This window comes from Pseudomonas lini (assembly GCF_030812475.1).
GTDB lineage: Bacteria > Pseudomonadota > Gammaproteobacteria > Pseudomonadales > Pseudomonadaceae > Aquipseudomonas > Aquipseudomonas lini_A.
Genome location: NZ_JAUSSR010000007.1, coordinates 228,086 through 285,756, shown reverse-complemented (window position 1 = coordinate 285,756; position 57,671 = coordinate 228,086). Strand labels below are relative to the sequence as shown.

Below are 57,671 nucleotides of genomic sequence, written 5' to 3'. Positions count from 1 at the left end.
ATTGCTGCGGCCATTGGAACGACGAAACTCCCCCCGTGGAGCGCCTGCGTGAAGGCGGTTTCGACCCTGACAGCCCGGTGTTGCGCCGGGTGCTGAGTCTGACCGGGCAGTTGATCGGCTTCCCCCGGCACCTGTCCCAGCACCCCGGCGGTTTCGTGATTTCCGAGCAGCCCCTGGACAGCCTGGTGCCGGTGGAAAACGCCGCCATGGCCGATCGCACCATCATCCAGTGGGACAAGGACGACCTGGACGCGGTCGGGCTGCTCAAGGTCGATATTCTGGCCCTGGGCATGCTCAGCGCGATTCGCCGCTGTTTTGATCTTTTGCGTCGGCACCGCAACCTGGACCTGAGCCTGGCGACGATCCCGGCCGAGGATTCGCAGACCTACGACATGATCGGCCATGCCGACACCGTCGGCGTGTTCCAGATCGAGTCCCGGGCACAGATGTCGATGCTGCCGAGGCTCAAGCCCCGGACCTTCTATGACCTGGTGATCGAGGTCGCAATCGTGCGGCCGGGGCCGATCCAGGGCGGCATGGTTCACCCGTATCTGCGGCGACGAAACAAGGAAGAGCCCGAGACCTATCCCTCCCCGGAACTGAAGGCGGTGCTCAAGCGCACCCTGGGCGTGCCATTGTTCCAGGAACAGGTGATGCAGATCGCCATCGTCGCCGCCGACTACAGCCCCGGCGAAGCCGATCAGTTGCGCCGTTCCATGGCTGCCTGGAAACGCCATGGCGGACTGGAGCCGCACAAGGATCGCCTGGCCGCCGGGATGAAGAAAAATGGCTACACGCCCGAGTTCGCCGCGCTGATCTTCGAGCAGATCAAGGGATTTGGCAGCTACGGTTTCCCCGAGTCCCACGCCGCCAGTTTTGCCTTGCTGACCTACGCCAGTTGCTGGTTGAAATGCCACGAACCGGCGGCCTTCGCCTGTGCGCTGATCAACAGCTGGCCCATGGGTTTCTACAGCCCGGACCAGATTCTGCAGGACGCGCGCCGGCACCATTTGCAGATTCGCCCGGTGGACGTGCGGGCCAGCGACTGGGACTGCAGTCTGGAGTCGATCAGCGGTGCGCAGCCGGCGATTCGCATGGGCTTGCGGATGATCAAGGGGTTTCGCGAGGACGATGCCCGGCGTATCGAAGCGGCACGTGCGAAGGGGATATTCATCGACGTTGCCGACCTCGGCGAACGGGCGCGACTCGATGCCCGTGCCCAGGAACAGCTGGCCGATGCCGGGGCGCTGCGCGGGCTGGCCGGCGACCGGCATCGGGCGCGCTGGGAGGTGGCGGGGGTGCAGAAACAGCTCGGCTTGTTTGCCGGGCTGCCGAGCCAGGAGGAAGACGCGGTGTCGTTGCCCAAACCGACCGTGGGCGAGGACCTGCTGGCCGATTACAACAGTGTCGGCACCACCCTCGGCCCGCATCCGCTGGCCTTGCTGCGCGGTGAATTGAAAGCCCGGCGTTGCCGCAGTTCGAAAGAGCTCATGGCGGTCGAACATGGCCGACCGGTCAGCGTGGCCGGACTGGTGACCGGCCGACAACGCCCGGGCACCGCCAGTGGCGTGACCTTCGTCACCCTGGAAGACGAGTTCGGCAACGTCAACGTAGTGGTCTGGCGCGACCTGGCCGACCGGCAGCGACAGGTGCTGGTCGGCTCGCAGTTGCTCAAGGTCGACGGGCGCTGGGAAAAGGAAGGCGAGGTGCGCCACCTGATTGCCGGACGCTTGAGCGACCTGAGCCCGTTGCTCGACGGCATCAGCGTGCGCAGCCGGGATTTCCGTTGAACCGCAGGGTTTCAGGTAACCGAATGACAAGTGTCGGGCATTCAGTTGCGTCGAGTCTGGTTCACGGTCCATTGCCTGTCGCAAAATCGGTGAGAAGCTGCCCGGTTGCAACAGAGCGTTCAATCATGGGCAAGTGGTTGCAACCTTCAAGGGTGACAGCACGCTTGACATGATCACTGGACAGGCCGTTCTGCAACGTCTCCAAGACAGAGATATCGACTACTTTATCCTCTCGGCAGCCGATGCCCAGTACGGGCATGGTGAGCTGTGTGAGCCGATGATCCAGTGCGAGCCTTTGGGAAGGTGGACGGATTTGAGCCCGGGTGGACTCGATAAACGTGCGCTGGGCCCGATTGATTGCAATCGCGCGTTCTACCTGCTGATCGGACATCTCGGGAGGATCGAGATAGACAAGTCGAGAGGCGCGTTCAACGCCGGCACGATCATCGTAAATAAATGGATTGTTACCTGCATTCAATGCTCGAACATAATCGTTTTCTACAAAGCTCAATCCCAGTGGACTGATCAGCACCAAACGAGCAATACGGTCTGGCTTCTCGGCAGCATGCACCCCGACAATGGCGCCTCCCATGGAATGGCCGACCAGGATGACGTCATGTAAGTCGAGCGCAAGCATAAACGCATTGAGCCGTGTCGCTTGTGCATCAATGTCGTAGCTTTCTCCTGCGATGCGCGTTGATTCGCCCCAACCAGGAAGGTCGGGAATGATCACGTGAAAGCGTGCGCTGAGGTCCTTGGCAATTTTGCGCCAGACATTCTTGTTTGAAGAAAACCCATGTACCAGTAATAAGGTAGGACCGTTCCTTTTTCCTTCGTAATAGGACCAGGTACTGTCGCCTGCCTGGATCGACTTGGTCAGCAGGGGGGAGTTTGTGTCCGGGTAAATTTCGGATTGGGTGGCTGCGTTCGCGTTGTTCAAGAAGGGAAGCGTGGCGGTGACGGTGACGGTGGCAACTGTCGCGGTGAGCAAATGGGCTAGTAGTCTGCTTCGGGTTTTAGGGAGCAGCGTTAATCTTTTTTGGGCGTCCATGTCATTGAAATCCTGGTTGCGGTTGTCGGTTTTTTAGTCGTGTCAGTGGCTTTGCCGCTGTGCTGTCAAGCAAGAAAGGTAATGTGATGGGGGATATGATGTGGCAGCAATACTGGCAATTGAAAAATGTACGACCCCAAGTTTCAGGTTAACAATTCGTTTGTTGCTCAATACGGGGGCGTTCGGGTTGCCGGCGCAAGCGAAGTGCAGGCGCGAGCAAAAGCTCGCTTTTGCAGAGTGAATCAGTGTTACCTCAGTGAACCATTGGCGCCCCCGGTGCTCGAAGCAAAAAGGTGTCATTTCAGGGAAAAGAGCCAGCCGATGCAGTTTCTAGACGATAGCCACGGATGTGCCGGCTGGAGCGGTGAAATGGCCGGGCGCATTCGTGCGTTCGACTGGAGCCTGACCGAGCTGGGGAAGATGGACACCTGGCCCGCAAGCCTGTGCAGCGCGGTACAGTTGATGCTCGCTTCGCCGCTGCCGATGGTGATGCTCTGGGGCCGTCCCGGCTACATGATCTATAACGATGCGTACTCGACATTCGCCGGTGGCCGCCATCCTTACCTGTTGGGTTCCCCGGTGGAGCTGGGCTGGCCGGAAGTGGCGGAGTTCAATCGACACGTGGTCGACACCTGCCTGGCGGGGGGGACGTTGTCCTATCGCAATAAAGAGCTGGTGCTGCTGCGGGACGGGATTCCCGAAGACGTCTGGCTGGATCTGTATTACAGCCCGGTGGCCGATGATGCAGGCAAACCGGCCGGGGTCATGGCGATGGTGGTCGAGACCACTGATCACGTGATTTCCGAACGCCGCCGCCGGGCCGCCGAAGACGCCTATCGCGCCGACAATGAACGGGTGCGCCTGGCGCTCAATGCCGGCGCCTTGCTCGGCTCGTTCGTCTGGGACATCAAGGGCGATGTGCTGTCTGGCGACGAACGCTTCGCCCGCACCTTTTCCTACCCGGCCGAGCAAAACCTGGCCGACCTGCCGACGGACATCGCCCAGGCACGGATCCATCCGGACGACCGCAGTTGGCTTGAGGAACAGGTCAGCCGATCGGTGGCAACCGGCGAACCCTTCAACGCCGAATACCGGGTCCTGCGCGCCGATGGCAATTATATGTGGGTGCAGGCGAGCGGCTGCTGCGAGTTCAATGAGCAGGGTGAACCGTTCCGCTTCCCGGGGGTGTTGATCGACATTCACGAACGCAAGACGGCCGAGGAGTCTTTACTCAGGTTCACCCGCAACCTGGAGCAGCGCGTCGCCGATGAAGTGGAAGCGCGCCTGACGGCTGAAGAGCAATTGCGTCAATCACAGAAACTGGAAGCCATCGGCGGCCTCACCGGCGGCGTCGCCCATGACTTCAACAACCTGTTGCAGGTGATCGCCGGCAACCTGCACTTGCTGGCGCGGCATGAACCGGAAAATGCCAATGTGCAGCGTCGGGTCAATGCCTCGATTGCCGCGGTCGAACGCGGCGCCAAGTTGTCCTCGCAACTGCTGGCGTTTGCCCGACGCCAGCCGTTGTCGCCGGCGGTCTGCGATCCACGACAAATTTTCGACGGCCTGGCTGAACTGTTGCAGCGTGCCCTGGGGGAAACCATCCAGATCAGTGTGACGGCACCTGCAGACGCCTGGCATCTGCATGTGGATCGCAATCAACTGGAAAACGCCATCCTCAACCTGGCGATCAATGCCCGTGACGCCATGCAGGGCGAGGGCACAATCGAACTCAGTGCCGCCAATGTTGCTCTCGACGCCCGGTTCTGTGCGGGCAAGGGCATTGTGCCCGGCGATTTCGTCTGCGTTGCGGTGGCGGACAGCGGCGTCGGCATGTCAGCCGAGGTGCTCGGGCACGCATTCGAACCGTTTTTCACCACCAAGGCCGATGGCCAGGGCACGGGACTGGGCCTGAGCATGGTCTTCGGGTTCGTCAAGCAAAGCGGTGGGCACATCGAGATGTCCAGTGTCCCGGGGCGGGGCACCCGGGTGCAGCTGTATTTTCCGCGCAGCCTGCGCCCGTTGCCCAGTGAATCGACCCTGCATGATCCCCTGCAGCCAGGCGGCAACGAAACCGTGCTGGTGGTCGAGGATAACGAGGCGGTGCGCAGCGCGGCGGTCGAGTTATTGCGCGAAGAAGGCTATCAAGTCCTGACCGCCGGAAACGGCGACACGGCCATGCAGATGTTGCTGGAAGGCGTGGCGGTGGACCTGATTTTCACCGATGTGGTCATGCCCGGCCTGATCAAGAGTTCGGACCTGGCGGCCTGGGCCAAGGTGCAGACGCCGCCGGTGCCGATCCTGTTCACCTCCGGCCACACCCGTGACATTATTTCGCGTAATCACCAGCTCAGCCCCGACACGCATCTGCTGAGCAAACCCTATGGTCCCGAGGCGCTCACCCAAATGGTCCGCGCGGTGCTCAATGGCTGACCACAGAACCCGACCGGTGAAAACAAAACGTAACGGCTGGACACAACACCCCTGTAGGAGCTGGCTTGCCAGCGAAGGCGTCATCACAGTCGATAAAGATATCGCCTGATACGCCGCCTTCGCCAGCAAGCCGGCTCCTACAGGAAGTCCGCGTACCTCCACATCATTTCTTCAGGGCTGCCCCATGACTGACAAGCGCACCTCCAACCCTCCCTCCAGCATGGTCAGGGTGCGCGGTGCCCGGGAACACAACCTCAAGAACGTCGATGTCGATATTCCCCGCGATGCCTTGGTGGTGTTCACCGGGGTCTCCGGTTCGGGCAAGTCCTCGCTGGCGTTCTCGACCCTCTACGCCGAAGCGCAACGCCGCTATTTCGAATCCGTGGCGCCTTATGCGCGACGCCTGATCGATCAGGTCGGGGTGCCGGACGTCGATTCGATCGAAGGTTTGCCGCCCGCCGTGGCCTTGCAGCAGCAGCGGGGCACGCCGAGCACACGGTCGTCGGTGGGCAGTGTGACCACGTTGTCGAGCCTGATCCGCATGCTCTATTCCCGGGCCGGCAGCTATCCGCCAGGGCAACCCATGCTGTATGCCGAAGATTTCTCACCCAACACGCCTCAGGGTGCGTGCGCCGAATGTCATGGTCTGGGCCGGGTCTATGAAGTCACCGAGGCCTTGATGGTTCCGGACCCGAGCCTGACCATTCGCCAGCGCGCCGTCGCCTCCTGGCCCATGGCCTGGCAGGGGCAAAACCTGCGGGATATCCTGGTGACCCTGGGCTACGACGTCGATAAGCCCTGGCGCGAGTTGCCGAAAAAACAGCGCGACTGGATTCTCTTCACCGAAGAGACGCCGACGGTGCCGGTGTACGCCGGGCTCACGCCGGAAGAAACCAGGGTCGCGCTCAAACGCAAAATGGAACCCAGCTACCAGGGTACGTTTACCGGTGCCCGACGCTACATCCTGCACACGTTTACCCACTCCCAAAGCGCGCTGATGAAGAAGCGTGTTTCGCGCTATATGCTCGGCAGTCCATGCCCGGTGTGTGACGGCAAACGGCTCAAGCAAGAAGCGTTATCGGTGACCTTTGCCGGTTACGACATCGGCGAACTGTCGCAGATGCCGTTGCTGCAAGTGGCCGAAGTCTTGAAGCCGGTGGCGGCTCACAGCTACCTCGAACTGGCCGATGAGGCCGGCGAGGTGTTGACGCATCTGCAGACCCGCGAGGCCCGCGAGCAGCGAGTGGCCCATGGCGCCAGCGGTCACGCCAACGCGCCGGACGTGCGCCACACGCCTAACCTGTCGGTGGAAAAACGCCTGGCCGCGCAACGGATCGCCCAGGACTTGCTGGAGCGGGTCAGCACCTTGACCGACCTGGGCCTTGGTTACCTGGCCCTGGAGCGCAGCACGCCGACCTTGTCCTCCGGTGAATTGCAGCGGCTGCGCCTGGCGACGCAATTGGGTTCGCAGTTGTTCGGCGTGATCTACGTGCTGGATGAGCCGTCGGCGGGCCTGCACCCGGCAGATGGCGAGGCCCTGTTCGAAGCCCTGCAACGGCTCAAGGCCGCCGGCAATACCTTGTTCGTGGTCGAGCATGACCTGGAAACCATGCGCCGCGCCGACTGGCTGATCGACGTCGGTCCGCAAGCTGGCGAGCAGGGTGGTCGGATCCTCTACAGCGGACCGCCGCCAGGGTTGGCCGACGTCTCTCAATCCCAGACTCGCGCCTACCTGTTCGCCGAACAGGTCACCCGGCACCGGGTCAGCCGCGAGGCAACCGACTGGCTGCGGCTGGAAGGCATCACCCGCAATAACCTGAACAACCTCGGCGCCGAATTTCCCCTGGGCTGTTTCACCGCGGTAACCGGCGTGTCGGGTTCCGGCAAGTCGAGCCTGGTCAGCCAGGCGTTGCTGGAACTGGTGGGCGCGCATCTCGGGCGCGCCGCCAGTGACAGCGAGGCTGAAGAATTGAGCCTGGAGGACGATGCGCCACAGGTCAGCGGCGGCCAGGTCACCCGTGGCCTGGCGTCGATCAAGCGTCTGGTGCAGGTCGATCAGAAACCCATCGGCCGCACACCCCGTTCGAATTTGGCGACCTACACCGGGCTGTTCGACAACGTGCGCAAGCTCTACGCCGCCACTCCCGAAGCCCGGGCCGAAGGTTATGACGCCGGCCAATTCTCTTTCAACGTCGCCAAGGGACGGTGCGCGACCTGCGAAGGCGAAGGTTTTGTCAGCGTCGAGTTGTTGTTCATGCCCAGCGTCTACGCGCCATGCCCGACCTGCCACGGTGCGCGCTACAACCCAGAGACCCTGGCGATCCTCTGGCAGGGTTTGAACATCGCCCAGGTGTTGCAGCTGACGGTGGACGAAGCGGTCGAGGTGTTCGCCGGGCAACCGGGGATCCGCCGTTCACTGGAGGTGCTGCGCGATATCGGCCTGGGCTATCTGCGCCTTGGCCAGCCGGCGACCGAATTGTCCGGTGGCGAGGCCCAGCGGATCAAGCTGGCCACCGAACTGCAACGCAACCAGCGCGGGGCGACCTTGTATGTGCTCGATGAGCCGACTACCGGCTTGCATCCACGGGATGTCGATCGCTTGCTCGAACAGTTGAATACGCTGGTGGCGGCAGGGCATACGGTGATCGTCGTCGAACATGAAATGCGCGTGGTGGCGCAGAGCGACTGGGTGATCGATATCGGGCCGGGGGCGGGGGATCAGGGCGGGAAGATCGTGGTGGCGGGTACTCCGCAGAAAGTGGCTAAAAGCAGGAAGAGCAAAACGGCGCCGTTTTTGGCCAGGGTGCTTGGGGTTTGAATGTGTGTTGATTGTGCCGACGCCTTCGCGAGCAAGCCCGCTCCCACACGGGATCTGCGCCGCTCACAAATTCCCTGTGGGAGCGGGCTTGCTCCGGGCGGCGTTCCGACGAAGGCGAACTATCAGGCACCGTCTAATGTACGCCGAACCTTATCCAGCAATTCATTGATCTGGAACGGCTTGACCAGCATCTCCATGCCATCCCCCAGAAACACCTGGCGGTTGATCGCGGTTTCGGCGTAACCGGTCATGAACAGGATCGGCAACTTTTGTCGCCAGCCCCGCGCCACATCGGCCAGTTCGCGACCGCTCATGCGCGGCAGGCCGACGTCGGTCAGCAGCAGATCGATGGATTCGTCGTTCTGCAAACGCTCCAGAGCGCCTTCGATGTCGCCCACTTGCGTGCAGCGGTAACCGGCATCCACCAATACCTCGGCGACGAACATCCGCACCGATGGCATGTCCTCGACAATCAGCACATGTTCGCCGCAACCCTGCGGATCCACGCTGGACGGCTGTTGTTCGCTGGCCAGGAGATCGGCACTGGCGGGTAACATGATAGTGACTTCGGTACCGCGCCGGGCCACGCTGCGGATATGCGCATCGCCGCCCGATTGCCGGGCGAAACCGTAGATGGTCGACAACCCGAGGCCAGTGCCCTGACCCAGCGGCTTGGTGGTGAAGAACGGATCGAACACCTTGCCGATCACACTGTGGTCGATACCGGTGCCATCATCGCGTACCGCCAGGGCTACATACGCTCCGTCGGCCAGATTGGGATCGCCATGGGAATAGGCGGCATAGGTGCTGATCCACACATTGCCGCCCTGGGGCAACGCATCGCGGGCGTTGATCACCAGGTTGAGCACGGCGCTTTCGAGCTGGATCGGGTCGACCAGGGCGATCGCGGGTTTGGAGGTCAGTTCCAGTTTCAGGGCGATGCGCTCGCCGATGGTGCGCACCAACAGTTCCTCGAGCGAACGCACATGCTCGTTGATGTCCACGGGCCGGGTGTCGAGGGGTTGCTGACGCGCGAAGGCGAGCAGCCGATGAGTCAGGGAAGCGGCACTCATCGCCGAACTCAAGGCCGCTTCGGCGTAAAACTGAACCTTGTCGGTGCGCGAGGCGGCGACCCGCTTCTGGATCAGCTCCAGGCTGGTGATGATGCCGGTGAGCAAATTGTTGAAGTCATGGGCGATGCCGCCAGTCAGCTTGCCCAGCGCGTCCATCTTCTGCACTTGCAGCAACTGGGCTTCGGTGCGTGCACGTTCGGCGACCTCCTTGGCCAATTGGGTGGTGGCGTCGTCCAGCCGGGCCAGGTGCGAGCGCTCGCGGTGCCGGTGCTCGGTGACATCCTCGACGAATACCAGGCTCAATTGCGGCGTGCGGTAGGGCGAAATCTGCCACTCGGTGTCGCGCACTTCGCCCTGGACCCGCATGCTCAGGGTGCCTTTCCAGCGCTCGCCATAGGCCAGCCGCAGACGCAGTTCATCGATGATCGCGTCCTGGTCTTCGGCAAAGCATTCGCGCAGGGCGTCCGGATTGCGGTTGTCCTGGATCAACTGCGCGAAGGCGTGGTTGCATTCGTGGATTTTCAGGTCGGCGTCCAGCACGGCGATGGGTGCAGACACGTTGACAAAGATTTCCCTGAACCGCGCCTCGCTGTCACGCAGGGCGTTTTCGGTTTCCCGCACGCGCAACAAGGTGCGCAGGGTGGCCAGCAACACATCCGGGTCAACCGGGTGAATCAGGTAGGCATCGGCACCGGCATCCAGGCCGGTGATGATGTCGCCGGTCTGGATCGAGGCCGCCGACACGTGAATCACCGGCAGCAGGGCGGTCACCGCCTCGGCGCGCAGTTTGCGCACGATGTCGAAACCGCTCATGTCCGGCAGGTTGACGTCGAGGATCAAGGCGTCGATGTTGACGCTGTCGACCAGCTCCAGGCCTTCGCCGCCGGTACCGGCTTCCAGCACCTCATAGCCGTGGCTTTCCAGGCGCCGGCGCAGGGCGTAGCGGGTCGCGACGTTGTCGTCGACGATCAACAGGCGAATGTCACGTTTCATCGGCGGGCTCCATGGCGATGGCCAGCGGGATGATCACGAAAAAGGTCGAGCCCTTGCCCGGCGTACTCTGGACCCCGACTTCGCCACCCAGCAACGCCGCGAAGCGTTTGCACAGTGACAGTCCGAGCCCGGTCCCGCGAAGGCGTTTTTGCAAGGGTGAGTCGACCTGAGAGAAGTCCTCGAACAATGCGCCATGTAGCGCCGGGGCGATACCTATTCCGGTGTCACTGACGGCAAAGCGCACGCGGTCGATGCCTTCCAGACGGGCCGAGACGCGGACTTCGCCGCGGGTGGTGAACTTCAATGAGTTGGCAATGAAGTTGCGCAGGATTTGCGCGAGCTTCTTGTCATCGGTGTAGAGCCTTGGCAGGCCCACCGGCTCTTCGAATATCAGGTCCACGGCACTGGCGTCTACGATGGGCCGGAACATGCCGCGCAGGGCGGCGAACAGGTCGAACATGTCGAACCAGGCCGGGGAAATGGTGATGCGCCCGGCTTCGATCTTGGCCAGGTCCAGCAAGTCGTCGACCATGTCGCTCAGCTCGCGGGCCGCGACGCTGACGAAGGCCACTTGCTTGTGCTGCTCGAGGCTCAGGGGGCCGTCGAGTTCATCGCTCAGCAGACCGGTGATGCTCAGGATCGAGCCCAGCGGCGTGCGGAACTCATGGCTCATGTACGACAGGAATCGGCTTTTGAGGTCCGAGGCCTGGCGCAACTGATCGGCCTGGGTGTCCAGTTCGGCGTACAACGCCAGCACGCCCTGGTTGGTTTCATCCAGTTCCTCGCGCAAGGCGTTGGCTTCTGCCTGTAATTGCGCGATCAGCGCGGCTTGTTCGTCAATCTGACTCATGGGTATCTCAGCCATGGGTTGCCTCCAGAGCAATGACCAGCACAGTCACATCGTCCCGTCCACGACAGAAGTCGCGGTGCAGGATGGCGGCAATCACGGCCGGATGGCGGTGTACCAGGCCGGGGTAATCTTGCAGATTCCATCGGGACTGCAGGCCGTCGCTGTACAGGATCAATAGCTGACCGTTTACCTGAGCATAGTCAAAGGGTTGAGCCTTTCGATACTGGCCACCGACGATGCCGGGGTGGGAGGCCAGGCCGCGGGATTTGTCCGGTGCGATGAGGCTGCCACCGATGTTGCCGATCCCGACGAATCGCAGGGCATTGCTGTTGCCGTCGAACTGGGCAATGGCCAGGGCTCCGCCGCGGGTGCCGATCATGGCGTGATGGATGTCTTCGAGCAGTAACAGCGGCGAGGTGAACGGCGACAGGGCAAAAACCCGCTCGCCGGCGCGGGCGGCGCGCTCGGCTTCTTCGCCGTGGCCGAGGCCGTCGATCATCAGGGCACTGATGCGCGGGCCGTCAAATGCCAGGTGCCAGACATCGCCACAGGCTGGATCGTGGTGCAACGCATGCTGGCTGATGCCGATGCGTCGGTCCGGCGCCCTGTCGCTGCGTGGATACAAACGCGTCAGAAGCACGGCGCCCCGGGCGTCGGCATAGACATCGAACACTTCGGTCTGGCGCGACACCCCCCCCAGGCCGATGCCCTGGGTGCCGCCGGTGGAAAACCCGTCGGTCAGGCACGCGTGCACATCGAAGCCCTGGGCACGGTCGACGGCGATTATTTCGATCCCGGCACCTGAAGCTCGCGGCAGGACCCTCAGGTGCAGTTCGCCATGGGTCGCATGCTTGAGAATGTTACTGGCGAGCTCGGTGGTCACCAGCGCCACACGTCCGGCATCGGTAATGTCGAAACCGTGTTTTTCCGCCAGTTGCTGCGCGGTGCGTCGTGCGTGGCCGATCTGGCTGCTGTCTTCGATCGGCAACACTTGGGTCATTGACCCGCCCATGTTCACGTCCATCGCGTGATCGTTATGCGAGTGCCTTTGCCGGGCGTGGTGTCCAGTTCGAATTCTTCCACCAGGCGCTTGGCGCCGGTCAGGCCCAGCCCCAGGCCGCTGCCGGAGGTCCAGCCGTCGGTCATTGCCAGCTTGATGTCGGGGATGCCCGGACCTTCGTCGCGGAACACCAGGCGCAAGCCGGTGCGTGAATTCTCGTCGAGGATTTGCCAGTCCATGTCGCCGCCGCCGCCATAGACCATGGTGTTGCGCGCCAGCTCGCTGACGGCGGTCACCAGCTTGGTCAGGTCGATCAGGCGCATGCCGCACTCCTGGGCCAGCTTGCGCGCCAATTGCCGGGCCAGCACCACGTCCTGCTCGATGTTTATCGGGTGAGTGCCGCTGCTGCGCACGGTCATTGCTCGCGTACCCGTGCCTGCAGCAGTTTCATCCCGCGCTCGACATTCAGCGCCGTGCTGACGCCGGGCAGGGTCAGGCCGAGCTCGACCAGGGTGATGGCCACCGCCGGCTGCATGCCGACCAGCACGGTCTGGGCGTCCATGATTTTCGACAGCCCGGAGATGGTGCCGATCATTCGGCCGATGAACGAGTCGACCATGTCCAGCGCCGAAATATCGATCAGCACGCCGCGGGCCGAGGTCCGGCTGATGCGCTCGGACAGGTCGTCCTGAAGGGTCAGGGCCAACTGGTCATGCATGTCGACCTGGATGGTCACCAGCAGGAAGTCGCCCATTTGCAAGATCGGAATGCGCTCCATGGGCTCAGTCCGCCTTGCTGACAGTGATTCCCAGGCGGGTCAGGGCCAGTTTCAGGGCGTCGGCCAGGTTGGCCTTGGTGACGACCCCTTGCAGGTCCAGCCCCAGGTGCACAATGGTCTGGGCGATCTGCGGCCGTACGCCGCTGATGATGCAATCGGCACCCATCAGGCGAATCGCGGTGACGGTCTTGAGCAGGTGCTGGGCCACCAGGGTGTCGACGGTCGGCACGCCGGTGATGTCGATGATGGCGATTTCCGAGCCGGTGTCGACGATCCGCTGCAACAGCGATTCCATCACCACCTGGGTACGTTGCGAGTCGAGGGTGCCGATCATCGGCAGCGCCAGTACGCCATCCCAGAGCTTGACCACCGGGGTCGACAATTCCAGCAGCTCTTCCTGCTGGCGCTTGATCACCGCCTCGCGGGATTTCTGAAAGGTTCGGATGGTGTGCATGCCCAGGGCGTCGAGCAGTTCGGACACTTCCCAGAGTTGCTCGGCCAGCAGTGCGGGACTGTCCTGGTAATGGTTTTGCAGCAGCGCAAACATCGGGCCCTTGAGGGCGAAGATGAAACTGGCGGTCTGGTGCGAATCCTGGCCGAGCAGGGCACGGCTATGGGAGAGCTTTTCGAGGAACTGGCGAATATCATCCCAGCCGGAGGATGCGACGTTTTGATCATTGCCCCGTTCGAGGCCGGCGATGACCAGGTGCAGTAAGTCCGACGTTTCCTGTTTCAGGTCCTGCTCTTTGAGGTTGCGGGTGGCGCCGCTGGCTTCGAGATTTTTCGACCATTCGCCCAGCAGTTGGGTCCGGTTCGTTTTCATCGCATCGAGTGTGCTGGTTTGCAGTGCCGCCATGGGACTTTGACTCCTTGGAAAGTGTGGCCGATTCTCCAAATATTGATCGGCACAAATCAGTGACATTTGCCGTAGGCAATAGTTTTCGATTCTGACAGGTTTTTGCGATTGGCTGCATCTGAACCCGGGGCTGGTCGAGCGAAGACGGCCTCGAGCCTTGCAGCGCTCATGCGGACGCCTTCGCCAGGCCGGCTCCTGCAGGTACGGTGCTCCATTCGATGGAACGTTGCTGGCTGGAACGCCTCGAAACTATAGGGCCGACTGTTTAAACCGCAATTGCAGTGACGAACGAGGTACTTATGAAAGACGACGCGATGACACAGGAACAGGATCAAACGGGGGCACCGGTCAACCGCAATGATCCGGCGATTGACCCGCAGACGCCGGTCGAGCCGGGAGGACAACACCAGGGGCAGACCGCTAAACCGGAAAGTGCCGACCAGGCGGTCGACCAGAAGAATCGCCATACCGATAACGACAATGAATTCAGCCCCGGTTTCAAACCGAACCCGGACCGGCCGAAGCCCAGCGATGACACTGATGCCGATATTGACACTGATGGCGGTTAGATCGAACCGAGCACACAAAAAGGCCCCGTCCACGGATTGTTAATGTAGGAGCGAGCTTGCTCGCGATGGTCGTCAACGATAAACGCGTGATTACTGATTAAACGCGTCGCTCTTGAATCCATCGCGAGCAAGCTCGCTCCTGCATACAGTTGACGTTATTTGCTCGGATGAGCCGCCTGCAGTTTTTTCGCCATGCCCAGATGCTTCTCCAGTGCCGGCAGCATTTTTTGCGCAAACGCTTTCAGCTCGGTTCCACCTTTGACTTTGTCGTCCGTCACTGTGTTGGCTTCTTTCTTGAACAGCTCAATGGTGTCTTCGTGCGCCTTGACCTGATTGTTGGCATAGGCCGCGTCGAAGGATTCGTCGCGTACTTCAAGAATTTTTTCCTTGGCTTGCTTCACCAGGGTCGTGGTGTCCGGGACCTCGATGTCATTTTTTTTCGCCAGTGCCGCCAATTCATCGTTCGCCTTGGAGTGATCAGTGATCATCATGTTGGCAAATTCCTTGATGTCGGCCGATTTGCTTTTTTCCAATGCCAGCCGGCTGGTTTCGATCTCGGCGATGCCGCCTGCGGCCGCGCTGTCGACGAAGTCATTGGAGGTGGCAGCGAAGGCCATGCCCATGCTGGTGCTCAAGGCAACGGCCAAGGTGAGGTGGCGCAGGGTAAATCCGTCCATTGGTTATTCTCCACACAGGTTTTCATGAGCGATCGACTGATCGTTAAGCAATGGAGGGCGACGGGCGGACAAAGGTTTTATCGCTTTTTCGACAGGACGACGAACGGACACCGCTGGTCTGATAGAAGGTCGACAGAACCCGCCAACCAAGGCCATTCTGATGGTTGGTGAACGCAATCAATCGCGTTTGCCACCGATCAACAAACGGAGGTGTTCCATGCCGGTGACCCATGACCTTTATCAGGACCTGAAACTTACAAAGGAAGAGATCCAGCAAAAACGCACCAAGGATCCGTTACTGGATTCACTGATCAACAAGTATTCCCAGGCGGATGCCGAGGTAGTGAAGGCCGAGTCCGCCCAATCGGACGCACCCAGCGATGACGCATTGAAGAAGCTCAAGGAGAAGCGCGTGCTGGTCAAGAACCAGATCGTCGACCGACTTCAGACGCCGTCCTGACACACCGAATCCGCCACCGACGACCGGTGACTGAAAAATTGGAACGGGGATAAATACCGGCACCTCGAATGATCAGAGTCCGAATCGACGGCTCCATGCGAGGTGCCACAATGACTGATCCCACGGTTTCCGGTAACGAAAAGTACCCCAGCGAAGAGCAGGGTGGCTACGATCCCATCCCGACCCGTCCCGAACCCTTGAGCCCGGGGCGTACGACCGTCAACCCCGAAGATGAACCGGGCATCGATGAACTGCCGGACAATGAAGGCGCGATCCCCATGGACCAGGACGATGGCACTGACCTCGACCCGGACCGGGTGCGCGAAGAAACCGACAATGCGGTGCGTGATGACGAGATGGATCCCCGATAGTCGGGACCTTTCCTGAATCCTGTGGGAGCGGGCACATCTATGTTGATTGTGCCGCAGTCATCGCGGGCAAGCCCGCTCCCACAGGGTCACTGCAATGCCGTGCTTAGCGGCAAACGCGCCATATGCTTCGCTTTCAGCGACCCGAAATACAACCACTCCCCATACTCGCGCACCGTGGTGATCGGCGAGTAGTTGCCGCTGCTCCCATCCTGCAGATTGGCAATCACCTTGCCCTCCATGTCCAGGCCCAGCACAAACGCACGTTTCTCCACCGGCTTGGGCAACAGGGTCATCGCCCGCACGATCATCTTGCGGGCGAAAGGATGCGCGGCCATGGCATCGAGCAGGGCATTGCGCGGCGCGTACAGCGCTACCCAGAAGCGATCCCGGCCATTGAACGCCAGGTTGTCCGGCAAGCCCGGCAGGTTGTCGATGAACAGGTCACGGGTGCCGGCCTTGGGCCCGCTAAGCCAGTAACGACTGATGCGATAGGCGCCGGTTTCGTTGACCAGCACATAGCGTTCGTCAGGTCCCAAGGTCACGCCGTTGGCAAACTCCAGCTTCTCCAACAGCACAATGGTCTTGCCAGTCTGGAAGTCATAACGCAGCAAGCGGCCGTCGCCGCCGTGCTCGATGATCGCCTCGCCGTCCCGGCCATAGCCGAACCGACTGGAAGCATCACTGAAATAGGCGAAGTGCCCGGACTGGTCGATGGTCACGTCGTCGGTGAAGCCAAAAGGCACGCCGTTGGCCTCGGTGGTCAAAGCCATCAGGCGTCCCTGGGCGTCCAGGGACAGCAAGCCCTTGACGCCGTCGGCGATCACCAGCAAGCCGTTGGGGTGGCGGGCCAGACCCAATGGCCGGCCGCCGGTATCGGCCAGGACTTTGGTGATTTTGCCGTCAAGGCTGGTGCTTATCAAACGACCGTCATGCAGGCCGGTGATGAGCACGTCATCCTCCAGCAGCAAGGCTTCCGGCCCGTCAATGTTGGCGGCACCGATCCGCTCCACGCCTTTGAGGCGCTGATTGTCGGCATACAGTCCGCTGATCAACGAAGGCGCGGGCGGCGGTGTCCAGGCCACGGGTTCGACCTGGGTCGGCATCAACAGTAGAAAGGCACCGATGGCAAGGAACCCCAACAACACGACACGGCGGAACTTGGACGCTCTATTCACGCGGCGACTCCTGTCGAAGCAAGGTGTTTCAGCGCCATTTCCCGCAAGGCCTGCAACGACGCGGCCGACTCGCGATCGATGCGGCGCTTGAGCAGCAGGCGATTGGCAATGCGCATCCCCAGGCCGCTGAATTGATAGTCCAGGGTACGGACGAACCGCGTGCCATCACCCTCGGCCTCGCACTCGTACGTCAACACCAGCGACAGACCGTTATCGCCCCGCGCCCGGGCGCTCCAGCGGCGGCCTGGCAAATACTCCTCCACCACCCAGAGCAAATGCCCCTCGCGTCCGCCCGCTCGAATGTCTTCCTCGAACCGCGACCCGGCGTGCAAGGGGCCGTCCTGGCCATCGACCTTGAGAGAGGAAGGGTGCCATTGCGGCCAACTCGTCACGGTGCTGGCATAGGCGAGTACCGCAATCGGATTGGCGGCAATCTCGATCTGATGCTGCATGCGGGTCATGGGGCTTCTCGTCGAGTGCAGGGGGACCGGCTCCGGTTCCCAATAGAGGGTGCCGAACAGGTAGTCCATCAGTGGGAAAACGATGTTGAAATTGCGCTCCTGCATCAGCTCGCGGCGGTGATGCAATTCATGCAGACGGCGCATCTGGCGGATCCACGGCAGGCGGGTGACCGGGTTGCCCGGCGGCAGGTGTTCGCAGGCATGGAACACTTCATAGGCCAGGTAACCGAGGACCAGGCAGCCAGCGGACAATCCGCCGACATTGGCGTCGACTTGTGATAGCAGCCACCAGAGGGGCAGGGCGACGACGACCGTGTGCACCACGACCAGCCAGGCCGGAAACAGGATCACGCGCCAGTCGCGGGCGCTGTCACAGGTCATGTAACCGGGGGCAAAGAAATTGTGATGGTCGCCGGCATGTCGCGCATAGAACATCCGCGCGAAGTTTTTTTTGTGGTGACCGAGGTGGCGATGCACCATGTATACGCCAAAGTTGAAGAACAACAAGGTCAGCGGCACCGCCAGCCACTGCAGCGGCTGTACCTGATGTACGGTGCTCCAGAACGCAGCGATGGCCGATAAGCCGAACAGCAGCACAAAGGCGCCATGCAGCCACGGGTTATAAAACGGATGGATCCCGGCGCGGTAACGGCTGCGGAATGTTTCGGTGGTTTGCCTCACTGCGTTCACCTGTGGTCATTTTTATAACCAGCAGATTAGCCGATCCCACCGTTTCGGCCGCACGAACCTTGAGGCCACAAGCGCCGTGCTCCGGTGCAAACGAGACTCAGGCCAACGGGTTCCAGCGTTGCGACCAGTCATCGTCGGACTGGATGACCTCGCGCAACAGATCGAAGGCCCGCTGCAGGGTCGCCGAGTCGCGGTCGCGTGAGTAGACCAGATAGGTCGGGTAACTGAATTCCGGGGCTTTCGGCACTTTTTCCAGGACGCCGCTTTCCAGGTAACTCTGGACGACCCGGGTACGGAAATAGCCGCTGCCGCCGTTTTCCAGGATGTACTGCAAACCCAGTGGGCCGAGGTTGAAGCTCAGGGCCGCCCGGGCCTTTTCCGGCAGCGCGGCATCGTGCTGGCGACGGAAGTCCGGGCCCCAGTCGATGTACACATAGGGATCGGGTTTTGCAACCAGCCGTACCAGGACCAGTTTTTCTTCCAGAATCTGCTCGACTTGCAGGCGTGGCCAATACTCGGGCTGGTAGACCAGCGCCGCATCCAGCACCCCCAGTTCCAGCTGGCGCAGCAGGTTTTCGCCGTCACGGATTTCCATGCGCAGGGCATGCCCGGGAATCTTCGCCCGCAGTTGCCCGGCCCAACTGAGCATCAGCGGGTTGCACAGACTGACCTCGCCACCGATGTGCAGCACGTCGTGGTAACCCTCGGGCAATGGCAGGTCCCGGCGCGCGGCCTCCCAGGTCTCTACCAGCTGATTGGCATAGACCACGAAGGCCTCGCCGTTCGCGGTCAGACGAGCGCCGGCGCGATTGCGCACGAACAGCGTGCTGCCCAACTGGCTTTCGAGTTTCTGCACGCGCGCGGTGATCGCGGTCTGGGTGACATGCAGTTTTTCGGCCGCAGCGGCGAGGCTGCCGTGGCGGACGATTTCCAGAAAGGTGCGAGCGAGGTCGATGTCCATGGGCAGGCCGGTGCGGGAGGTGCGCCATTGTAAGTGCAGGCGCACCTCCTGCAAGGCTTAACGATCAACCCGGCCCTGTAGGAGCCGGCTTGCTGGCGAAGACGGCGGCACATTCAGCAGAGGTGTTGACTGGTAGACCGCTTTCGCTGGCAAGCCAGCTCCTACAGGGGATCTTCAGTGATCATGAAATCGGCGAACGACGCCAATCCCTTGCAGGAGCCGGCCTGGCGAACGGCGCCAAGCCGTGCGTCAGATTCTCCTGCATTCAAAACGCAAAACACGAGCAACCAAACGCCCCCCAGAACCCGGCGAAATCGCTGACGGGCGCCGACGACAACCGCGCCCGCTCATGGCTGTGCGCATGGACCGCACAGGCCCCCACGCATTGATGCACCTGCGCCGTCAGCGGCGCCAGCGGTTTCCAGTGGCCAGGCACGTTGACCACGGGCGACCATTCCGGGATCACGGGGATCGCAGGCGGCCCGAGTTTTTCGAACTCGACGCTGCCGTAGACAATCTTGCCGTCGACAATGGTCAGCACCGACTCGATCCCCTTCACGGCTTCGTCTTCGATGTGGAAGTAGTCCGCCGACAAGGCGATCAGGTCCGCGAGTTGCCCGACCTTGATCTGCCCTTTCTTGCCCTGCTCGGAGGAGAACCAGGCGCTGCCATGGGTGAAGAGTTCCAGCGCGGTGTCGCGGCTCAAGCCTTGCGGGTAGAGCTCCAGCCCGCCGACGGTGCGACCGCTGACCAGCCAATAGAGCGATGTCCAGGGGTTGTAGCTGGACACCCGCGTAGCGTCCGTGCCGGCGCCAACCGGGATGCCCTCGGCGAGCATGCGCGCGATGGGTGGCGTGTGCTCGGCGGCTTTGGCACCGTAGCGCTCGACGAAGTATTCACCCTGAAACGCCATGCGGTCCTGAATCGCAATGCCGCCACCCAGGGCCTTCACCCGTTCGATATTTTGCGGGGTAATGGTCTCGGCATGATCGAAAAACCACGGCAGCCCGTCGAACGGGATGTCGCGATTGACCTTCTCGAACACGTCGAGCATGCGGCTGATGGATTCGTTGTAGGTGGCGTGCAGGCGGAACGGCCAGCGCTGTTCCACCAGGTGCCGCACCACCGGCTCCAGGTCCTGCTCCATGGTCTGTGGCAGGTCGGGGCGGGGTTCGAGAAAATCCTCGAAATCCGCCGCCGAGAACACCAGCATTTCCCCGGCGCCGTTGTGGCGCAGGAAGTCATCGCCCTGGCCGTAGCGGGAGCTGCCGGTCCAGTGCTTGAAGTCGGTCAGCTCTTCCTTGGGCTTCTGGGTGAACAGGTTGTAGGCGATGCGCACCGTGAGCTGCCGGTCTTTGGCCAGTTGCTGGATGACCTGATAGTCGTCCGGGTAACTCTGATAACCGCCGCCGGCATCGATGGCGCTGGTGACGCCGAGACGATTGAGCTCGCGCATGAACTGGCGGGTCGAGTTGACCTGGTATTCCAGCGGCAGCTTCGGCCCCTTGGCCAGGGTCGAGTAGAGAATCATCGCGTTGGGGCGGGCGATCAACATGCCGGTCGGATCGCCGTTGGCGTCGCGCTGGATTTCACCGCCCGGCGGATTTGGCGTGTCGCGGTTATAGCCCACCACTTTCAACGCCGCGCGATTGAGCAGCGCGCGGTCGTAGAGGTGCAGCACGAACACCGGGGTATCCGGCGCGGCCTTGTTCAATTCATCGATCGTTGGCAGACGTTTTTCGGCGAACTGGAATTCGTTCCAGCCACCCACCACGCGCACCCATTGCGGCGTTGGCGTGCGATCCGCCTGGTCCTTGAGCATGCGCAGCGCATCGACCAATGACGGCACGCCTTCCCAGCGCAGTTCGAGGTTGTAATTCAAGCCGCCGCGGATCAGATGCAGGTGCGAGTCGTTGAGGCCGGGAATCACCGTGCGTCCGTGCAGGTCGACGATCTGCGTGCCGGGGCCTTGCAAGGCCATGGCCTGGGCATCGCTGCCGACCACCACGAAGCGGCCGTCCTTGATCGCGACGGCGCTTGCCTGTGGCTTCTTGCGGTCAACCGTGTGCAGGCGTCCGTTGTACAGAATGAGGTCGGCCGGGGCATCGGGCATGGTTTTACTCCCTGCTAGCAGTGGGCTGATCCAGGCACCGACGGCACCTGCCGAAAGGCCTTGCAGTACTCGTCGGCGATTGAAGCCTTCGTGGTCGTCAGGTGGGCTCATGGCAATGCTCCGCGCAAAGGCTTATAAAAAAAGCGAGGGCAAACGGCCGATGTCTGACGCATGCGGCCAGAAGGAATATAGACCGCAAATCCACAAGTAGCCGTTTTCCAAAGGCGCAGAACGACGAATCCCGCCATGAGGGCGGGATTCGTTTACAGCCAGGCATGCCCCGAAGGACGGGGCGACGTGCTTAGGCCGGGAACAGCTCGGACAGTTTCATGGCCAGCATCATGTCACCTTCTGCGCGCAGTTTGCCGCCCATGAAAGCTTGCATGCCGTCGGTCGACCCGTCGACGATGCCTTCCAGGGTCTCGCCGTCCATCACCAAGGTCACCTGGGCGTCCGGGTTTTCGCCCTCTTGCAGCTCGCAAGTGCCGTCCTTGACGATCAGGGAGAAGTTCTTGGTGTCGTCGATGCGGAAACCGAATACCAGGTCCAGACCGGCAGCAGCGGCTGGGTTGAACTTGGCTTTCATTGCTTGTACGGCATCAGCTACGGAGGTCATGGTTCGATCCTTTCTTGGGTATTAGAGCTGAGTGATTACAGCCAGGGTCACAATAGTCCGGACTCAGCGAAACGTGATGAGTTCCGGGGCCTTCAACAGTTGCAGGTGCGCCTGACTGTTGAAAGAAGAGAGTGCCACCTCGCGCCCGCGAAACTTCAGCAGGTTGAGCGAGGTGTTGACGATTTGCCAGTTCAGTTCGAATGCCTGGCGTGCCGGCATTTGCGTAATGAGGTGGAGCAGGGCAGTGATGGTGCCGCCCGAGGTGAACACGGCGATCTTCTGGGAGTTGTCGGCCTGTTCGAGGATGCGCTGCAGACCGGCATGGACCCGTTCGACAAACCCCAGCCAGCTTTCCAGCCCGGGTGTGTCGAAGGTCCCGGCCAGCCAGCGCTCGATGATCAGGGCGAAGATGCGCTGGAATTCGGCGCGGTTTTGCGTGGCATTGCGCAGGATGTCCAGCGCTTCGGGTTCGTCTTCCAGCATGGCGGGCAGTAGCGCGCGGATCACCGCGTCGGCATCGAACTCGTTAAAGGCGCAATCGGTTTCCACGATCGGCACCGGCAGGCCCTGGGCGGCGAACTGTTCCAGCGCGCTATTGGCGGTGTGTTGCTGGCGACGCAGGTCGCCCGAGAGGCAGCGATCGAAGCTGATGCCAAGCCCGGCCAGGTGCTGACCGAGGATTTCCGCCTGGCGTATGCCGGTCGGCGACAGGACGTCATAGTCGTCTGCACCAAAGGAGGCCTGGCCATGTCGAATCAGATAGATACTGCCCACGTCCGCTTCATCCCGCTACGTTGAAGGTCCGGCGAGGTTATGAGGATGACGGTGAGCTGTCAATGAAAAAACATACGCTTGTTTGAAATGCCTGTTCCAGGCTTGTTGCCAGAGGTTTCACGACTGGTCGCCGGGTTAATGCATGGGTATGCTGGACGTATCGCGCGCGCGTTTATGCAGCGCATCGTTTTGAAGGAGTCATTGTGGAGTTTTTTGCCGAGTTCGCCATTTTCCTGGCCAAGACCGTGACACTGGTGGTCGCCATCCTGGTGGTGCTGGCCAGTTTTGCGGCGTTGCGCAGCAAAGGCCGACGCAAGACCGCCGGCCAGTTGCAGGTCAGTAAACTCAATGATTTTTACAAGGGGTTGCGTGAGCGGCTGGAGCAAACCCTGCTCGACAAAGACCAGCTCAAGGCCCTGCGCAAGGTCGAGGCCAAAACAGAGAAAAAGCAAAAGAAAAAACCCGAGGTCAAGTCCCGGGTGTTCGTGCTCGATTTCGACGGCGACATCAAGGCCTCGGCCACGGAAAGCCTGCGCCATGAGATCACTGCGTTGCTGACCCTGGCCACGCCCAAGGATGAAGTGGTGCTGCGTCTGGAAAGCGGTGGCGGCATGGTTCACAGCTATGGCCTGGCGTCCTCGCAACTGGCGCGCATTCGCGACGCCGGTGTGCCGTTGACCGTGTGCATCGACAAGGTGGCCGCCAGCGGCGGCTACATGATGGCGTGCATCGGCGAGAAGATAATCAGTGCACCCTTTGCCATTCTCGGCTCGATCGGCGTGGTGGCGCAGTTGCCGAACGTCAACCGCCTGCTGAAAAAGCACGACATCGACTTCGAGGTCCTGACCGCTGGCGAGTACAAGCGCACCCTGACCGTGTTTGGCGAAAACACCGAGAAGGGCCGGGAGAAGTTCCAGGAGGACCTGGACATCACCCATCAGCTGTTCAAGAACTTTGTCTCGCGTTACCGCCCGCAACTGGACATCGACAAGGTCGCCACCGGTGAAATCTGGCTGGGCGTCGCGGCGATGGACAAGCAACTGGTCGACGAGCTCAAGACCAGCGACGAGTACCTCGCCGAGCGGGCGAAGAAATCCGAGCTGTATCACCTGCATTACGCTGAACGTAAAAGCCTGCAGGAGCGCATCGGCATGGCGGCCAGCGGGTCGGTGGACCGGGTCTTGCTGTCCTGGTGGAGCCGCTTGACTCAGCAACGCTTCTGGTAAGAAACCTCATGGCGCCTCGTTGCCGGTTTTCGGCAACGAGGCGCTTTGCATCCATGAATGGAAGCCGGTGCGGTATATATATATTTTAAAGCGTTGGAATATTGCTTGTTTGATCTTGTTGTTCATCGGTTATTCGCGTTTTTATAAGAAATTGCTCAACGTTAATCTGGTTGTCCAAATCAGATTCAAGGTTGTTCAAGATGACGGTAGAAACGAATAACACAGCGTTGGGCAGTATGACGCCAGAGCAACAGGGCGCATTCTTCTCGCTTATTAAACAACAGACCCCTTCATGGCTGCTTGAGTCGCCCTCGGATGTTCGCGCCGCCCTGCGCACGAGCCTGTTGGCAAGTTACCGCACCCGACAGGCAGTGGCGGATGCCTTGGCCGAATTGAAATCCCCCGAAAGCTTTTGTACACCCTTGTTGGCCAAGGCCATGTCAGACAAATTGGGCGAGCCGCTTGATATAGAAGGCGTGGTATTCCAGCATATACGCTCAACGTCCAGCTTGCTCGGGTTGAGGAAAAAGCTGATCACGCCCATTGACCGCGATCTGTTGATGGCGGCCTGCGAAAATTTCGAATCCAGCGAGACGGCGCCGGGAAACTATGACGACAACTCGTTTCTTTATATCCCCGAGTGTATCCATGGACGGTCCGCTAAGGTCCTGTCGATCGAGCCCCATGAGTTTGCGAAACTGTGTCGAACACTGGACTTGGGAAAGCAATACCAGGCTCACCTCAAGTCTATGCTGGAAGGGGAGCCGTTGCGCTTTAAACATCAAGCGTACGCAAAACACCGGTTTGAAGTCGACATGCATATCGCTTTCATAAAGAAGCATGTCAGTGCTGATGTTTATAACATGCTGAAATCGGTCAAGGATTGCGCCGAAACAATTACACTGGGTAATAATGCGCTGGGTTATCAAGGGTTGGAGATGTTGGGTGTAAAACTGCATGGGGCGATCTTTATTGGCCCTGTTAATAAACATGCAGACCGTGATTACCGATGCGTGGTTTACCTGCCGGGTGATCCGTTGCACCCTCTGAAGGAATATGAGTCGTTCAAGGATTTTGAGGCGGAACTGGAAAGACGCCTTAGAGAAACCGATTTTCGCGAATTTTTCATGCGTTTCATTTTGCTGCGTGACCGACCTGGTTTTCATGCGGCGCTGAATGCGCGGCAGTCAGGTGCCGCCGATGTTCTTTTAAAGTTCAGTATTTCCGTGACAGTCGACGGATACGATGTGGACGATGATGTGTTCCTGAGCCTGTTTCACCAGCGCTCGGCCCATGTGATCGCCGACGCGCGATTGCTGGTGGTGCCAACGGATGACGAGGATGAAAAGACCCGTCTTGCCAGGCTGGAGACGTATAAAACCATCGGCGTCAACGCGTTGCTGTTCTTCGGCTCCTTTTTGCCGGTGGTGGGCGCAGTCATGTTTGCCGTCGCTGGGGGGCAATTGCTGGCAGAGGTTTACGAAGGCATCGACAGTTGGTCCCGGGGGGAGCAGGAAGAAGCCACTGACCATCTATTCGATGTCATTGAAAACCTGATTCTGACGACGGCAACGGCTGCTGGGGCAATGGGGGTGGGCAAAGGTTACAAGGTCGTCAGATCCTCGGATTTCATCAGTCGGTTGAGAGCCGTCTCGATTGGCTCCGGTTCCGTGCGGTTATGGAAACCCGATCTGAAAGCTTATCGTCAGCACTTGCTCATGCCGGACAAACTCCCTGCCGACAAGCTCGGGCTCGTGAAGTGGCGTGAGCGTCAGTACATGCGAACAGGGACGGATACTTATGCCTTGCGTCCCATTGAAGGCACCGACCTGTGGCAAGTCGAGCCTCCCGAGCATCCCCAGGTATCCGTACGTTATTCACCGGTGATGGAGACCAACGGCGCAGGTGCGTGGCTGCACGATTCCGAGTTGCCGCAGCAATGGAATCTGCTCACGTTGTTTCGACGCCTTGGCTATCGCGAGGAGGACATTCCGGACACGGAAGGATTACAGATCCTCGCCGCCAGCGGCCTCGATGAGTCGCAGTTGCGCCAGCTGTATCCCGACCGTAGCAAGCCGATGGCCATGCTGGTCGACACCGTTCGACGCTTTCGCGCGGACAAGGCCGTCAACCGTTTCATGGAGCAAATGCGTGTATCGACCTCCGCGTCGCAGGCGGACGCCGATCTGCAGTTGTATCTGCTGACCTCCGGGGGCAAATGGCCTCAGGAGAAGGGGGTGAGCATTACCGATATTACCGGCGGGGAAGTCGAGCGTTACGGTCGCGCCCAGGCGTCCAGGCAAATCAGGATATCGAAGGATCTTTTTAACAAGGGGCAGTTTTATTCGACGCTGCTAAAGGGCCTCGACACGGCGGAGCGTAAGCATCTGATTGGCTCGACGACGACTGAAGGAACCCTGCAAGCCCAATTGTTGGCCAAGGTGATTGCCGAGCGAGCGGAGGGTAAGCGGCTGTCGCTGTTCAACCGTATCTATCAGCGCTCCAATGTCACCACAGAGACGAAGGCCGCCCCTGTGCATGACAAGTTTGCGACGCTGCCGGCCAGTGTCGCCGACGAGCTGGTACAGAACACTGACTCCACCGAATGGCTGCAGCTCGATGACGCAAAAGTCCCGTTACGGCTCGCCGAAGAGGCCAGGCGGTATGCGCAGGTGGTGCGATTGAACCGGGCCTATGAAGGGCTGTATCTGGACGCGGCCAGCGGGATCGACACGGATCAGCTGGTGCTCAACACCCTCATGCAGTTACCGGGCTGGCCGAACGATGTGTTTGTCGAGATCGTGGAATGGGCTGTCCCTTCCGAGAAAAGGGCCAGCATTGGTCCCAAAGACGCCGCGCACAAGCTCGTTATCGAAGCTCACCCTGACCGTTTTGAAGCGTCCGATGCCAGTGGGAAAAACCTGTTCACGCACCTGAAGCGCACCCGCGCGCATTTTTTTCAAACGCTTTGGGAGGGCTTGCCCGTCGCTACGCGCGAAGCGCTGGGGGTCGAAACGCCGGACGCCGGTGTGCAATTGAGGAAAAAAATCACGGCACTGGCCTTGCAGCAACGCGATGCCATCGCCGGGGCTATCGGTATCGAACCCAGACGCACCGGTTACCGCTCGCCAATGGGCCTGGCAGACCGGTTGATTGCCAAAGCGATTTTATTAGGGCTACCGCCTTCGGGTGAGCACTCATCACATTCGCCGGCGCTGCTACAGCGGGCCCAAGAGCTCTATCCCACTCACTCGCCAACGCAGGTCGAACATTTCCTGACGACATTGGGCACCGACGAAGTGTTGGCGATCCAGGCCCTTGAGGCACTGCGCCAGGAACACCTGGCCATCCGCGATGCGCTGGATCGCTGGGTCAATCGTCCGACCCACCATCAGGAAGGCGACGGGCCGCGACTCAGGGTGCCTCAACACAGCAAGGGGCGTGCCGCCCTGGCGATTGTGCGCGCCTGGCGCAAAGACGGCAGTTTCATGCCTGGCACTCCGGAAATGCTTTACAAGTTGAGTCTTGATCCGCAGCCACTGGGGGATATCCCGGTGCTGGTCGGTAACTTCAGCCACATCGGCGCCCTGGAGCTGGACAGAGTCGGGGCCAGCGCCGGATTGAATGCATTTCTGCGCAACTTCCCCAACCTGCGCACGTTGAGCCTGACCGGCAATGAGTTAAGCCGAATCCCCCAGGCGATCGCGGCCATGCCCAAGCTGGAGCACCTGGACTTGAGCGATAACCGTATTCATCTGACGCCCGAAGCGATCCAGTTGCTCAATGGCCTGGAGTATCTGCAGACCCTCAACCTGAGCTTCAACCCGGCGCTCGGGCAAACCCCGACGGTGACGACCCTGAAACAATTGCGACACCTTGCATTGCGTGGTTCGGGGATTGTCGATTGGCCGGTCGGGGTCAATGACCTTTCCGCTCTGCAGACAATGGATCTGCGCGACAACCGCATCGCACACATCCCGGACACGGTGTTCAAGGCGCGGCCCGCCTTGAACCTTGGCACAAACGTCGATGGCAACCCGCTTTCAGCGTCGAGCCTGAAGGCGCTCGCCGCCTATCAACGTTCCAACCCAAACAGCCTGGGAGTTATTGCCGCCGATTACCTTCAGGTCGCGCCTGTGCAACCGGATATCGCCAGACACGGCTCGATCTGGTTGAGCAGACTGGTCGGTGCTGAATTGGCCCGCAGGCAAGCAATCTGGAACTCATTGTCGTTGTACCCAAGGTCCAGGGATTTCTTCCATTTGCTTGCCCGGCTACATGACACCGCGGATTATGACCTGATGCAAACTGATTTGACGCAGCGGGTATGGAACGTGCTGGAGGCCGCCGCCGAAGATGACGTGTTGCGACGCGCCTTGTTTCAAGCAGCTCGCATCGGTCGGGTCAGCGCCGAGAACGCGGCGGGTCTGTTCAGCGATATGGTAGTGAGGGTTTTATGTTATCAAGCCGTGGTTTCGGCCCGCACTGGAAATCGTACGCTGGAGGGGGAACTGGTGCATCTTTTGAGGGGCCTGTTTCGACTGCAGCAGGTGGAACGGCAGGCCATGAGCGAGATCGGCCGCCGCACGCTGTCCGGACCCTTCACTCGCGCCCAGGCGCGGGAGCTCGAACTGATTTACCGCGTGAGCCTGGCGCAGCGCCTGGACCTGCCTGCCCAGCCCAGAGAAATGAATTTCGTGCGCAATGTCGACGTGTCCCCCGAGGAGCTCGATAGCGCCTATCGGGAGGTCGCCAAAGCCGAAAATTCCGCGGCGCTGTTAACTTCGATCAAAGCCCGAAGGTTCTGGTACGACTACCTCCGGCAGACTCATCAAGACCAATTCAACACCTTGTCCGAGCGCAGCGCCATTGCCTTTGCCCAACTGGAAGCGCAAGTCGCCTTGCCGCGTGCAACCGCTACCCTGCGCCAGAACGCGATCATAGAAAACTATAAGAACGACGCCGTACAACTTTTCGATCAATTGACCGCCGCAGCCTTGGCGAGACATCCGGGACTGCCGCTACCCGCCGAGGAGGTCTGCGATGAATGAGCGCCCTCATGATCAAGTAGCCGGCCCTCATCCGACTCCGGCCTGGCAAATGCGCAGCGACCTGAAAGGCATCCTGGACCTCGCGTTGCCACAAACCCCTGCCCAGTTTGGCGAACACCAGATCAAGAAAAAATGGGGGCAGGGCATCGATCCGCAGACCACCTTGCTGGTCACGCTCGATTACGATTACAAGGGTCATCCCGCACAGGCCGGTATCCACCAGGGAAAAGTTGCAAGCTCCCAATCTTTACTCCAAGCGCTGCTTTCGAACTACCAGACGGTGGGTGACGGGCGATTCGCAGAAACTGCATTTGGTCTGTACACCCCGCCTGACATCGGCCCGTCTGTTCGCATCGTGGAACAGGTCGATGAATTCGCCGACCAAGGCAGCGGCAATCACCAGACCTATGAGGGCATTTATCTGCAAACCGCTGCGCAAACCTACGGCCCGGAAACGCAGTTGGCCCTGAGGCCGGCGGACTTCAAGCAGTGGGTCTGGGAACTGGAGTTGCAGGACCTGTACAGCGCATACCTGGATCAAGCGTGGCCGGCGGACGAGGTGCTGCTGGCGCCTGCGCCTTATGCGTTGCGAACCTCGGTCAAGGCGGCTTTCGTCATGAGCGCCTGGCTGCAGCGCAATGAACGACGCTTGACTCAAAAAGGTCTGGAACTGGCATTGCAGGCAGCAGGGCTATCGTCCGATCAACCTTGGGAAACGTTGACCGTCAACCAGCTGCAGGCACCCACTCCGAACCCCGGCACGGTCACGGCACGCCGCTTGAAACTCTATCGTTATACCGCGAGCGATATCTGGGTCTTCCGTAGCCCGTCCAGCGCCAGGGTCTTGATGTACATCCCCGGCAACTCCTCGCCGCTGCATGAGTTCACCGATGCCGCGCTACTGCGCCAATGGGTGGTGGCGCAGGCGCGCAGTGGCGAAACGAAACAGGCACTGGCAGCGCACTTTGCCGATGACGATCGCATCGACGGGACCTTCCACGCCGGTGTCCTGACGGCGCTGGATGGCATGGCGAGGTATCCGAAACAGCACCGGCTGAGCAAAGAGGCCGGCTTTTTCAACAATGATGGCTACTGGGATCCCGCCGAGTACGTCGGCTTCGATGACGCTGGCGCAGACACCGATGTGTTTGCCCAGTTGGTGCTGACAATGAAGCGGGCGGCATTGGCCAGCGTCAAGACCATTCGTGACGATGCCCAGGTCAATCGCGACAATTTGAGCGCTGTGGTCGAGCCGATCGTGCAATGGGTCAACCGGTTTGGTCCGCTGGCTTTGTTCGTTCCGGGAGGCGAAGGCCTGCTCGCGCTAGCGGGACTGATCGATGCCGGTTATGGCCTGGATCAGGCCATCAACGGCGAAACGGCAAGCCAGCGTTCCGAAGGTGTCACGCGCACGGTGTTCGGCTTGCTCAATGCACTGCCGATCGCCGGGATCGCGGCATTGGCCAAGGGCGATGGGGTTGATATCGAAGCACTGACGACCACCGATCACCGTGGCGGCGAACCGTCTGTGGCGCCCGCGGAACCGCACGCTCCCGCTGAACCGGCTCCTGCGGTACCGACCCGCCTGGCACTGCTGCGGGGCGTCGGGCCGTCGGTCGCCACCTTCAGCGATGAAATGCTTGCACAAATCGGCAGGGTCAGCGCGGTTGATGACGACATGCTGCGCTTGATGCAAACCGGACGCCCACCGACGCCGTTGCTGGCCGATACGATCAGCCGTTTCAAGATCGATCGGGATCTGGGCCCGGTCGGTAACCCTCAATTGTTCAACAGCCGCTATCAAGCGCTTCAAGATAGCGGGAATGCATGGGTCCGGATGTTTCAGCGCGAGTACCCAGGCCTGCCCAAAAGCGCCATCGAACAAATGCTCGACCGCTATGGCGTGGACATCCAGGCAGCGCCCGACGCTAGCGAAGCCTTGCAAGTGATCAAGCGACTGGACAGCAAGGCTCGCCAATACCAGCAACACCTATGGCTCAATCGGGCTTATGAGGGCTTATATCTACGCTCTGCAGGCAATCCGCAATCGGACACACTGGCCTTGCATTCGCTGAAAAACCTGCCCGGCTGGCCAGCAAACCTGCGGATCGATGTACTCGATCAGTCGGCCATCGGGCGTGTGCTGGACCGCAGTGGCCCCCTCGATGCGCCGCACGTCCGGCGTCTGATCAAGCAGGGCGATCACTATTTGCACCAAGGGCTGCAAACCGACTTTTATGGCGCAGTCCTTGGGGTGCTGTCGGACGAAGAGCGTTCAGCGTTGCACCTGGTGTCGCTTGATCCCGCCAGGGAAATGCGGTTGAAAATCGGCGACCGGACGTTGTCACGGTCTGAATTCATGTTTGGATCAGCAAGGATGGACAGCGGGCTGCCCTTCGAGCGCCAAGGCCTGAGCGGCGGCGGGTTTCCGGATCCACCGCCGGCAGGGGCGTTGAGGCACCAAATGATGAGGGCACAAGTCAGCGACCTTTACCCGGAATATTCCGATGCCGAGGCTGATGAAATGCTGCAGCGGACGGGGGCGAGCGCTCAGGCACACCTCGACGGTTTGCAGCAGCAGCTTCAACAACTGAACAGCGATTTGAACGCTTGGATCGATCAGACCACTGATGACGTCGAAGACATGGATCTGCCTTTTCTCGGTGCCGGTGACGTTGAGGCGCAGGGACTCGACGCTGCGCAAATCGAAGCCCATAACATCGCATTGCTGCATGACACGATTCAGGTCGAACGTGATACCCGGACCGAGTTGGCGGATGAAATGATCGCCATCTGGCAAAAGCGTGCGCCGCGGGAAGACAGTCATTATTCAGGCAGTTACCTGAGTGGCTTCACGATGAACATGGATTTTGAGGATTTCCACCGATTACCCGCGCTGAATGTTCGGCTCAACGACGTGACCGGATTGTCGATGCGACATTTTCATTTGTTCGAGCGTGAAACCCTGCACGATTTTCTCGACTCTTTTCCAAATCTGCGCACCTTGAATCTACAAGGAACCGATCTTCGTCTTCCCGATATCCAAGGGAGCCTGACAAGTTCTCTGCCCCCTCAGATTCCCCGAATGCGCCATCTCACCCGGTTAAATCTCAGTAACACCGAAATGGCATTCACGGAGGATACGACCGCCTCGCGCCTGATTACGCTGACGCAGCTGCAACATCTGGATTTGAGCAACAACCCGCTGGTAGTCCCCCCGTTGGTGGCGGGGATGAACGAGCTGCGCGAGCTCGACCTGAGAAACACCCGGATCACTGCCTGCCCCATCGGGATCATGGATCAGCCGTACCTGGACCGGCTGGATCTGCGCAATAACCAGATCACCCGGGTGCCGCCCGCGGTGGTGAACCAGGCCATCAGTCGTGACCGCGTGCTGCTGCAAGGTAATCCATTGACCGATGAAGACACGCTGTTGCGCCTGGTGGAACATCGCCGCAGCACAGGCATCAACCTGTGGCTCAGCGAGCCTGGACCCGACTACGGCGAAGTCATCGAATGGTTGCGTGAGAGCAGCGGTGCGCGACGGCAAGCCAGGCGCTTGATCTGGCAGCGCCTGGCAGCCAAACCGCTGGGCACGCGCTTCTTGCGAACCATGGACGGCCTGAGCCTGACGGCGGATTTCCGCGTGGATTATCTGACCTTGCAAGCGCGGGTCTGGCGACTCCTGGTCGAAGCGGATGCTTCAGAGCAATTGTGGTCGCGACTGGTCGAGGATGTTGAAGTGGCCGAGGTCGATGCCGATAATCCGTTTGTGACGTTCACGGTACTGGAGGATCGAGCGAGGCTCTACACCGATTGGGTGGCGATGGGGCGACCGTTTCCGATAACCGCGGGTCAACCGTAGCCATTCACCGCAGAGACTTCTTGGAATGCCTGTAGGAGCAAGCTTGCTCGCGATGGACGTTAACGATAACGCGTTCTTTCTGAATGAACGCGTTGCCCTTGAGACCATCGCGAGCAAGCTCGCTCCTACAGTTGTCAGCGGCGACGGAACAGCGGCAACGGTTCGTCGGTGGCGGCCTGATAGGTCACCGAGAAGTCCCTGAGACTTTCCAGGGCTTCATAGGGGTCTTTGTCGGCACGCAGTGCGAAGGCATCGAATCCGCAGCGACGCAGGTAGAACAACTGATCGCGCAACACATCGCCGATCGCCCGCAGTTCGCCCTTGAAACCATAACGGTCACGCAACAGGCGGGCGTTGGAGTAGTTGCGGCCATCGGTGAAGGCCGGGAAGTTCAGGGCGATGACTTGGAACTGATCCACGTCCTCACCGATTTCCTCGGCTTCTTCATCGGCATCCAGCCACACGCCCAGGCCTCCATCGCGGGCCTTGAGCATGCGGCTGTGTTCGCGCCACAGCTGCAGCGGGACGATGTAGTCGTCGCAGTTGCTGATCTCGTCGATATTGAAGTCCTTCGGCAGCAAGTGCCAGGTTTCGTCGACGACTTCGTTGTTCTTAATTATTCGCTGCATAGACGCGCTCCTTGAAGAGGTCGATGCCAATACGCTGATAGGTGTCAATGAAACGCTCGTCTTCGGTACGTTGTTCGATGTACACGTCGATCAGCTTCTCGATCACGTCAGGCATGGCGTCCTGGGCGAAGGACGGGCCGAGGATCTTGCCCAGGCTCGCATCGCGGGTGCCGCTGCCACCCAGGGACACCTGGTAGAACTCTTCGCCTTTCTTGTCCACCCCGAGGATGCCGATGTGGCCGACGTGGTGGTGACCACAGGCGTTCATGCATCCGGAAATGTTCAGGTCCAATTCGCCGATGTCGAACAGATAGTCCAGGTCGTCGAAACGGCGCTGGATCGATTCGGCGATCGGGATCGACTTGGCGTTGGCCAGGGAGCAGAAATCGCCGCCCGGGCAGCAGATGATGTCGGTCAGCAAGCCGATGTTCGGCGTGGCGAAGCCTTGCTCGCGCAGTTCACCCCACATCTCGAACAACCGGCCCTGTTCCACGTCGGCCAGAATGATGTTCTGCTCGTGGGAAGTGCGCAGCTGACCGTAGCTGTAGCGGTCGGCCAGGTCGGCCACGGCGTCGAGCTGTTTGTCGGTGATGTCGCCCGGGGCAACGCCGGTCGGCTTCAGGGACAGGGTCACCGCCACATAGCCCGGTTTCTTGTGGGCCAGGGTATTGCGGGTGCGCCAGCGCGCAAAGCCCGGGTGCTGCTTGTCGAGCTCGGCGAGTTCGGCGCTCTGGTTGACCAGTGCCTTGTACTCGGGATCGACGAAGTGTTTGGCGACGCGATGCACTTCGGCCTCGGTCAGCGTGGTCTGGCCACCGCGCAGGTGTTCCATTTCCGCTTCGACTTTTTGCGCAAAGACTTCAGGCGTCAGGGCCTTGACCAGAATCTTGATCCGCGCCTTGTACTTGTTGTCACGACGGCCGTAGCGGTTGTAGACCCGCAGGATGGCGTCGAGGTAGCTCAACAGGTCCTGCCACGGCAGGAACTCATTGATGAATGCGCCCACCACCGGCGTACGGCCCAGGCCGCCACCGACCAATACGCGGAAGCCGACTTCGCCAGCAGCGTTGTGCACCGCTTCCAGGCCGATGTCATGGACTTCGATGGCCGCACGGTCGGACGTCGAACCGTTGATGGCAATTTTGAACTTGCGCGGCAGGTAAGCGAATTCCGGGTGGAACGTTGTCCACTGGCGGACGATCTCGCACCAAGGGCGTGGATCGACCAACTCATCGGCGGCGACACCGGCGAACTGGTCGGTGGTGACATTGCGCAGGCAATTGCCGCTGGTCTGGATCGCGTGCATCTGCACGGTCGCCAGTTCAGCGAGGATGTCCGGAATGTCTTCCAGCGCCGGCCAGTTGAATTGCACGTTCTGCCGGGTGCTGATGTGGGCATAGCCCTTGTCATAGTCGCGGGCGATTTTGGCGATCATTCGCGTCTGGCGCGAAGTCAGCTGGCCATAAGGCACCGCCACCCGCAGCATCGGCGCGAAACGCTGGATATAAAGCCCGTTTTGCAGGCGTAGCGGGCGGAACTCTTCTTCGCTCAGCTCGCCTGCCAGATAGCGTCGGGTCTGATCACGGAACTGCTTGACGCGGTCCTCGATGATCCGCTGATCGTACTCGTCGTATACGTACATATAAGTCCTGTTCTCAGGCTTGGGCCGCTCGGATCCAGCTGCGTGGTTCGCCTGCTGAAGTCTCCGACACTGCCTCGGCAATTCTGCGCGCACGGCCGCGCACTCCCAACGGAGCCGGGGCAAGATACCAGTTTGTAGTTATGCGCAAAAGTGATGTTTGAGTATATGCAAAGAACCAAAAGGACTAATGAGAATCGTTGTTGCAAAGCCCCCGGTTGTGGTGAGGGCAATCATCGTCTTAACTGTGGTCGAGTCTTTATGCAATCACCGATAAAACCGACAAGAGGCGATGCAATGAGCAACCCTACCAAAGCCACAAAACCCGATAGCACGGTGGATGCCTGGGCCATTTTGTTCCTGATCATCCTGGTCGTGGGCACCGCGGTGTTCTGGGTCAGTCATCAATAACGACCTCGTCCGGGCTCGCTCCGACGGTTGTCGGACCTTCAGCGGGTCAGGCGCCGGTGTACGGGAGGTCGCTGGCTAAAATGAGCGGCGAATTTCGAGGCCCGGACGATCAATGTTGAAGTTTCTCTGTGGCGTATTACTGGCGCTGGGGACGGTCATGGCACCTTGCGCCCAGGCGGCGTCGGTGCTGTTCCTGAATCCGGGAGCTACCGGGGAAGCCTTTTGGGTCAGTTATTCGCAGTTCATGCAGGCCGCGGCGAGGGACCTGGCCATGAATTTGCGCATTCAGTACGCCGAGCGGATACCTGAAAACACCTTGAAACAGGCTCGAGAAGCCCTGCAAGGGCCAGACCGGCCGGACTATCTGGTGTTCGTCAACGAGCAGTCAGGCGCCGCCGAAATCCTGCGTCTGGCCCAGGGCAGTGGCGTGAAGCTGTTCATGGTCAATAGCGCGCTGACCCCGGACCAGATGAGCCTGCTGGGCTCGCAGCCTGAAAAATACCCAAATTGGCTGGGCAGCCTGGTGCCCAACGACGAGGAGGGCGGTTATCTGATGCTCAAGGAGCTGATTCGTCTGCATCCTCCGGTCGCTCCCGGTCAGGTCATCGAGCTCCTGGCTTTTTCCGGACTGAAGGTCACACCGACATCACAGTTGCGTGAGAAGGGCATGATGCGTGCACTGGCCGAGCACCCCCAAGTGCGATTGCGCCAGTTGGTGCATGGCACCTGGACCCGGGAGCGCGCCTATGAGCAGGCCGGATTGCTGTTCAAGCGCTATCCGAAGGCGTCGCTGATCTGGACGGCCAATGACGAAATGGCCCTTGGGGTCATGCAAGCCTATGCCGAAGCCGGTGGCCTGCCTGGAAAGGACGCGCTGTTCGGCACCATCAACCATTCTCCCGCGGCCCTGCAAGCGCTGTTGGACGGTCGGCTGAGCGTGCTGCTGGGTGGGCATTTCAGCCTGGGCGGCTGGGCCCTCGTGCAGTTGCATGACTACGATCAGGGCGTGGATTTCGGCCAGTACGGCGGCCGTGACCGACAGATCCCGTTACTGCAACTGATTGATCGGGCACAGGCCAGGCGTCTGCTGGCGCTGGGGGTCAGGCAGGACTATGGCGTGGATTTTCGCGCGCTCTCGGCCAAGGGGCAGCCGGCGTCGTATCGCTACCCGTTCAACCTGAAAACCCTGCTGCACTGAGTTTTGCCTGAAGCCAGGCATCAGATCCCGGCCAGGTGCAGCACCAGTTTGACGATGCCGAACAAGGTCAGGGCGAACACCGCCGTGAACACAATCCCCAGGATCACGAAATGGCTGGGCTTGCCGTGAGTGAAGTCCCGGGCCCGGTTCTTCCCGCTCTGCACTCCGAACGCCGCCGCCATCACGCTGTGGAGCATCTGCCAGAAGGTGGGCGGCTTGTTGTTGTCGACTGGATCGTCCATAAACCCCTCGTCACGGATGTGTGAGAGCTAAGCATAGACAATCCCGAAAAAATGCATGGGCTCAGGAGCCAGATACAAGTCTGTAGGAGCCGGCTTGCTGGCGAAGGCGGTGTGTCAGGCGGCATCGTTATCGACTGTTAAGACGCCTTCGCTGGCAAGCCAGCTCCTACAGGGGGTATGTGTACACCCGTGTAGGAGTTGCCGCAGGCTCGGCCGTGTTCGGACGATCTTTTGATCTTAGTTGTCGTAACCCAGGTTCGGCGCCAACCAGCGCTCGGTCACGCTCAACTCCTGACCTTTGCGCGAGGTGTAGCTCTGCACCTGGTCCTTGTCGATCTTGCCCACGGCGAAGTACTGCGCCTGCGGGTGAGCGAAGTACCAGCCGCTGACCGCCGCCGCCGGGAACATCGCGTAGTGCTCGGTGAGGAACACGCCGCTGCGCCCGGCCTGCATTTCGCTGGCTTGCGGGTCGAGCAAGGCGAACAGGGTGCCTTTCTCGGTGTGATCCGGGCACGCCGGGTAGCCGGGAGCAGGGCGGATGCCGGTGTATTGCTCCTTGATCAGCGCCTCGTTGTCGAGGGTTTCATCCTTGGCATAACCCCAGTAATCCTTACGGACCTGCTGGTGCAACCATTCGGCGCACGCCTCGGCCAGACGGTCGGCCAGGGCCTTGACCATGATCGAGTTGTAATCGTCGCCGGCATCCTGGTAGGCCTTGGCCACTTCTTCGGCGCCGATCCCTGCGGTGGTAATGAAACCACCTACGTAGTCGGTGACTTCGCTGTCCTTCGGGGCCACGAAGTCGGCCAGGGAGAAGTTCGGCTTGCCATCGGTCTTGATGATCTGCTGGCGCAGGTGATGCAGCTTGGCCAGTGGCTTGCCGTCATCGCCGTAGAGTTCGATGTCATCGTCGCGCACCTGGTTGGCCGGCCAGAAGCCGAACACCGCACGGGCGCTGATCAGTTTTTCGTCGATCAGTTTGGCGAGCATTTCCCGGGCATCGGCGTACAGCGCGGTGGCGGCTTCACCGACCACTTCATCGGTGAGGATGCGCGGGAACTTGCCGGCCAGGTCCCAGGAGATGAAGAACGGCGTCCAGTCGATGTATTCGGCCAGCACCTTGAGGTCGATATTGTCCAGTACCTTGGCGCCGGTGAAGGTCGGTTTGACCGGGGTGTAGGTGCTCCAGTCGAACTGCGGCTTCTTGGCAACCGCGGCCGGGTAGCTCAGGCGTTCGGTGCGGGCACTGCGATTGGCGGTGCGCTCGCGGACCTCGACATATTCCAGGCGGGTCTTCTCGACGAACGCCGGTTTCAACTCCTTGGACAGCAACTGGGTGGCCACGCCCACCGCGCGGGAGGCGTCGGTGACGTAGATTACTGCGTCATTGCTGTACTTGGGTTCGATCTTCACCGCCGTGTGCGCCTTGGAGGTGGTCGCGCCACCGATCATCAGCGGCAGGTGGAAGTCCTGGCGCTGCATCTCGCGGGCCACGTGGACCATTTCATCCAGCGAAGGGGTGATCAGGCCGGACAGGCCGATGATGTCGCATTTCTGCTCCTTGGCCACTTGCAGGATCTTCTCGGCCGGCACCATCACGCCGAGGTCGACGATGTCGTAGCCATTACAGCCCAGCACTACGCCGACGATGTTCTTGCCGATGTCATGCACGTCGCCTTTTACCGTGGCCATGAGGATCTTGCCCTTGGCTTCCGGTTTGTCGCCTTTTTCCAGTTCGATGAACGGGATCAGGTGGGCCACCGCCTGTTTCATCACGCGGGCGGATTTAACCACCTGCGGCAGGAACATTTTGCCGGCGCCGAACAGGTCGCCGACGATGTTCATGCCGGACATCAGCGGGCCTTCGATCACTTCGATCGGTCGGGCGAAGGATTGGCGCGACTCTTCGGTGTCTTCGACGATGTGGGTGGTGATGCCCTTGACCAGTGCGTGTTCCAGGCGCTTGTTGACATCCCAGTTGCGCCACTCTTCAGTCTCGGCTTCCTTGACGCTGCCGTCGCCCTTGTACTTGTCGGCGATGGCGAGGAGGGCGTCGGTGCCTTCCGGGGTACGGTTGAGGATCACGTCTTCCACGGCATCGCGCAGTTCGGCCGGGATCTGGTCGTAGATCTCCAGCTGGCCGGCGTTGACGATACCCATGGTCAGGCCGTTGCGGATCGCATACAGCAGGAACACCGAGTGAATCGCTTCGCGCACCGGGTTATTGCCGCGGAACGAGAACGACACGTTGGACACGCCGCCCGACGTCAGGGCATACGGGAGTTCGTCGCGGATGTAGGCGCAGGCATTGATAAAGTCCACAGCGTAGTTGTTGTGTTCTTCGATACCGGTGGCCACGGCGAAGATGTTCGGGTCGAAGATGATGTCTTCCGGCGGGAAGCCGACTTCGTTGACCAGGATGTCATAGGAGCGTTTGCAGATTTCTTTCTTGCGCGCTTCGGTGTCGGCCTGGCCGGCTTCGTCGAAGGCCATCACCACCACGGCGGCACCGTAGCGCTTGCACAGCTTGGCGTGATGAATGAACTGCTCGACGCCCTCCTTCATGCTGATCGAGTTGACGATGCCCTTGCCCTGGATGCATTTGAGGCCGGCTTCGATCACTTCCCACTTGGAGGAGTCGATCATGATCGGCACGCGGGAGATGTCCGGCTCGCCGGCAATCAGATTGAGGAAGGTCACCATGGCCTTCTTCGAATCGAGCATCCCTTCGTCCATGTTGATGTCGATCACCTGGGCGCCGGCTTCGACCTGCTGCAGGGCGACTTCCAGGGCTTCGGTGTAGTTGTCGTCACGGATCAGTCGGGCGAACTTGGCGGAACCGGTGATGTTCGTGCGTTCGCCGACGTTGACGAACAATGAGCTGCGATCGATGGTGAAAGGTTCCAGGCCCGACAGGCGGCAGGCCTTGGGAATCTCCGGGATTTCACGCGGTGCATAACCGGCCACGGCCTTGGCGATGGCTTCGATGTGGCCCGGCGTGGTACCGCAGCAGCCGCCGACAATGTTGAGGAAACCGCTTTGGGCGAATTCTTCGATGACCTTGGCGGTTTCTGCCGGCAGTTCGTCGTACTCGCCGAATTCGTTCGGCAGGCCGGCGTTAGGGTGCGCGGAGACGTAGGTGCCGGCCTTGTTCGACAGCTCTTCCAGGTACGGGCGCAATTCGCTGGCGCCGAGGGCGCAGTTCAGGCCGACCGAGATCGGCTTGGCGTGGGCCACGGAGTTCCAGAAGGCCTCGGTGGTCTGACCGGACAAGGTACGGCCGGAGGCATCGGTGATGGTGCCGGAAATCATGATCGGCAACTCGACGCCCAGCTCTTCGTAAACCCCTTGCACGGCAAAGATCGCAGCCTTGGCGTTCAGGGTATCGAAAATGGTTTCGATCAGGATCAGGTCGGCGCCGCCTTCGATCAGGCCCTTGGTGGCCTCGGTGTAGTTTTCCACCAGTTCATCGAATGTCACGTTGCGATAGCCGGGGTTGTTCACGTCCGGCGACAGCGAGCAGGTGCGGCTGGTAGGGCCGAGCACCCCGGCGACGAAACGCGGCTTGTCCGGGGTTTCCAGGGTCTTGGCGTCCGCCACCTGGCGAGCCAGGCGGGCGCCTTCCACGTTCAACTCGTACGCCAGGCCCTGCATGCCGTAGTCGGCCTGGGACACCTGGGTGGCGTTGAAGGTGTTGGTTTCCAGAATGTCGGCGCCGGCATCCAGGTAGGCTTTTTCGATCGAGCCGATGACGTCGGGGCGGGTCAGGATCAACAGGTCGTTGTTGCCCTTGACGTCGCTCGGCCAGTCGGCGAAGCGTTTGCCGCGGTAATCCTGTTCCTCGAGCTTGTAGCTCTGGATCATCGTGCCCATGCCGCCATCGAGTATCAGGATGCGCTCTTTGAGGGCGTGCTTGAGAGCTTGAAGGCGAACGCTGCGATCGGACATTGGGACTACTCGAAAAGACCATGACGAAGGGCCGGGATGATAGCAAACCTGTGCGGTTTTGGAGCATGTTGCTGTTTTGCATGAATCTGGCTCATGTTGTCGTCGTTACCCGCTCCCTGTAGGAGCTGGGTTGCCAGCGAAGGAGGTCAACGTTAACGCGTTCTGCCTGCATGCAAGCGGTGCCTGAGCATTCTTCGCTGGCAAGCCAGCTCCTACAGGGAGGCGGGGTGTTCGGAAGACCATTGCGACATCCGGACTTTTCCGACATAAATACTAGGACTTTGTCCCGCGCGTCGATTGGCGTAAACTGCGCCCAAGCCTGCGAGGAGTTTCCATGACCGCTATTACCATTACCGACGCCGCCCACGATTACCTGGCCGATCTGCTCTCCAAGCAGAACACCCCGGGTATCGGCATCCGCGTCTTTATCACCCAGCCTGGCACCCAGTACGCCGAAACCTGCATTGCCTACTGCAAGCCGGGCGAAGAAAAACCGGAAGACACGGCGCTGGGGCTGAAAAGCTTCACCGCTTACATCGATTCGTTCAGCGAAGCCTTCCTGGACGACGCGGTAGTCGACTACGCCACCGACCGGATGGGCGGCCAGCTGACCATCAAGGCACCCAATGCCAAAGTACCGATGGTCAATGCCGACAGCCCGATCAACGAGCGAATCAACTATTACCTGCAGACCGAGATCAATCCGGGGCTGGCGAGCCACGGCGGTCAGGTCAGCCTGATCGATGTGGTCGATGACGGCATTGCCGTGCTGAAGTTCGGCGGCGGCTGCCAGGGCTGCGGCCAGGCAGACGTTACTTTGCGTGAAGGCATCGAGCGCACGCTGCTCGAGCGTGTTCCCGAGTTGAAGGGTGTTCGGGATGTGACCGACCACACGCAGAAAGAAAACGCCTACTACTAAGGTGTTCGCTGCGACATGAAAAAACGGCACCCGTGAGTGCCGTTTTTTTATGGGTGAAATTCAATGGCCCCATCGCGAGCAAGCTCGCTCCCACATTGGATCTGCGGTGTACACAGATTTTGTGTTCAACGACAATCCCCTGTGGGAGCGGGCTTGCTCGCGAAGAGGCCGCTAAGGTCGATACAAATGCGCATGCCCGGCGCGATAAAGGGATGACTCACTGAAGTGATCACTCCCCAACACCCGACCCACCAGAATCAACGCCGTCCTGCGAAACCCCTTCGCCTCGACTTTCCCGGCAATATCCTCAAGCGTCCCCACCACCCAATCCTGATCCGGCCAGGTCGCCCGGTGAATCACTGCGATCGGACAGTCCGCACCGTAATGCGGCAACAATTCGACCAGGATCTTCTGCAGATGATTGACCCCCAGATGGATCGCCATGGTTGCCCCATGCTGCGCCAGACTGCCGAGTTCTTCGCCTGCGGGCATGCTTGTCTTGTCGGCGTAACGGGTCAGAATCACGCTCTGTGACACGTCCGGCAAGGTCAGCTCCGCACCCAGCAAGGCCGCACAGGCCGCTGTCGCGGTAACGCCGGGAATGATCTCAAAGGCAATGCCGAGTTCACGCAGGTAGCGAATCTGCTCGCCAATGGCGCCATACAGGCTCGGATCGCCGGAATGCACCCGTGCCACATCCTGGCCCTTGGCATGGGCGCTCTTGATCAGCTCGATGATCTGCTCCAGGTGCAGTTCGGCGCTGTTCACCAACTGTTCGGCCTGATGACCTTCGAGCACGGCGGCGGGCACCAGGGAGCCGGCATAGATGATCACCGGGCAGCAGCGGATCAGCCGTTGGCCTTTGACGGTGATCAGTTCCGGGTCGCCGGGACCTGCGCCAATGAAGTAGACAGTCATCGTCGGTTCCTGTGAAAAAAGGGCCAGGGCAAGGCTTCAGATGAAGATTGCTCATGATCGAAAGCGGGGATTATCGGGGATTTTATGCAGCGCCAGCCAACGCCAGGGTGGCCTGGGCATATTTCTGTCGCGAAATCAGCAGTTTCGCCGGCGCCTGGGCCAGTTGTTCGGCAAGGGCCAGCGCGGCACTTTCCGCGACGCCGTAACAGCCAGTGCGTTCGAACGCGATGTCCGAGCGGTGGCTGAGTTGCGGCTGATAACCGGCCAATTGTTCGCTGCTGAAGTACATCAGCGGCAGTTCGAGCTGTGCTGCCAGTTCGATAAGGCCCGGTTCATCGCGCTTCAGGTCGATGCTGGCCAGGGCCTTGACCTGGCGTAGCTCGATACGATGAGCCTGCAGCGCCTGGTCGAGCAACGCGCGCAACGTGCTGACGGGGCAGCCGCGCTGGCAGCCCAGGCCGACCACCAGGGTCGGCGCGGTGCTGTTATCCGTCATGCGTGGTATTGGCTATCGCTTTTGCGGCGGAACAACCAGGCGCTGACCAGGCCCAGGGCCAGCCAGAACGCGACGTTGGTCAGCTGCGAAGCGATTTTGAACTGCGACTCGAGGGCTTGCGGCGCGAGCATGGAATGCACTTCCGGTTGTGGCGCGCCTATCACGTGAGGCACGGCAAGGATCGCGACGCCCAGGACCTTCATCAGCCAATGACGGCTGAACACGATCAGGGCGATGCCGGCCGCGGTGGAGGCAGCGGTGCCGATCCACCAGATCTGCCGTTGCGCCAGATCGGCCGCGGCCGTCCCCGGCAGTTCAGGCGGCAGACCCAAGGTTGGCGCGAGCACGAAGGTCGCATAGCCGGCCAGGCCCCAGAGCAGACCCTGAGAGGTCTTTGTCGGCGCGCGCAGGGTGTAGAGACCGGCGAGCATCAACGCGAAACCGACCGCTACCACCAGGTTGCCGCCGGTGGTCGACAGCACGCGCTGCCAACCGTCTTCGGGCTCCCAGGCCTCGGCGTCATGGCTATGAGCGGCGACCGCACCCGCGGTGTGTTCATGAACTTCAACCGCCGCCGGCGCGGAATTTTCGTAGGTCTCGGCCTGCAGAATCAGCGGCGACACCCAGAAACTTTGCAGCAGGGTCAGCAACAGGGCAGCCAGCAGCCCGGTGAAACCTGCGGTTTGCGCGATACGCTTGATCATGTCGGCAGGTCTCAATGGCACGGGAAGGCGGCGCTGTGACGGGTATCGTGCGCGGCATTGTGGACCGCTTCGATGTGCGAGAAACCGGCGAAATATACCAGGCTTGCGCCAAGGATCGACGCAAACATCGCGGCGGTCAGGCGTTGAGTCAGGGTCGTGGTGCTGCTGGCGGTGCTCTTGTCTGTGTTGCTGCCGGTGCTGCTGATGATCGACATGGCGCTTCCCTCTGGTCTGTCAGCGGGTGAATAGAGCGCATGGAAAAACCCTGCGCATCGGGCGCACAGAGGCTCAACAGCGCCCGCCCACCGCGGGTTTGTTATTCGGTGACGTAACGTCCACCAGGTGTTGCGGGCCGGTCTCCGGGCTCACGAGGGGTGCAGGCTGTCGCCTGACCTTCAAGCGTCACCTTCCCATGCCGAACTGCTGGCACAGTGGATCTGACGCTTCGCTCGCTTACCGTTGCGGGGGCAGCACCGGACTGACATGGCCTTGAGTAAAGCACATGATTCACCGGTTTCCCGTTTCACCCTGTGAAGGGCACCCGTAACAAGGCGTGTAGGAGAGCATGGGCGGGGGTTGGGCGTCAATTGGCAGGGGTTCTCATTCGAGACCGAGGCGCCCCCATCGCGAGCAAGCCCGCTCCCGCAGTTGACCGCGTTCCAATGTGGGAGCGACGGTGCGGCGATCCGACTTGCTCGCGATGGGGCCGGTGCGCAAGCCACAAGACATTGACCCACCCCCACACCATGCGTAGCCTTGCGCTTTCGAGGTTCTTCGGTGTCTGCCGAAGCTAAGAAGGGAACGCGGTCGATGCCGCGGCTGCCCCCGCAACTGTGAACGGTGATGTTCGCTGCCACGCCACTGCAACCCTGATTGATCAGGTTCGCGGGAAGGCGCAGCAAACGCCAGTCGAACGATTGGCACGCCGTCAGCCAGGAGACCTGCCTCGACACAGATTCTCACTACAACCGGGCGGGGTGATCCGGTGGCGGAACTCTTGCGCGCGTGCACCTGCCGCTGCGATTGTCGTCCCGTATGCCCGCCACCTTGCCAAAGGGCATCCGATGAAAACACTGGCCAAACTCCCTGTCACCATCGTTACCGGCTTCCTCGGCTCGGGCAAGACCACCTTGCTGCGGCACATGCTGGACAACGCCCAGGGCCGTCGCATCGCTGTGATCGTCAACGAATTCGGCGAGCTGGGCATCGACGGCGAAATCCTCAAGCAGTGCACCATCGGCTGCACCGAGGAAGAAGCCAGCGGCCGGGTCTATGAACTGGCCAACGGCTGCCTGTGCTGCACCGTCCAGGAAGAGTTCTTCCCGGTGATGCGCGAACTGGTGGCCCGTCGCGGTGACCTCGATCACATTCTGATCGAAACCTCGGGCCTGGCCCTGCCCAAACCCCTGGTGCAAGCCTTCCAGTGGCCGGAGATCCGCAGCGCCTGCACCGTTGATGCGGTCATCACCGTGGTCGACAGCCCGGCCGTCGCCGCCGGCACCTTCGCCGCTTTCCCGGACCAGGTCGACGCCCAGCGCAAACTCGACCCGAACCTGGACCACGAATCGCCGCTGCACGAACTGTTCGCCGACCAACTGGCCAGCGCCGACCTGGTGATCCTCAACAAGGCCGACCTGATCAGCCCTGAAGACCTGGCCCGTGTGCGCCTGGAAGTCGCCGAAGAACTGCCGCCTGCGGTGAAAGTCATCGAAGCCAGCAGCGGCCGTCTGCCACTGGACGTGCTGATCGGCCTCGGCGCCGGTTCCGAAGAACACATCGACAGCCGTCACAGCCATCATGATCATCACCATGAAGGCGAGGACGATCACGACCACGACGCCTTCGATTCGATCTCCATCGAACTGCCGCAAGCCGACGAAAGCCTGCTGCTGGACGCCCTGACCCAACTGGTGGTCCAGCACGGCATCCTGCGCGTCAAAGGCTTCGCGGCGATCCCGAACAAGCCGATGCGCCTGTTGATCCAGGGCGTGGGCACGCGCTTCGACAAGCATTTCGACCGCAAGTGGGGTGCCGAAGAAGCACGTACCACGCGCCTGGTGTTGATCGGCCAGGAACTGGACGCGGCGTTGCTCGAAGCGCAATTGCGCGCCGCACTCAGCGTCTAGTCCATGCACCTGCTCAGGACCCAGCCCGGCGGTTTCGTGTCGGATGACAATATCGCCGACCTTGGACAGACTCCCGCCGAACTGGTGATCCTGTGCAGCGGCGACTCCAGCCTGGCGCTGCTCGCCGAAGCGGCGCAGCAGTTGCCGGACGATTACCCGAGCGTGCGCCTGGCCAACCCGATGCAGGTGCAGAATCACGCCTCGGTTGACCTGTACGTCGACGAAGTATTGCGTCACGCCAAGGTCATCCTGATTTCACTGCACGGCGGCATCGCCTATTGGCGCTATGGCGTCGAGCAGTTGGTGGCACTGTCCGGGCGCGGTGTGCAGCTGATCCTGGTGCCCGGCGATGATCGTCCGGACCCGGAACTCAGCGACCTGAGCACTGTGGCTGCCGAAGACCGCGACCGACTCTGGCATTACCTGCGTCAGGGCGGCATGGCCAACGCACTCGACCTGTTTCGCTGCCTCGCCAGTCGATGGCTGGGTCGTGATTACGCCTGGGCGCCGCCGCAAACATTGCCGCGCACCGCGATCTACCATCCACTTCAAAGCCCCGCCGCACTGAAGGATTGGCAAGCCGACTGGCAGGCCGATCAACCGGTAGCGGCCGTGTTGTTTTACCGCTCGCACCTGCAGGCGGCGAACACCGCTTTCATCGACGTTTTCTGCCAGCGGTTGCAGGCGGCAGGGCTGAACCCGCTGCCGATTGCCGTGGCCAGTCTGAAAGAGCCCGGCTGCCTGGCTGTGGTCGAGGACCTGCTGGATGAAGTCGCTGCCGGGGTGATTCTCAACACCACCGGTTTTGCCCAATCCAGCCCCGAAGCGCCGCAGCTGCGACCGTTTCGTCGCAACATTCCGGTGATTCAAGCGATTTGCGCCCAGGACAACGAACCTGGTTGGCGCGCCAGCGAGCAGGGCCTCGGACCGCGCGACCTGGCGATGCACATCGCGCTGCCGGAACTGGACGGGCGGATCATCAGCCGGCCGATCAGTTTCAAGGACCTGGCCTGGCGCAGTGAGCGCAGTCAGTCGGACGTGGTCTGTTATCGAGCACAACCGGAACGCATGGATTTCGTCGCCGAACTGGCCCGACGCTGGATTGATCTGGGGCGGGTACCCGATGGCGAGAAACGCATTGCGCTGATCCTGGCCAACTACCCGACTCGCGACGGTCGCATCGGCAATGGGGTTGGCCTCGACACACCTGCCGCGGCGCTGAATATCCTGCGTGCGCTGCATCAAGAAGGTTATCCGCTACCGGCCGAACTGCCAGACAGCGGCACCGCGTTGATCCAGCAATTGCTCGGCGGCGTCAGCAACGACCTTGACACCCTCGACCAGCGTCCCTGCCAGCAAAGCCTGGCGCTGGACGACTATCGGCTGATGTTCGACGCGCTCCCCGCGGCCAACCGCCAGGCGGTGCTGGAACGTTGGGGCGGCCCCGAAAGCGATCCGATGTTCCGCGGCGGACGAATGATGATTGCCGGGTTGCGTTTCGGCCTGACCTTCGTCGGCATTCAACCAGCCCGGGGTTATCAGATCGATCCGAGCGCGGTCTACCATGACCCGGACCTGGTGCCGCCGCACGGCTATCTCGCGTTCTATTTCTGGTTGCGCAACACCTATGGCGCCCACGGCGTGATTCATGTCGGCAAGCACGGCAACCTCGAATGGCTGCCGGGCAAGGGCGTGGGCCTGTCGCAGAATTGCTGGCCGGATGCACTGCTCGGCCCGCTGCCGAACATCTATCCGTTTATCGTCAACGACCCGGGTGAGGGCGCCCAAGCCAAGCGCCGTACCCAGGCGGTGATCATCGATCACCTGATGCCGCCGCTGACCCGCGCCGAAACCTACGGGCCGCTGCGCAATCTCGAACTGCTGGCCGACGAATATTACGACGCGCAATTGCTCGATCCGCGGCGCGCCCGAGAGTTGCAGCGGGACATTCTGCAACTGGTGCGCGCCAGTCACATCGATCGAGAACTGCTGCTGGATGAACGACTCGACAGCGAGGCCGATGCGGCGATCTGGCTGCCGCGATTGGACACCTATTTGTGCGACTTGAAGGAGTCGCAAATCCGCGATGGCCTGCACATCTTCGGCGAGTCGCCGACCGGGCGCTTGCGTATCGATACCTTGCTGGCCCTGTTGCGAATTCCCCGCGGCGACGGGCGAGGGGCGCAATCGAGTTTGCTGCGGGCGTTGGCCAAGGCCTTCGAGCTGGGTTTCGATCCGCTGGATTGTGCGCTGGCAGAACCCTGGACCGGGCCCCGTCCGATTGAACTGCAATCCCTCACCGATGAAGTCTGGCGCACGGTGGGCGACACTCGCGAACGTCTTGAGCTGTTCGCCGCTCAGTTGATCTCGCAGACAGTAAATCCTCCTCAAGCCAACCCCGAACCCTGTAGGAGCAAGCTTGCTCGCGATAGCGGAGTGTCAGGTAAAGCAATATCGACTGACCCACCGCTATCGCGAGCAAGCTTGCTCCTACAGGAAGCAGGTTGGTCTGAAGTGAACGCCATCATCGACAACCTGCGCGAAGTCGTCGCGCCGCGCCTGGATGCCTGCGGCCCGGCGGAAATGCGCGGTCTGCTCGACGCCTTGAGCGGCCGTTTCGTCATGGCCGGCCCCAGCGGCGCACCCAGCCGCGGGCGCCTGGACGTGCTGCCGACCGGGCGCAACTTCTATTCGGTGGATGTGCGCAACCTGCCGACGACCACCGCGTGGCGCATCGGTTTCCAGTCGGCGAACCTGATACTGGAACGGCATCTGCAGGATCATGGCGACCACCTGCGCCAGCTCGGCCTGTCGGTCTGGGGCACTGCGACCATGCGCACCGGTGGTGACGACATCGCCCAGGCCATGGCGCTGATGGGCGTGCGCCCGGTCTGGGCCACCGGCAGCCAGCGGGTCGACGATTTCGAAATCCTGCCACTTGGCTTGCTCGACCGTCCGCGGGTGGACGTGACCCTGCGGGTGTCCGGCTTCTTCCGCGATGCCTTTGCCAACCTGATCCGCCTGTTCGATGCGGCCGTGCAAGCGGTTGCCGCCCTGGACGAGCCGGACGACCTCAACCCGTTGGCGGCCAAGGTCCGCGCCGAGCGTGAAACGCTGCTGCAATCGGGCCTGGATGAAGAGGCGGCTCGCCGCCAGGCCGGGTGGCGCATCTTTGGTGCCAAGCCCGGTGCATACGGTGCGGGCGTGCAGGGTGCGATCGACGGTCAGCTGTGGCAAAGCCGCGACGACCTGGCCGAGGTGTACCTGAATTGGGGCGGTTACGCTTACGGCGGTTCCGACGAAGGCACCGCCGCCCGTGAACAGTTCGCCCAGCGCTTGAGCCAGGTGCAAGCGGTGCTGCAAAACCAGGATAATCGCGAGCACGACTTGCTCGATTCCAACGACTATTACCAATTCCAGGGCGGCATGCTCGCCGCCGTGGAAAGCCTCAGCGGCGAAGCGACGGCCAGCTACCATGGCGATCACAGCCAGCCGGACCTGCCAAGGATTCGCACCTTGAAGGAAGAGTTGAACCGGGTGATCCGTTCCCGGGCGGCCAACCCCAAGTGGATTGACGGCGTGAAGCGCCATGGCTACAAGGGCGCGTTCGAACTGGCGGCTACGGTCGACAACCTGTTTGCCTTCGACGCGACGACGCAGTTGATTGACGATCACCAGTACGCATTGCTGGCGGACGCTTATCTGCTGGACCCGGCGACCCGGGATTTTGTTCGCGAGCACAATCCCCATGCACTGCGCGACATGACCGAGCGCATGCTCGAAGCGCAGCAACGGGGCATGTGGCAGGAACCGGGCGAGTACCGCGAGGCCCTGGAGAATTTGTTGCTGGACATAGAAGAAGAAACCTGACGCTTATCCCCCCTGTGGGAGCGAGCCTGCTCGCGAAGAGGTCATCACAGTCAACATCATGGTTGACTGACAGATTTCCTTCGCGAGCAGGCTCGCTCCCACAGGTACAAGGTTTACCTGCCACCGACCATGACCGAGTATTAAAGATGACCGACACCCCCCATTTCCCCCTCTCCGCCGTGGTCGGCGCCGACGACTTGAAACTCGCCCTCTGCCTCACCGCCATCGACCCGAAAATCGGCGGAGTGCTGATCGAAGGTCCGCGCGGCATGGCCAAATCGACCTTGGCCAGAGGCCTGGCAGACCTGCTCGCCAGCGGTCAATTCGTCACCTTGCCCCTGGGGGCTACCGAAGAACGCCTGGTCGGCACCCTGGACCTCGACGCCGCGCTGAGTGAAGGTCGTGCGCAATTTTCCCCTGGCGTGCTGGCCAAGGCGGACGGCGGCGTACTGTACGTCGATGAAGTCAACCTGCTGCCCGATCACCTGGTGGACCTGTTGCTCGACGTGGCCGCCAGCGGCACCAACCTGATCGAACGCGATGGCATTTCCCATCGGCATTCGGCGAAGTTCGTGCTGATCGGCACCATGAACCCGGAGGAGGGCGAGCTGCGGCCGCAACTGCTCGACCGCTTTGGTTTGAACGTCGCCCTGTGCGGTCATACCGTGCCGGCCGAACGTGGCCAGATCATTCGCCGGCGACTGGATTTCGACAGCGATCCGCAACACTTTTGCGTCGAGTGGGAAAGCCGGCAGCAATCCCTGCGTGAGCGTTGCCAGAAAGCGCGCAGCATCCTGGCAAGCATCCCCCTCGACGATCAGGCACTGGCACAGATTACCGAGCGCTGTTTTGCCGCGGGTGTCGATGGCCTGCGCGCCGATCTGGTGTGGTTGCGCGCGGCCCGTGCCCACGCTGCCTGGCGCGGTGCGAGCGCCATCGCCGGGGAAGATATCGATGCGGTTGCCGAGTTCGCCCTGCGCCATCGTCGCCGGGAACAGGCGCCGCCTGCGCCACCACACAATCAACCGCAGGCCGGCCAGCAAGCCAACCCTGGGGAAGGCCAGGGTCAATGGGGCGAACTGCCCGCCCAGGCCTTGCCGGTCGGGGCCCGCCGTGAAGTGCCGAGCTGGCCAAAAAAGCCCTAGGCATTCGCCCTCGATCTGACGCGGGGGCGAATGCCAGACCCCGGGCCGGACGGTTGGACCACGGCAAGCAAGGCAAGCGACAGGCGGCGCGCAACGGCTCGATCAACTGGCCCGGCACCTTGCTGGGTGGCCGCCCGCGCAAGCGTGATGACGTGCTGTTTCACCTGCGTACCCGTTCTCCCCACGAACTGTGGCTGGTGATCGTCGACGCCTCGGCTTCGACCCGACGCCATCAGGCGTTGAGCGATGCCAAGGGCCTGTTGGCTCAATTGTTCGACGACGCCTACCGCCAGCGCGCCCGCCTGGCCTTGCTGACCGCCAGCGGCCAGGTACCGCAATGGCACGTGCAAGGGTTGAAGGCGTCCGCCGGTTTGCGTACCTGGCTGGATGCCCTCGGAGCGGGCGGCGGCACGCCCTTGCTGGCCGCGCTGGGTGAGGCGGGACGCTGGTTGGCTGCCCGCCGGAAGCGGTTTCCGGCGGAGCGCCAGCGCCTGTTGCTGGTCACGGATGGCCGATTGAAAGACTTCACGATGTTGCCAACCCTTGATTGTCCGGGGCTGTTGATCGACATTGAGCGAGGGCCGATCCGGCTTGGGCGGGCGAAGGTGTTGGCGACTGAATTGGGTGCAGATTATCGGCATATCGACGAGCTGATTCCTGCCTGAGTCTTGTGCTGCCTGAGCTGGCCTCTTCGCGAGCAAGCCCGCTCCCACAGTTGACCTATGTTGTTCACACATATCGAGCTCACTGAGGATTCAATGTGGGAGCGGGCTTGCTCGCGAAGGCATCACCTCGGTCTCGGATCATCTTGTCAACCCGCATCCCAGCCCTATGCTCAATCAGCAACCCCATCACAGGAGTGAACCGTGCGTGTACTAGCCGCCAACCATCAGGACGATTTCCGCGTCAAAGCCTACGCCGGCACCAACGGCGTGCTGTTGGCCATGGACCTGGCCGAACCCCGGCGCAAAGGCCTGCTGGGTTTCGCCATCGAAAAGCAGCAAGGCGACAAGCCCTGGCTGTTCCTGTTCAACAGCCTGACCTTCCCCGGCAAGGTCCATACCTTTCCCCAGTTTCGCGCCACGCCGAGCAATATCGCGCCGTTGCAGAAATTTCGCTGGGCCGATTACGCGGTCAATCCGGGGATGACCCTCCATTATCGAGTCCACCTGGCCTACGGCAGTGCCGATGCTCCGCAATTGGGTGAGTCCCTGGAAGTGACGGTCACCTCCGACAATGGCCAGCCGCAGAACCAAAGTGTGATCTTCAACCGCGCAGTGGCCGCCAGCCAGGCGTTCCAGCGCAAGTTTCCCGACCTCGACGCGTTGATCAGCGCCAACAAGAACCTGCCCATCGAAGCCTGGCCCGATGCCCCGCGACGATGGTTGGAGAACGGTCTTCTCGGGCGCTTGCTGGGTTTTATCGAGCGTGCCGTAGATGCTCGGTGGGCGCTGGACATCGCCATCTACGAATACGAATTGCGGGCCATAGTCGACGCTATCGATGCAGCCTTCGAGCGTGGGGTGAAGGTGCGGGTGCTGTATCACGCAAAATCCGGTGATAAAGGCACCGCCAGAAACGAAGAAAGTCTGGAAAAAATCCCGCAAGCGAGCAAGCGCGGGCGAGTCACCCACAAGATTTTCCACAACAAATTCATGGTGCTGAGCCGCCTCGACGACTCCGGGCAGCATCAGCCTGAAGCGGTGCTTTGCGGCAGTACCAATTTCACCGCCAATGGCGTTTACCGACAGGCCAACGTGGTGCACGTGCTGGATGACGCGCGAGTCAGCACCCGCTATCTGCAGACCTTCGAGCAGGTCTGGGCCAACCCGACAGTGGTCGGCGCCACCCGCAAATGGCTGACGCAACACAACCCGATGGACTCGTTGCAACCCTTGTTCAGCGGGTTCTCACCGCGCTCGGGTCGGGGTGACCTGCAAGCGTTCGTGGAGATCATCAACGCCGCGAAAAAGGACGTGTTGTTCGTGACCGCGTTCGCCTTGCCTGACAATATTCTCAATGCCTTGCTGGGCCAGCCCGAGGACGACATCTTGCGTTACGGCCTGCAAAACACCACCAGCCGCATCACCGGTTTCCACGCCGACCGCACCGCCGAGTTTGCCGCCACCGCGTTGCTCAATACCGGGCTGGAAGGCTGGCTCAGGGAGAACATGAAAGGCCAGAAGGGCAACCTGCTGGTGCACACCAAAGCCGTGGTGACCGACTTCACCAGTGATTCGCCGACGATCATCAGCGGCAGCCACAACCTCAGCGCCGCGGCCAGCAACGGCAATGACGAGAATTACCTGATCATTCGCGGCGACACCGACCTGGCAGACCGTTATGGCTTGGAGCTGCTGCGATTCTACGAGCATTACCGCTTTCGCTACTTCGCGAAAAAACTGGCACTCAAGCAGGTCCGGCCGCTGGTGGCGGATGACAGCTGGACCGATGATTACTACCTTGCGGGGGATTTGCGCAGGTTGTCGCGGTTGCGCTTTTCCGGACGCTGAAGGAGCGTTACTCCAGGCCCAGGGAAAAAGCCTTCGGCGCCGGAATCGGATGGCGCATCAGCGTCCCCACCACCAACGCCCCGAGCAAGGCCAGCCAACCCGCGACCCACAGCAACAGACTGAAACCGCCGACGAACGCCTGGCGGGCCAGCGGTTCAACCAGCGAGCGGGCGGTGTCCGGTACCAGGTTCATCGCGGCGCTCATGTCGCCGGCCACCACCCGCGAGGCGATGCCCTGGGTCTGGTCGAGCCATGGGGCACCTTGGGTCGACAGGCTGGTGTGCAATAACTGCTCGGTATGGCTGGACAGCAGCGCGCCGAATACGCCGATGGCCAGCACAATCGCACTGAATCGCATGGTGGTGCTCATGCCCGAAGCCATGCCGGTGCGCGCCCGAGGCACGCAGGCCATGATGTTCTTTTGGGTGTCGCCGTTGAGCAACCCGGCACCGGCACCTGTCACGGCAATCGCCAGGGCAAAGGGCAGGTAGCCGCCGCTGCTGACGGCCCAGGCACTGAGCAGATTACCGCTGCCGACCAGGGTCAAGCCGGCGGCCATCAGGGTCGCGGGCGCAAATCGGCTGGCCAGGCGCACGCCGATTCGCGGGCAAATCAGCATGGTCAGGGCGAACGGCAACATCCCCAGGCCCGAGGCAATGGCCGAGAACCCCAGGCCGTTTTGCAGGTAGAACGGCAGCAGGGTCATCATCACCTGGGCGCAGCCGGCGTAGGCAAACATGCCCAGCAGCGCGCCAATGAACCGCGGATGCTTGAACAACTGCAGGTCGACCATCGGCTGTCGTTGCAGTCGTTCAATCACCACGAACAGCCCCAGCAACAGCGCGCCGCCGATCAGTCGGGCGTAGGTCAGCGGGTCGCTCCAGCCGATGCGGTTGGCTTCGATCAGGCCCCAGATCAGACACAGCAAGCTGGCGCTGAAGGCCAGGCTGCCCCAGGGGTCCAGGCGTGCCGATTGGGTGTCGCGAGATTCCGGCACCGCACGCCAGACCATCGCCATCAGGAACAGGCCGACTGGCAGATTAAGGTAGAAGATCCAGCGCCAGCCGATGTACTCGGTGATCAGTCCACCGACGGTGGGTGCGGCGGTCATCGCCACCCCCATGCAGGCCCCCCAGAACGCCCAGGCCTTGGCCCGTTCCACTTCGTCGTGAAAGGTATGGCCGATGGAGGCCAGGGCCGAGGTCAGCAGCAGCGCTGCGCCGACACCCTTGATCGCCCGGGCGATATCGAGGAACAACGCGCTGGGCGCCGCGCCACAACCGATGGAGGCGAGGATGAAGATGACCAGGCCCCAGAGCAGGGTTTTCTTCCGGCCGAAGCGATCGGCGATGTTTCCGGCGGGCAGCAACAGTGCGGAGAAGGCCAGCATGTAGGCGCTGACCACCCATTCGATGTCGGCAAAGTTCGCGCCCAGGTCCCTGGCGATCGTGGGCAGGGTGACGGCGACAATGTTGGTGTCGAGGACGATCAGCGAACAAACACCGGAGGCCGTCAGCAGCGTCAGGCGAGGGCTGACCCGGCTCATGATGGGATTGCCTTTTGGGCAAGATGATGACGACTGATTGCGATAAGGGGTTTGACGTACATGGCGGGGGCTCTCTACTGTGATTGCCATGGAAGCTTATCGCGACCCTACGCAGGCTTCGTTAGTCAGTAAACGGGTTTTCATTACCTTTGAGCTAATACACCGATGGACATACGGCATTTCCGCTATTTCCTGGCCGTTGCCCGACAAGGCAACTTCACCCGCGCCGCCGAACAACTCGGTATCGCACCGCCAACCCTGACTCGCCAGATCCAGGACATGGAAAACGAACTCGGCACGCGATTGTTCGTGCGCCAGACCCGTGAGGTCAGCCTGACCGAGGCGGGCGCCGCGTTGCTGATCGAGGCCGAGGCGACGGTGCGGCAATTCGAATACGCCCAGCACAACGCCCAGCGGGCGGGGCGCGGGGACATTGGCCATATCGAACTGGGTTACGTGGCGTCGGCGGTGTATTCGGGCTTGCTGCAGAAACAGGTGCAAGCCTTCAGCCGCGAGTGTCCTGACGTCAGCCTGAACGTACGGGAAAGCCCCATGGCGTCATTGCCGATGATGGTGGTGGAGGGGCGTTTCGATATCGGCTATGTGCGCTCACCCATGACCTTGCCCGAAGGCCTGGAAGCAATACGCCTGGATGCAGAAGGCTTCGTGCTGGCGCTGCCGTCCGAGTCCTGGTTGTGTCGTTTGCCGGAACTCCACCCGGAGCATTTGCAAAACGAGACGTTCATCCTGCCGGAGCAAATCAGCGGCACCTTGCAAGTCGCCGCCGAGGGTGGCTTTGCGCCGAAGCTGGGAGCGCAACCAGGCGGATTGGTGGCGGTGATTGCCCTGGTGTCGTTGGGGCAGGGCATCGCGGTGGTGCCGGAGTCGGTGGTCGGGCATGTCGGTTTGCCAGGTGTGGTGTACCGGCCGATCAAGGGGTGTGAGGCGAGTTCGTGGTTGTCGTTGATTCATCGGCGGTTCGAGAAATCGGCGGCGGTGGCGAGGTATATCGAGCAGGTTAAAAACCGCTAAGCGCAAAAGCAAAAGCTTCGCGAGCAAGCCCGCTCCCACATTTGATCCCCATTGTTTGATAGAACGCGGACTAATGTGGGAGCGAGCCTGCTCGCGAAGGCGTCCTCAAAAACAACGAATCTCTCAAGGTTCTACAGATTTTGTAATGATTTCAGGCTGTAGGAAAAGTCCCATTCCCCTGTACGCTTCAAGGCCTTTTTCCTTTCAGGACTTGCATGAACACCCTCTTGGAGCCTCCCGGTTATCCTTTCTTCTTGCGCTATCGCGCGGTCTTGAAACACGCGAAACACCCGGTCTTCCGATTCCCGAACGTCCATGCCTATGCAACCCCACGGCCTCCACGCCGCACTTTGCCGTGCCCGGCATTCTGACAATCACTGAAGAGATCGAGACGTTTTCATGGAATGGATAGCTGACCCCACCGCCTGGCTGGGCTTGTTGACCCTGATCGTGCTGGAGCTGGTGCTGGGCATCGACAACCTGGTGTTTATCGCCATCCTCGCCGACAAACTGCCGCCCGAGCAGCGCGACCGTGCGCGAATCATCGGCCTGTCCCTGGCCTTGTTGATGCGCCTGGGCCTGCTGGCGAGTATTTCCTGGCTGGTCACCCTGACGCAGCCACTGTTCGAGGTGTTCGACAAGAGCTTCTCCGGCCGCGACCTGATCATGCTGTTCGGGGGAGTGTTCCTGTTGTTCAAGGCCACCATGGAATTGCACGAACGCCTCGAAGGTCATGTCGGCGAGCGCTCGTCAAACGCGGCTTACGCCATGTTCTGGCCGATCGTGGCGCAGATCGTGGTCCTTGATGCCGTGTTCTCCCTGGACGCGGTCATCACCGCCGTGGGCATGGTCGATGAACTGGCGGTGATGATGATTGCGGTGATCATTTCCATCGGCCTGATGATCGTTGCCAGCAAACCGCTGACCCGATTCGTCAACGCGCACCCGACAGTGATCATGCTCTGCCTGGGCTTCCTGATGATGATCGGCTTCGCCCTGACCGCCGAAGGCCTGGGCTTCCACATCCCCAAGGGCTACCTGTACGCGGCCATCGGCTTCTCGATCCTGATCGAAGTGTTCAACCAGATCGCCCGGGCCCGGCGCAAGCGCTCCATGCAGGGCCTGCGGCCAATGCGTGAACGCACGGCCCATGCGGTGATGCGTTTGCTCGGTGGGCGCAAACTGGCGGTGGAGGAGGTCGGCGAGGAAATCGCCGACATGCTGGACAACGGTGAAGTGCCCGGCGGCGAGCTGTTCGACCGTCGCGAACGGGTGATGATCAGTGGCGTGTTGCAACTGGCCGAGCGGCCGATCCGTACCTTGATGACTGTGCGCGCCGACGTCGATCACATCGATCTGGCCGACGATGCCGAAACCATTCGCACACGGCTGATGCATTCATCCTACTCGCGCCTGCCGCTGATTCGCGACGGTGCGGTGGATGAGCCGTTGGGCTTCGTGCACAAAAAGGAATTGCTCAAGGAATACCTGGCCGGTAACGAACCCGGCCTGGAGGAACTGGCGCGCAAGACCATCAACTTGCTGGACAGCTACTCGATCCTCAATGCCCTGGAACAGATGCGCAAGGCCTCGACCCACATTGCCTTCGTGGTCAATGAATTCGGCGACTTCGTCGGCGTGCTGACCATGACCGACATTCTCGAATCGATTGCCGGCGAACTGC

General features: G+C 61.1%; 41 protein-coding genes and 2 riboswitches (2 of these 43 running past the window's edge). Of the genes, 18 read left to right on the top strand and 23 right to left on the bottom strand.

Going from position 1 to position 57,671, the window contains the following annotated elements; translation table 11 throughout:
* A protein-coding gene (locus J2W17_RS15720) for an error-prone DNA polymerase (protein WP_307335525.1) crosses the window boundary here: on the top strand, positions 1-1,790 show its 3' portion. It extends 1,306 nt beyond the left edge of the window; only the last 1,790 of its 3,096 coding nucleotides appear in the window; its start codon lies beyond the left edge, outside the window; it ends in the stop codon at positions 1,788-1,790.
* A 61-nt stretch (positions 1,791-1,851) separates the two neighbouring features.
* On the opposite strand, the gene J2W17_RS15715 is transcribed toward J2W17_RS15720, so the two are convergent.
* Entirely contained in the window at positions 1,852-2,841 is a 990-nt protein-coding gene (locus J2W17_RS15715) for an alpha/beta fold hydrolase (RefSeq protein WP_307335522.1), read from the bottom strand.
* 321 nt (positions 2,842-3,162) lie between these two features.
* Between J2W17_RS15715 and J2W17_RS15710 the strand changes: the two genes are divergently transcribed.
* Entirely contained in the window at positions 3,163-5,274 is a 2,112-nt protein-coding gene (locus J2W17_RS15710) for a hybrid sensor histidine kinase/response regulator (protein ID WP_307335519.1), read from the top strand.
* 184 nt (positions 5,275-5,458) lie between these two features.
* A complete protein-coding gene (locus tag J2W17_RS15705) occupies positions 5,459-8,092 on the top strand; it encodes an excinuclease ABC subunit UvrA (RefSeq protein WP_307335516.1) in 2,634 nt (877 codons plus the stop codon).
* A 122-nt stretch (positions 8,093-8,214) separates the two neighbouring features.
* On the opposite strand, the gene J2W17_RS15700 is transcribed toward J2W17_RS15705, so the two are convergent.
* Genes J2W17_RS15700 through J2W17_RS15675 form a run of 6 tightly spaced genes read right to left on the bottom strand, consistent with a single transcriptional unit; the run spans position 8,215 to position 13,642 of the window.
* Positions 8,215-10,158: a response regulator gene (locus J2W17_RS15700; RefSeq protein WP_307335513.1), complete on the bottom strand. Its 1,944-nt coding sequence runs from the start codon at positions 10,156-10,158 to the stop codon at positions 8,215-8,217.
* Complete coding sequence (locus tag J2W17_RS15695; protein WP_307335511.1) at positions 10,148-11,023, bottom strand: sensor histidine kinase; 876 nt, start codon at positions 11,021-11,023, stop codon at positions 10,148-10,150. Before J2W17_RS15695 ends, J2W17_RS15700 begins: the two co-directional genes overlap by 11 nt.
* The gene (locus J2W17_RS15690; protein ID WP_307335864.1) at positions 11,016-12,026 is read right to left on the bottom strand and encodes an ATP-binding protein; all 1,011 of its coding nucleotides are present in this window, start codon (positions 12,024-12,026) and stop codon (positions 11,016-11,018) included. The genes J2W17_RS15695 and J2W17_RS15690 overlap by 8 nt, the downstream gene beginning before the upstream one ends.
* Entirely contained in the window at positions 12,023-12,427 is a 405-nt protein-coding gene (locus J2W17_RS15685) for an anti-sigma regulatory factor (RefSeq protein ID WP_307335508.1), read from the bottom strand. Before J2W17_RS15685 ends, J2W17_RS15690 begins: the two co-directional genes overlap by 4 nt.
* Positions 12,424-12,786 carry an STAS domain-containing protein gene (locus J2W17_RS15680; protein WP_059405963.1) on the bottom strand — a complete coding sequence of 121 codons (363 nt, stop codon included), beginning with the start codon at positions 12,784-12,786 and terminating at the stop codon, positions 12,424-12,426. Before J2W17_RS15680 ends, J2W17_RS15685 begins: the two co-directional genes overlap by 4 nt.
* A 4-nt stretch (positions 12,787-12,790) precedes the next feature.
* The gene (locus tag J2W17_RS15675) at positions 12,791-13,642 is read right to left on the bottom strand and encodes an STAS domain-containing protein (protein ID WP_307335502.1); all 852 of its coding nucleotides are present in this window, start codon (positions 13,640-13,642) and stop codon (positions 12,791-12,793) included.
* 299 nt (positions 13,643-13,941) lie between these two features.
* Here J2W17_RS15675 and J2W17_RS15670 point away from each other — a divergent pair, with 299 nt between their 5' ends.
* The gene (locus tag J2W17_RS15670; RefSeq protein ID WP_150796436.1) at positions 13,942-14,211 is read left to right on the top strand and encodes a hypothetical protein; all 270 of its coding nucleotides are present in this window, start codon (positions 13,942-13,944) and stop codon (positions 14,209-14,211) included.
* Positions 14,212-14,366: 155 nt separating this feature from the next.
* Here J2W17_RS15670 and J2W17_RS15665 read toward each other — a convergent pair whose 3' ends face one another.
* The gene (locus J2W17_RS15665; protein ID WP_307335496.1) at positions 14,367-14,888 is read right to left on the bottom strand and encodes a DUF4142 domain-containing protein; all 522 of its coding nucleotides are present in this window, start codon (positions 14,886-14,888) and stop codon (positions 14,367-14,369) included.
* 217 nt (positions 14,889-15,105) lie between these two features.
* Between J2W17_RS15665 and J2W17_RS15660 the strand changes: the two genes are divergently transcribed.
* Both J2W17_RS15660 and J2W17_RS15655 read left to right on the top strand, forming a co-directional pair.
* Positions 15,106-15,348: a hypothetical protein gene (locus tag J2W17_RS15660; protein WP_307335492.1), complete on the top strand. Its 243-nt coding sequence runs from the start codon at positions 15,106-15,108 to the stop codon at positions 15,346-15,348.
* A gap of 110 nt (positions 15,349-15,458) precedes the next feature.
* On the top strand, positions 15,459-15,719 hold the full coding sequence (locus J2W17_RS15655) for a hypothetical protein (protein ID WP_307335490.1): 261 nt from the start codon (positions 15,459-15,461) through the stop codon (positions 15,717-15,719).
* Between the two features lie 86 nt (positions 15,720-15,805).
* On the opposite strand, the gene J2W17_RS15650 is transcribed toward J2W17_RS15655, so the two are convergent.
* The 6 genes from J2W17_RS15650 to J2W17_RS15625 all read right to left on the bottom strand — a co-directional run bounded on the left by J2W17_RS15650 (position 15,806) and on the right by J2W17_RS15625 (position 22,509).
* Entirely contained in the window at positions 15,806-16,894 is a 1,089-nt protein-coding gene (locus tag J2W17_RS15650) for an SMP-30/gluconolactonase/LRE family protein (protein ID WP_307335487.1), read from the bottom strand.
* On the bottom strand, positions 16,891-18,036 hold the full coding sequence (locus J2W17_RS15645; RefSeq protein ID WP_307335484.1) for a sterol desaturase/SRPBCC family protein: 1,146 nt from the start codon (positions 18,034-18,036) through the stop codon (positions 16,891-16,893). The genes J2W17_RS15650 and J2W17_RS15645 overlap by 4 nt, the downstream gene beginning before the upstream one ends.
* Positions 18,037-18,142: 106 nt before the next feature.
* Positions 18,143-19,006, bottom strand: coding sequence for a LysR family transcriptional regulator (locus J2W17_RS15640; RefSeq protein WP_307335861.1), 864 nt, complete (start codon positions 19,004-19,006; stop codon positions 18,143-18,145).
* A gap of 265 nt (positions 19,007-19,271) precedes the next feature.
* Entirely contained in the window at positions 19,272-21,119 is a 1,848-nt protein-coding gene (locus tag J2W17_RS15635; RefSeq protein ID WP_307335858.1) for an amidohydrolase, read from the bottom strand.
* A gap of 301 nt (positions 21,120-21,420) precedes the next feature.
* Positions 21,421-21,735, bottom strand: coding sequence for an SCP2 sterol-binding domain-containing protein (locus J2W17_RS15630; protein ID WP_123356684.1), 315 nt, complete (start codon positions 21,733-21,735; stop codon positions 21,421-21,423).
* Between the two features lie 63 nt (positions 21,736-21,798).
* Positions 21,799-22,509, bottom strand: coding sequence for a histidine phosphatase family protein (locus J2W17_RS15625; protein WP_307335476.1), 711 nt, complete (start codon positions 22,507-22,509; stop codon positions 21,799-21,801).
* Positions 22,510-22,712: 203 nt separating this feature from the next.
* Between J2W17_RS15625 and sohB the strand changes: the two genes are divergently transcribed.
* The 3 genes from sohB to J2W17_RS15610 all read left to right on the top strand — a co-directional run bounded on the left by sohB (position 22,713) and on the right by J2W17_RS15610 (position 32,651).
* Positions 22,713-23,735: a protease SohB gene (gene sohB, locus J2W17_RS15620; protein WP_307335473.1), complete on the top strand. Its 1,023-nt coding sequence runs from the start codon at positions 22,713-22,715 to the stop codon at positions 23,733-23,735.
* A 200-nt stretch (positions 23,736-23,935) separates the two neighbouring features.
* Entirely contained in the window at positions 23,936-28,786 is a 4,851-nt protein-coding gene (locus J2W17_RS15615; RefSeq protein ID WP_307335855.1) for an NEL-type E3 ubiquitin ligase domain-containing protein, read from the top strand.
* Positions 28,779-32,651: a dermonecrotic toxin domain-containing protein gene (locus tag J2W17_RS15610; protein WP_307335470.1), complete on the top strand. Its 3,873-nt coding sequence runs from the start codon at positions 28,779-28,781 to the stop codon at positions 32,649-32,651. Before J2W17_RS15615 ends, J2W17_RS15610 begins: the two co-directional genes overlap by 8 nt.
* Before the next feature lie 134 nt (positions 32,652-32,785).
* Here the strand turns inward: J2W17_RS15610 and J2W17_RS15605 are convergent, their stop codons facing one another.
* Both J2W17_RS15605 and J2W17_RS15600 read right to left on the bottom strand, forming a co-directional pair.
* Entirely contained in the window at positions 32,786-33,280 is a 495-nt protein-coding gene (locus tag J2W17_RS15605) for a DUF934 domain-containing protein (RefSeq protein ID WP_307335467.1), read from the bottom strand.
* Entirely contained in the window at positions 33,264-34,922 is a 1,659-nt protein-coding gene (locus J2W17_RS15600) for a nitrite/sulfite reductase (RefSeq protein ID WP_307335464.1), read from the bottom strand. Before J2W17_RS15600 ends, J2W17_RS15605 begins: the two co-directional genes overlap by 17 nt.
* 520 nt (positions 34,923-35,442) lie before the next feature.
* On the opposite strand from J2W17_RS15600, the gene J2W17_RS15595 reads away from it, so the two are divergent.
* On the top strand, positions 35,443-36,528 hold the full coding sequence (locus tag J2W17_RS15595) for an ABC transporter substrate-binding protein (RefSeq protein ID WP_307335461.1): 1,086 nt from the start codon (positions 35,443-35,445) through the stop codon (positions 36,526-36,528).
* 20 nt (positions 36,529-36,548) lie between these two features.
* Here J2W17_RS15595 and J2W17_RS15590 read toward each other — a convergent pair whose 3' ends face one another.
* Both J2W17_RS15590 and metH read right to left on the bottom strand, forming a co-directional pair.
* Positions 36,549-36,770, bottom strand: coding sequence for a DUF2970 domain-containing protein (locus J2W17_RS15590; RefSeq protein WP_138967253.1), 222 nt, complete (start codon positions 36,768-36,770; stop codon positions 36,549-36,551).
* Between the two features lie 237 nt (positions 36,771-37,007).
* The gene (gene metH, locus J2W17_RS15585; protein WP_307335457.1) at positions 37,008-40,718 is read right to left on the bottom strand and encodes a methionine synthase; all 3,711 of its coding nucleotides are present in this window, start codon (positions 40,716-40,718) and stop codon (positions 37,008-37,010) included.
* Between the two features lie 334 nt (positions 40,719-41,052).
* Between metH and nfuA the strand changes: the two genes are divergently transcribed.
* Positions 41,053-41,637 carry a Fe-S biogenesis protein NfuA gene (gene nfuA / locus J2W17_RS15580; protein WP_045057579.1) on the top strand — a complete coding sequence of 195 codons (585 nt, stop codon included), beginning with the start codon at positions 41,053-41,055 and terminating at the stop codon, positions 41,635-41,637.
* Between the two features lie 171 nt (positions 41,638-41,808).
* On the opposite strand, the gene cobM is transcribed toward nfuA, so the two are convergent.
* From cobM to J2W17_RS15560, 4 genes are all read right to left on the bottom strand, one after another.
* Positions 41,809-42,555, bottom strand: coding sequence for a precorrin-4 C(11)-methyltransferase (gene cobM, locus J2W17_RS15575; RefSeq protein ID WP_307335447.1), 747 nt, complete (start codon positions 42,553-42,555; stop codon positions 41,809-41,811).
* A gap of 82 nt (positions 42,556-42,637) precedes the next feature.
* Entirely contained in the window at positions 42,638-43,051 is a 414-nt protein-coding gene (locus J2W17_RS15570; protein ID WP_307335444.1) for a cobalamin biosynthesis protein, read from the bottom strand.
* Entirely contained in the window at positions 43,048-43,755 is a 708-nt protein-coding gene (locus J2W17_RS15565; RefSeq protein WP_307335441.1) for a CbtA family protein, read from the bottom strand. The genes J2W17_RS15570 and J2W17_RS15565 overlap by 4 nt, the downstream gene beginning before the upstream one ends.
* Positions 43,756-43,766: 11 nt before the next feature.
* On the bottom strand, positions 43,767-43,970 hold the full coding sequence (locus J2W17_RS15560; protein ID WP_307335438.1) for a CbtB domain-containing protein: 204 nt from the start codon (positions 43,968-43,970) through the stop codon (positions 43,767-43,769).
* 118 nt (positions 43,971-44,088) lie between these two features.
* Positions 44,089-44,315: riboswitch (cobalamin riboswitch) on the bottom strand.
* Positions 44,316-44,505: 190 nt separating this feature from the next.
* Positions 44,506-44,718, top strand: a riboswitch (cobalamin riboswitch).
* Positions 44,719-44,819: 101 nt separating this feature from the next.
* On the opposite strand from J2W17_RS15560, the gene cobW reads away from it, so the two are divergent.
* From cobW to J2W17_RS15535, 5 genes are all read left to right on the top strand, one after another.
* Positions 44,820-45,881 carry a cobalamin biosynthesis protein CobW gene (gene cobW, locus J2W17_RS15555; protein WP_307335435.1) on the top strand — a complete coding sequence of 354 codons (1,062 nt, stop codon included), beginning with the start codon at positions 44,820-44,822 and terminating at the stop codon, positions 45,879-45,881.
* Positions 45,882-45,884: 3 nt separating this feature from the next.
* On the top strand, positions 45,885-49,751 hold the full coding sequence (gene cobN / locus J2W17_RS15550) for a cobaltochelatase subunit CobN (RefSeq protein ID WP_307335432.1): 3,867 nt from the start codon (positions 45,885-45,887) through the stop codon (positions 49,749-49,751).
* 146 nt (positions 49,752-49,897) lie between these two features.
* Complete coding sequence (locus J2W17_RS15545) at positions 49,898-50,896, top strand: ATP-binding protein (RefSeq protein WP_307335430.1); 999 nt, start codon at positions 49,898-49,900, stop codon at positions 50,894-50,896.
* Positions 50,897-50,949: 53 nt separating this feature from the next.
* On the top strand, positions 50,950-51,561 hold the full coding sequence (locus J2W17_RS15540) for a vWA domain-containing protein (protein ID WP_307335425.1): 612 nt from the start codon (positions 50,950-50,952) through the stop codon (positions 51,559-51,561).
* Positions 51,562-51,762: 201 nt separating this feature from the next.
* Positions 51,763-53,409, top strand: coding sequence for a phospholipase D-like domain-containing protein (locus tag J2W17_RS15535; protein ID WP_307335422.1), 1,647 nt, complete (start codon positions 51,763-51,765; stop codon positions 53,407-53,409).
* 7 nt (positions 53,410-53,416) lie between these two features.
* Here the strand turns inward: J2W17_RS15535 and J2W17_RS15530 are convergent, their stop codons facing one another.
* Positions 53,417-54,955 carry an MFS transporter gene (locus J2W17_RS15530; protein WP_307335419.1) on the bottom strand — a complete coding sequence of 513 codons (1,539 nt, stop codon included), beginning with the start codon at positions 54,953-54,955 and terminating at the stop codon, positions 53,417-53,419.
* A gap of 165 nt (positions 54,956-55,120) precedes the next feature.
* Here J2W17_RS15530 and J2W17_RS15525 point away from each other — a divergent pair, with 165 nt between their 5' ends.
* Both J2W17_RS15525 and J2W17_RS15520 read left to right on the top strand, forming a co-directional pair.
* Positions 55,121-55,987, top strand: coding sequence for a LysR family transcriptional regulator (locus J2W17_RS15525; RefSeq protein WP_307335416.1), 867 nt, complete (start codon positions 55,121-55,123; stop codon positions 55,985-55,987).
* A gap of 399 nt (positions 55,988-56,386) precedes the next feature.
* Positions 56,387-57,671, top strand: partial view of a TerC family protein gene (locus J2W17_RS15520; RefSeq protein ID WP_307335413.1) — the 5' portion only. It continues 275 nt past the right edge of the window; 1,285 of the gene's 1,560 nt are visible here — the first part of the coding sequence; its start codon is at positions 56,387-56,389; its stop codon lies beyond the right edge, outside the window.

What these genes read in the sequence shown, in the direction of transcription:
- cobW (WP_307335435.1), top strand. Translation starts at nt 44,820, where the DNA reads ATGAAAACACTGGCCAAACTCCCTGTCACCATCGTTACCGGCTTCCTC.
- J2W17_RS15705 (WP_307335516.1), top strand. Translation starts at nt 5,459, where the DNA reads ATGACTGACAAGCGCACCTCCAACCCTCCCTCCAGCATGGTCAGGGTG.
- J2W17_RS15660 (WP_307335492.1), top strand. Translation starts at nt 15,106, where the DNA reads ATGCCGGTGACCCATGACCTTTATCAGGACCTGAAACTTACAAAGGAA.
- J2W17_RS15700 (WP_307335513.1), bottom strand. Translation starts at nt 10,158, where the DNA reads ATGAAACGTGACATTCGCCTGTTGATCGTCGACGACAACGTCGCGACC.
- J2W17_RS15615 (WP_307335855.1), top strand. Translation starts at nt 23,936, where the DNA reads ATGACGGTAGAAACGAATAACACAGCGTTGGGCAGTATGACGCCAGAG.
- J2W17_RS15695 (WP_307335511.1), bottom strand. Translation starts at nt 11,023, where the DNA reads ATGGCTGAGATACCCATGAGTCAGATTGACGAACAAGCCGCGCTGATC.
- J2W17_RS15610 (WP_307335470.1), top strand. Translation starts at nt 28,779, where the DNA reads ATGAATGAGCGCCCTCATGATCAAGTAGCCGGCCCTCATCCGACTCCG.
- J2W17_RS15545 (WP_307335430.1), top strand. Translation starts at nt 49,898, where the DNA reads ATGACCGACACCCCCCATTTCCCCCTCTCCGCCGTGGTCGGCGCCGAC.
- J2W17_RS15565 (WP_307335441.1), bottom strand. Translation starts at nt 43,755, where the DNA reads ATGATCAAGCGTATCGCGCAAACCGCAGGTTTCACCGGGCTGCTGGCT.
- J2W17_RS15570 (WP_307335444.1), bottom strand. Translation starts at nt 43,051, where the DNA reads ATGACGGATAACAGCACCGCGCCGACCCTGGTGGTCGGCCTGGGCTGC.
- metH (WP_307335457.1), bottom strand. Translation starts at nt 40,718, where the DNA reads ATGTCCGATCGCAGCGTTCGCCTTCAAGCTCTCAAGCACGCCCTCAAA.
- J2W17_RS15640 (WP_307335861.1), bottom strand. Translation starts at nt 19,006, where the DNA reads ATGGACATCGACCTCGCTCGCACCTTTCTGGAAATCGTCCGCCACGGC.
- J2W17_RS15680 (WP_059405963.1), bottom strand. Translation starts at nt 12,786, where the DNA reads ATGGAGCGCATTCCGATCTTGCAAATGGGCGACTTCCTGCTGGTGACC.
- J2W17_RS15685 (WP_307335508.1), bottom strand. Translation starts at nt 12,427, where the DNA reads ATGACCGTGCGCAGCAGCGGCACTCACCCGATAAACATCGAGCAGGAC.
- nfuA (WP_045057579.1), top strand. Translation starts at nt 41,053, where the DNA reads ATGACCGCTATTACCATTACCGACGCCGCCCACGATTACCTGGCCGAT.
- J2W17_RS15675 (WP_307335502.1), bottom strand. Translation starts at nt 13,642, where the DNA reads ATGGCGGCACTGCAAACCAGCACACTCGATGCGATGAAAACGAACCGG.
- J2W17_RS15715 (WP_307335522.1), bottom strand. Translation starts at nt 2,841, where the DNA reads ATGGACGCCCAAAAAAGATTAACGCTGCTCCCTAAAACCCGAAGCAGA.
- J2W17_RS15530 (WP_307335419.1), bottom strand. Translation starts at nt 54,955, where the DNA reads ATGAGCCGGGTCAGCCCTCGCCTGACGCTGCTGACGGCCTCCGGTGTT.
- J2W17_RS15590 (WP_138967253.1), bottom strand. Translation starts at nt 36,770, where the DNA reads ATGGACGATCCAGTCGACAACAACAAGCCGCCCACCTTCTGGCAGATG.
- J2W17_RS15665 (WP_307335496.1), bottom strand. Translation starts at nt 14,888, where the DNA reads ATGGACGGATTTACCCTGCGCCACCTCACCTTGGCCGTTGCCTTGAGC.
- J2W17_RS15600 (WP_307335464.1), bottom strand. Translation starts at nt 34,922, where the DNA reads ATGTACGTATACGACGAGTACGATCAGCGGATCATCGAGGACCGCGTC.
- J2W17_RS15670 (WP_150796436.1), top strand. Translation starts at nt 13,942, where the DNA reads ATGAAAGACGACGCGATGACACAGGAACAGGATCAAACGGGGGCACCG.
- J2W17_RS15595 (WP_307335461.1), top strand. Translation starts at nt 35,443, where the DNA reads ATGTTGAAGTTTCTCTGTGGCGTATTACTGGCGCTGGGGACGGTCATG.
- cobM (WP_307335447.1), bottom strand. Translation starts at nt 42,555, where the DNA reads ATGACTGTCTACTTCATTGGCGCAGGTCCCGGCGACCCGGAACTGATC.
- J2W17_RS15630 (WP_123356684.1), bottom strand. Translation starts at nt 21,735, where the DNA reads ATGACCTCCGTAGCTGATGCCGTACAAGCAATGAAAGCCAAGTTCAAC.
- cobN (WP_307335432.1), top strand. Translation starts at nt 45,885, where the DNA reads ATGCACCTGCTCAGGACCCAGCCCGGCGGTTTCGTGTCGGATGACAAT.
- J2W17_RS15710 (WP_307335519.1), top strand. Translation starts at nt 3,163, where the DNA reads ATGCAGTTTCTAGACGATAGCCACGGATGTGCCGGCTGGAGCGGTGAA.
- J2W17_RS15655 (WP_307335490.1), top strand. Translation starts at nt 15,459, where the DNA reads ATGACTGATCCCACGGTTTCCGGTAACGAAAAGTACCCCAGCGAAGAG.
- J2W17_RS15605 (WP_307335467.1), bottom strand. Translation starts at nt 33,280, where the DNA reads ATGCAGCGAATAATTAAGAACAACGAAGTCGTCGACGAAACCTGGCAC.
- J2W17_RS15635 (WP_307335858.1), bottom strand. Translation starts at nt 21,119, where the DNA reads ATGCCCGATGCCCCGGCCGACCTCATTCTGTACAACGGACGCCTGCAC.
- J2W17_RS15525 (WP_307335416.1), top strand. Translation starts at nt 55,121, where the DNA reads ATGGACATACGGCATTTCCGCTATTTCCTGGCCGTTGCCCGACAAGGC.
- J2W17_RS15560 (WP_307335438.1), bottom strand. Translation starts at nt 43,970, where the DNA reads ATGTCGATCATCAGCAGCACCGGCAGCAACACAGACAAGAGCACCGCC.